The 57,671-nt window shown below is 64.0% G+C and carries 48 protein-coding genes, 1 tRNA gene and 1 pseudogene (2 of these 50 cut by a window edge); 22 read left to right on the forward strand and 28 right to left on the reverse strand.

Annotation, left to right across the window (positions count from 1 at the left end; genetic code table 11):
- Positions 1-3,704: the 3' portion of a tRNA wybutosine-synthesizing protein 4 beta-propeller domain-containing protein gene (locus ACMGDH_RS11215; protein WP_436828009.1), read on the forward strand. The gene continues 1,555 nt to the left of window position 1, outside the view; 3,704 of the gene's 5,259 nt are visible here — the last part of the coding sequence; its start codon lies beyond the left edge, outside the window; it ends in the stop codon at positions 3,702-3,704.
- Entirely contained in the window at positions 3,701-6,493 is a 2,793-nt protein-coding gene (locus ACMGDH_RS11220; RefSeq protein ID WP_436828010.1) for a hypothetical protein, read from the forward strand. The genes ACMGDH_RS11215 and ACMGDH_RS11220 overlap by 4 nt, the downstream gene beginning before the upstream one ends.
- 16 nt (positions 6,494-6,509) lie before the next feature.
- On the opposite strand, the gene ACMGDH_RS11225 is transcribed toward ACMGDH_RS11220, so the two are convergent.
- The 3 genes from ACMGDH_RS11225 to ACMGDH_RS11235 form a co-directional block, all read right to left on the reverse strand.
- Entirely contained in the window at positions 6,510-7,985 is a 1,476-nt protein-coding gene (locus ACMGDH_RS11225; RefSeq protein WP_436828011.1) for an eCIS core domain-containing protein, read from the reverse strand.
- Positions 7,986-8,210: 225 nt separating this feature from the next.
- Positions 8,211-9,902 carry a hypothetical protein gene (locus ACMGDH_RS11230; protein ID WP_436828012.1) on the reverse strand — a complete coding sequence of 564 codons (1,692 nt, stop codon included), beginning with the start codon at positions 9,900-9,902 and terminating at the stop codon, positions 8,211-8,213.
- Positions 9,903-9,907: 5 nt separating this feature from the next.
- On the reverse strand, positions 9,908-10,411 hold the full coding sequence (locus ACMGDH_RS11235; RefSeq protein WP_436828013.1) for a hypothetical protein: 504 nt from the start codon (positions 10,409-10,411) through the stop codon (positions 9,908-9,910).
- Positions 10,412-10,759: 348 nt separating this feature from the next.
- On the opposite strand from ACMGDH_RS11235, the gene ACMGDH_RS11240 reads away from it, so the two are divergent.
- The 3 genes from ACMGDH_RS11240 to ACMGDH_RS11250 all read left to right on the forward strand — a co-directional run bounded on the left by ACMGDH_RS11240 (position 10,760) and on the right by ACMGDH_RS11250 (position 11,849).
- A complete protein-coding gene (locus ACMGDH_RS11240; protein WP_436828014.1) occupies positions 10,760-10,954 on the forward strand; it encodes an SDR family oxidoreductase in 195 nt (64 codons plus the stop codon).
- Positions 10,955-11,091: 137 nt separating this feature from the next.
- Positions 11,092-11,421: a nuclear transport factor 2 family protein gene (locus ACMGDH_RS11245; protein WP_436828015.1), complete on the forward strand. Its 330-nt coding sequence runs from the start codon at positions 11,092-11,094 to the stop codon at positions 11,419-11,421.
- 71 nt (positions 11,422-11,492) lie between these two features.
- Positions 11,493-11,849, forward strand: a complete 357-nt coding sequence (locus ACMGDH_RS11250; protein ID WP_436828016.1) for an antibiotic biosynthesis monooxygenase family protein — start codon at positions 11,493-11,495, stop codon at positions 11,847-11,849.
- Here the strand turns inward: ACMGDH_RS11250 and ACMGDH_RS11255 are convergent.
- On the reverse strand, positions 11,803-12,699 hold the full coding sequence (locus tag ACMGDH_RS11255) for a LysR family transcriptional regulator (RefSeq protein WP_436828017.1): 897 nt from the start codon (positions 12,697-12,699) through the stop codon (positions 11,803-11,805). The two genes, ACMGDH_RS11250 and ACMGDH_RS11255, sit on opposite strands and share 47 nt — an antisense overlap.
- 113 nt (positions 12,700-12,812) lie before the next feature.
- Between ACMGDH_RS11255 and ACMGDH_RS11260 the strand changes: the two genes are divergently transcribed.
- The 3 genes from ACMGDH_RS11260 (at position 12,813) to ACMGDH_RS11270 (ending at position 15,147) form a co-directional block, all read left to right on the forward strand.
- Positions 12,813-13,553, forward strand: coding sequence for an SDR family oxidoreductase (locus ACMGDH_RS11260; protein ID WP_436828018.1), 741 nt, complete (start codon positions 12,813-12,815; stop codon positions 13,551-13,553).
- Positions 13,537-14,532, forward strand: a complete 996-nt coding sequence (locus tag ACMGDH_RS11265) for an SDR family oxidoreductase (RefSeq protein ID WP_436828019.1) — start codon at positions 13,537-13,539, stop codon at positions 14,530-14,532. The genes ACMGDH_RS11260 and ACMGDH_RS11265 overlap by 17 nt, the downstream gene beginning before the upstream one ends.
- A gap of 168 nt (positions 14,533-14,700) precedes the next feature.
- Positions 14,701-15,147, forward strand: coding sequence for a PA2169 family four-helix-bundle protein (locus tag ACMGDH_RS11270; protein WP_436828020.1), 447 nt, complete (start codon positions 14,701-14,703; stop codon positions 15,145-15,147).
- A gap of 479 nt (positions 15,148-15,626) precedes the next feature.
- Here ACMGDH_RS11270 and ACMGDH_RS11275 read toward each other — a convergent pair whose 3' ends face one another.
- The 4 genes from ACMGDH_RS11275 to ACMGDH_RS11290 all read right to left on the reverse strand — a co-directional run bounded on the left by ACMGDH_RS11275 (position 15,627) and on the right by ACMGDH_RS11290 (position 17,555).
- The gene (locus ACMGDH_RS11275) at positions 15,627-15,863 is read right to left on the reverse strand and encodes a DUF6894 family protein (protein ID WP_436828021.1); all 237 of its coding nucleotides are present in this window, start codon (positions 15,861-15,863) and stop codon (positions 15,627-15,629) included.
- Positions 15,864-16,531: 668 nt separating this feature from the next.
- The gene (locus ACMGDH_RS11280) at positions 16,532-16,729 is read right to left on the reverse strand and encodes a hypothetical protein (protein WP_436828022.1); all 198 of its coding nucleotides are present in this window, start codon (positions 16,727-16,729) and stop codon (positions 16,532-16,534) included.
- A 67-nt stretch (positions 16,730-16,796) separates the two neighbouring features.
- The gene (locus ACMGDH_RS11285; protein WP_436828023.1) at positions 16,797-16,940 is read right to left on the reverse strand and encodes a hypothetical protein; all 144 of its coding nucleotides are present in this window, start codon (positions 16,938-16,940) and stop codon (positions 16,797-16,799) included.
- Between the two features lie 372 nt (positions 16,941-17,312).
- Positions 17,313-17,555 (reverse strand): DUF3606 domain-containing protein, encoded by a 243-nt coding sequence (locus tag ACMGDH_RS11290; protein WP_436828024.1) that lies wholly within the window; start codon positions 17,553-17,555, stop codon positions 17,313-17,315.
- A gap of 1,477 nt (positions 17,556-19,032) precedes the next feature.
- Here ACMGDH_RS11290 and ACMGDH_RS11295 point away from each other — a divergent pair.
- Positions 19,033-19,584: a glycine zipper 2TM domain-containing protein gene (locus ACMGDH_RS11295; protein ID WP_436828025.1), complete on the forward strand. Its 552-nt coding sequence runs from the start codon at positions 19,033-19,035 to the stop codon at positions 19,582-19,584.
- Positions 19,585-19,983: 399 nt separating this feature from the next.
- On the opposite strand, the gene ACMGDH_RS11300 is transcribed toward ACMGDH_RS11295, so the two are convergent.
- The 3 genes from ACMGDH_RS11300 to ACMGDH_RS11310 form a co-directional block, all read right to left on the reverse strand.
- Complete coding sequence (locus tag ACMGDH_RS11300) at positions 19,984-20,985, reverse strand: sensor histidine kinase (RefSeq protein ID WP_436828026.1); 1,002 nt, start codon at positions 20,983-20,985, stop codon at positions 19,984-19,986.
- Positions 20,986-21,059: 74 nt separating this feature from the next.
- Positions 21,060-21,404 (reverse strand): cation:proton antiporter domain-containing protein, encoded by a 345-nt coding sequence (locus ACMGDH_RS11305; RefSeq protein WP_436828027.1) that lies wholly within the window; start codon positions 21,402-21,404, stop codon positions 21,060-21,062.
- A gap of 20 nt (positions 21,405-21,424) precedes the next feature.
- The gene (locus ACMGDH_RS11310) at positions 21,425-22,564 is read right to left on the reverse strand and encodes an extracellular catalytic domain type 1 short-chain-length polyhydroxyalkanoate depolymerase (protein WP_436828028.1); all 1,140 of its coding nucleotides are present in this window, start codon (positions 22,562-22,564) and stop codon (positions 21,425-21,427) included.
- A gap of 450 nt (positions 22,565-23,014) precedes the next feature.
- On the opposite strand from ACMGDH_RS11310, the gene ACMGDH_RS11315 reads away from it, so the two are divergent.
- Positions 23,015-23,143, forward strand: a complete 129-nt coding sequence (locus ACMGDH_RS11315; protein ID WP_436828029.1) for a hypothetical protein — start codon at positions 23,015-23,017, stop codon at positions 23,141-23,143.
- 27 nt (positions 23,144-23,170) lie between these two features.
- The gene (locus tag ACMGDH_RS11320) at positions 23,171-23,437 is read left to right on the forward strand and encodes a hypothetical protein (RefSeq protein WP_436828030.1); all 267 of its coding nucleotides are present in this window, start codon (positions 23,171-23,173) and stop codon (positions 23,435-23,437) included.
- A gap of 122 nt (positions 23,438-23,559) precedes the next feature.
- On the opposite strand, the pseudogene ACMGDH_RS11325 reads toward ACMGDH_RS11320, so the two are convergent.
- The 3 genes and pseudogenes from ACMGDH_RS11325 to ACMGDH_RS11335 form a co-directional block, all read right to left on the reverse strand.
- Positions 23,560-24,353: pseudogene (locus tag ACMGDH_RS11325) on the reverse strand (IS5 family transposase).
- Positions 24,354-24,789: 436 nt separating this feature from the next.
- Positions 24,790-25,158 (reverse strand): response regulator, encoded by a 369-nt coding sequence (locus ACMGDH_RS11330; protein WP_436828031.1) that lies wholly within the window; start codon positions 25,156-25,158, stop codon positions 24,790-24,792.
- A gap of 37 nt (positions 25,159-25,195) precedes the next feature.
- Positions 25,196-27,721, reverse strand: a complete 2,526-nt coding sequence (locus ACMGDH_RS11335) for a PAS domain S-box protein (protein WP_436828249.1) — start codon at positions 27,719-27,721, stop codon at positions 25,196-25,198.
- Between the two features lie 1,032 nt (positions 27,722-28,753).
- Here ACMGDH_RS11335 and ACMGDH_RS11340 point away from each other — a divergent pair.
- Positions 28,754-28,829, forward strand: a tRNA-Thr gene (locus ACMGDH_RS11340).
- A gap of 8 nt (positions 28,830-28,837) precedes the next feature.
- Here the strand turns inward: ACMGDH_RS11340 and ACMGDH_RS11345 are convergent.
- On the reverse strand, positions 28,838-29,806 hold the full coding sequence (locus ACMGDH_RS11345) for a DUF4861 family protein (protein ID WP_436828032.1): 969 nt from the start codon (positions 29,804-29,806) through the stop codon (positions 28,838-28,840).
- Positions 29,807-30,015: 209 nt separating this feature from the next.
- Between ACMGDH_RS11345 and ACMGDH_RS11350 the strand changes: the two genes are divergently transcribed.
- The 4 genes from ACMGDH_RS11350 to kduI (ACMGDH_RS11365) all read left to right on the forward strand — a co-directional run bounded on the left by ACMGDH_RS11350 (position 30,016) and on the right by kduI (ACMGDH_RS11365) (position 36,846).
- On the forward strand, positions 30,016-30,789 hold the full coding sequence (locus tag ACMGDH_RS11350) for a FadR/GntR family transcriptional regulator (protein WP_436828033.1): 774 nt from the start codon (positions 30,016-30,018) through the stop codon (positions 30,787-30,789).
- A gap of 171 nt (positions 30,790-30,960) precedes the next feature.
- Positions 30,961-33,666 (forward strand): TonB-dependent receptor, encoded by a 2,706-nt coding sequence (locus ACMGDH_RS11355; protein WP_436828034.1) that lies wholly within the window; start codon positions 30,961-30,963, stop codon positions 33,664-33,666.
- An 89-nt stretch (positions 33,667-33,755) separates the two neighbouring features.
- Complete coding sequence (locus ACMGDH_RS11360) at positions 33,756-35,891, forward strand: CehA/McbA family metallohydrolase domain-containing protein (protein WP_436828035.1); 2,136 nt, start codon at positions 33,756-33,758, stop codon at positions 35,889-35,891.
- A gap of 115 nt (positions 35,892-36,006) precedes the next feature.
- Entirely contained in the window at positions 36,007-36,846 is an 840-nt protein-coding gene (gene kduI / locus ACMGDH_RS11365; RefSeq protein WP_436828036.1) for a 5-dehydro-4-deoxy-D-glucuronate isomerase, read from the forward strand.
- A 10-nt stretch (positions 36,847-36,856) separates the two neighbouring features.
- On the opposite strand, the gene ACMGDH_RS11370 is transcribed toward kduI (ACMGDH_RS11365), so the two are convergent.
- On the reverse strand, positions 36,857-37,762 hold the full coding sequence (locus tag ACMGDH_RS11370; RefSeq protein WP_436828037.1) for a LysR family transcriptional regulator: 906 nt from the start codon (positions 37,760-37,762) through the stop codon (positions 36,857-36,859).
- Between the two features lie 87 nt (positions 37,763-37,849).
- On the opposite strand from ACMGDH_RS11370, the gene ACMGDH_RS11375 reads away from it, so the two are divergent.
- The 3 genes from ACMGDH_RS11375 to ACMGDH_RS11385 all read left to right on the forward strand — a co-directional run bounded on the left by ACMGDH_RS11375 (position 37,850) and on the right by ACMGDH_RS11385 (position 40,821).
- A complete protein-coding gene (locus ACMGDH_RS11375; protein ID WP_436828038.1) occupies positions 37,850-38,884 on the forward strand; it encodes an aldo/keto reductase in 1,035 nt (344 codons plus the stop codon).
- A gap of 10 nt (positions 38,885-38,894) precedes the next feature.
- The gene (locus tag ACMGDH_RS11380) at positions 38,895-40,091 is read left to right on the forward strand and encodes an MFS transporter (RefSeq protein WP_436828039.1); all 1,197 of its coding nucleotides are present in this window, start codon (positions 38,895-38,897) and stop codon (positions 40,089-40,091) included.
- A gap of 316 nt (positions 40,092-40,407) precedes the next feature.
- Positions 40,408-40,821 (forward strand): hypothetical protein, encoded by a 414-nt coding sequence (locus ACMGDH_RS11385; RefSeq protein ID WP_436828040.1) that lies wholly within the window; start codon positions 40,408-40,410, stop codon positions 40,819-40,821.
- A 23-nt stretch (positions 40,822-40,844) separates the two neighbouring features.
- On the opposite strand, the gene ACMGDH_RS11390 is transcribed toward ACMGDH_RS11385, so the two are convergent.
- From ACMGDH_RS11390 to ACMGDH_RS11425, 8 genes are all read right to left on the reverse strand, one after another.
- Positions 40,845-41,849 carry a sugar kinase gene (locus ACMGDH_RS11390; protein WP_436828041.1) on the reverse strand — a complete coding sequence of 335 codons (1,005 nt, stop codon included), beginning with the start codon at positions 41,847-41,849 and terminating at the stop codon, positions 40,845-40,847.
- Positions 41,846-42,601, reverse strand: a complete 756-nt coding sequence (gene kduD / locus ACMGDH_RS11395) for a 2-dehydro-3-deoxy-D-gluconate 5-dehydrogenase KduD (RefSeq protein ID WP_436828042.1) — start codon at positions 42,599-42,601, stop codon at positions 41,846-41,848. The genes ACMGDH_RS11390 and kduD overlap by 4 nt, the downstream gene beginning before the upstream one ends.
- Positions 42,602-42,740: 139 nt before the next feature.
- Positions 42,741-43,580: a 5-dehydro-4-deoxy-D-glucuronate isomerase gene (kduI, locus tag ACMGDH_RS11400; protein ID WP_436828043.1), complete on the reverse strand. Its 840-nt coding sequence runs from the start codon at positions 43,578-43,580 to the stop codon at positions 42,741-42,743.
- Between the two features lie 23 nt (positions 43,581-43,603).
- Positions 43,604-45,052: a glucuronate isomerase gene (uxaC, locus tag ACMGDH_RS11405; protein ID WP_436828044.1), complete on the reverse strand. Its 1,449-nt coding sequence runs from the start codon at positions 45,050-45,052 to the stop codon at positions 43,604-43,606.
- A 29-nt stretch (positions 45,053-45,081) separates the two neighbouring features.
- Entirely contained in the window at positions 45,082-46,383 is a 1,302-nt protein-coding gene (locus tag ACMGDH_RS11410; protein WP_436828045.1) for an MFS transporter, read from the reverse strand.
- A gap of 110 nt (positions 46,384-46,493) precedes the next feature.
- On the reverse strand, positions 46,494-47,768 hold the full coding sequence (locus tag ACMGDH_RS11415) for a DUF885 family protein (protein ID WP_436828046.1): 1,275 nt from the start codon (positions 47,766-47,768) through the stop codon (positions 46,494-46,496).
- 46 nt (positions 47,769-47,814) lie between these two features.
- Positions 47,815-48,609 carry a 2-keto-4-pentenoate hydratase gene (locus ACMGDH_RS11420; protein ID WP_436828047.1) on the reverse strand — a complete coding sequence of 265 codons (795 nt, stop codon included), beginning with the start codon at positions 48,607-48,609 and terminating at the stop codon, positions 47,815-47,817.
- 126 nt (positions 48,610-48,735) lie between these two features.
- Complete coding sequence (locus ACMGDH_RS11425) at positions 48,736-50,217, reverse strand: UxaA family hydrolase (RefSeq protein ID WP_436828048.1); 1,482 nt, start codon at positions 50,215-50,217, stop codon at positions 48,736-48,738.
- Positions 50,218-50,331: 114 nt separating this feature from the next.
- Here ACMGDH_RS11425 and ACMGDH_RS11430 point away from each other — a divergent pair, with 114 nt between their 5' ends.
- Both ACMGDH_RS11430 and ACMGDH_RS11435 read left to right on the forward strand, forming a co-directional pair.
- On the forward strand, positions 50,332-51,909 hold the full coding sequence (locus tag ACMGDH_RS11430) for a carboxylesterase/lipase family protein (RefSeq protein ID WP_436828049.1): 1,578 nt from the start codon (positions 50,332-50,334) through the stop codon (positions 51,907-51,909).
- A 25-nt stretch (positions 51,910-51,934) separates the two neighbouring features.
- Complete coding sequence (locus ACMGDH_RS11435) at positions 51,935-52,927, forward strand: alpha/beta hydrolase (RefSeq protein WP_436828050.1); 993 nt, start codon at positions 51,935-51,937, stop codon at positions 52,925-52,927.
- A 26-nt stretch (positions 52,928-52,953) separates the two neighbouring features.
- Here the strand turns inward: ACMGDH_RS11435 and clpX are convergent, their stop codons facing one another.
- Positions 52,954-54,219, reverse strand: a complete 1,266-nt coding sequence (gene clpX / locus ACMGDH_RS11440) for an ATP-dependent Clp protease ATP-binding subunit ClpX (protein ID WP_436828051.1) — start codon at positions 54,217-54,219, stop codon at positions 52,954-52,956.
- 140 nt (positions 54,220-54,359) lie between these two features.
- On the reverse strand, positions 54,360-55,013 hold the full coding sequence (locus tag ACMGDH_RS11445; RefSeq protein ID WP_056613945.1) for an ATP-dependent Clp protease proteolytic subunit: 654 nt from the start codon (positions 55,011-55,013) through the stop codon (positions 54,360-54,362).
- Between the two features lie 240 nt (positions 55,014-55,253).
- On the opposite strand from ACMGDH_RS11445, the gene ACMGDH_RS11450 reads away from it, so the two are divergent.
- A complete protein-coding gene (locus tag ACMGDH_RS11450) occupies positions 55,254-56,285 on the forward strand; it encodes an SDR family oxidoreductase (protein WP_436828052.1) in 1,032 nt (343 codons plus the stop codon).
- A 220-nt stretch (positions 56,286-56,505) separates the two neighbouring features.
- On the opposite strand, the gene ACMGDH_RS11455 is transcribed toward ACMGDH_RS11450, so the two are convergent.
- Entirely contained in the window at positions 56,506-57,432 is a 927-nt protein-coding gene (locus tag ACMGDH_RS11455; protein ID WP_436828053.1) for a glycosyltransferase family 2 protein, read from the reverse strand.
- A gap of 139 nt (positions 57,433-57,571) precedes the next feature.
- Positions 57,572-57,671, reverse strand: partial view of a trigger factor gene (gene tig / locus ACMGDH_RS11460; protein WP_436828054.1) — the end only. 1,571 nt of this gene lie beyond the right edge of the window; the window shows 100 of its 1,671 coding nt (coding positions 1,572-1,671); the start codon falls outside the window, past its right edge; its stop codon occupies positions 57,572-57,574.

Consider the following 57,671-nt stretch of genomic DNA (forward strand, 5'->3'; position numbering starts at 1 on the left):
CGCTGCTCGAAAAATCGGCCGCCACGGACTCGGTCGCGGTGTTCGCGCCGCAGCAGAACGCCTGGGCCTGGGAAGCAAAGATGCAGCGCGCGCGCGCCGGCCACAGCGCGACGCTCTGTCCGGTGGTGAAGACCGCTGCCGACGGCGGGTCGCCGAGCGTTCCGCCGGTCGGACAGATCGTCGTGTTCCTGGGCGGCCACGACGGCGCCGCGATGCCTCCCGGATTCCACAGCAGCGCGAGCGCAACGATCTGGGACGATGCCGAAGTCACAGATCCCGACAGCTGGAAGCCCGTTCCCGGCCTCTACAAGATCAAGCCGGTCGGTGTCGGCAACGACGGCAGCGCACGCTACGACCATGTCGCCACTGCCCTTCCGGGCAACGACGGCTTCCTCGTCACCGGCGGCCAGTCGGCGGCGGGTCCGGTCAAGGACAATTGGCTGGTCGGCGCCTTCGCCCGATATGCCAGTGGGAATTCGGGCCCATTCGCCGGCGTGCCGGTGTTCGTCCCCGCGCCGCCGCTGATCATCGCGCGCTCGAACCAAGCGGCCGCGCAGCTCCAGGGCGGCAAGGTCGTGGTCGCGGGCGGCATGTCGGACGACACGGTGCTCGCCTCGGTCGAGATATTCTCGGTGAGCGCAGGCACGAGCATTCCGTTCGACGGCGCCAACGTGCTCGGCCCCAGCCTGGCCGGCGCGGCGCTGCCGCAGGCCCAGGCCTATGCCGCCTGCCTGGCGCTTCCAGGAGACGAACTGCTGGTCGCGGGCGGGCTGGAAGCAATTCCGGACGGCTATCTCAATGCGGTGGTCGCCTATGACGCCGATGTCGGCACCTTCGTGACATTCCCGGGGCCGATCCTCACCACGCCTTACACACTCGCGCCGGTCGGCTCGATTGCGCTTCCCGACGGGACGATCCTGATCCTTGGCTCGACCACGCCGGATCCCTTTCCCCTGTCGCCCAAGAGCATGACCGGATTCGCCTGGACCTTCGACCCCACCACCAATCTCTCGACGATCACCGGCGCGCCGGCATCGGCGCGTATCGGCGCCACCCTGTCGCTCCTCGCCAACGGCACGGTTCTCGTCGCGGGGGGCATGGGCATGACCAAAGACGGCTATGCCACGCTCGATACGGCCGAAATCTACGATCCCAAGAGCCGCTCGTTCCGCCCGGTCCACAACAAGATGACGGCGCCACGCTGTGGCCATAGCGCAACCGTGCTCGCCGACGGAACCGTGCTGCTCGTGGGGGGCTATTCCTATCCCGCTGTCACCTATGAACCGCCCGGCGTCCTCGCCACATGGGTGCCGGCGCTCGATAGTGCCGAGACCTTCAGTGTCGCCCAGCAAGCCTTCACGGCGGTCACGACGAGTCTGCCCGACGGCGCCGCCTTCCATAGCGCTACCCTCCTCGCCAACGGCGACGTGCTGATCGCCGGCGGGGTCACCGATTTCTATACCGAGCGCGACTTCACCTCGGTGACGGTGTTTCCTTCGACGCAGGCGGCGGTGTTCAGCGTCGCCGCGCAGGCTTTCGCGGTGATCGCACCCTTGTGCACGGCGCGCGCGATGCACAGCGCGACGTTGTTGAGCTCGGGCAAGGTCCTCGTCGTCGGCGGCGTGGTGAAGCCCGACATGCAGGCGACCGCCACCACCGAGCTGTTCGATCCGGGCAGCTACACCTTCGCTCCGTCCCAGCCAATCGCCGAGCCGCGGCGCTCACAGGGGGCGATCCTGGTCCCTGAGGGGCTGCTGCTGATCGGCGGGGCCAGCTCGCCGAGCTACGAGCTGATCCCGGCGAGCGGCATCGGCGGCGAGACCGTCTATCCGTTGCCGTTTGCGTTACCCTCGCCCGCCTATCCGATCTTCGTGTCGTTGACCGCGACCGTGACGCCGATCCCCATCGCAGGGCGCGGCATCTACGCCTTCGGCGGCCAAGTCGGTTCGGACGGCGTGAGCAGCTGCTCCGCGATCCTCTATGTCGATGCCCCGCCGTCACCGGCGTCGGACGCGCGCCGCCAGGCGATGGTCTATACCCAAAGCCGCCAGCTCCGTCTCGCGCCCCCGATCAACGATCAGCCGCTCGCCGGCACAATGTTCGAGCTGGCGGGGCTGATCGACGAGATCGCTGTCGGCCATCGGCTGTTGATCGCCGGCAACCCGCCGCTCGCCGCGACGGTCGGCGATGTCACCGGCATCGGGGGGATGCCCAAGCTCGAACCTGGAACGATCGTCATGGTGCTGGCGCCGGTTCCGTCGGCGTGCAAGTGGTGGCGGGTCGACGTGCCTGACACCGGCGAGCTCTCGATCGAAATCAACCCGCACGGGGACCCGCCGTCAGGGCTGTCGTTCCTCTCGGGCAACGGCAGCACGATCGGCAATGTCACGTCGCAGCAGCTGGCGCTGTTCAACCGTCCGATGCAGAGCGAAGCCGTCACGGTGAAGGCGCTCCGGCAATCTGCCGAGACCAACACGACCGTCCTGACGCTCGATCAACCCCTACGCTATCTCTACGATCGCACCACCACGTCTGTGTACGGCAACGTCGCCGAGGTGACGCAGGGGAGCACCGTCAACGAAGTGCTCGGCAGCGGCGACGGGCAGAAGCCGTTCCTTCAGTTCATCCTAAAGCAGGCGCCGCTGACGTGGCTGGAGCAGGCCGACGGCTCGATCGCCCCGCAGCTGAACGTGATGGTCAACGGCACTGCCTGGCAATATGTGGACGCGCTCGGTGACAGCGCGCCCGACGCGCGCGTCTACCAGCTGATCCAGGACGCGCAGGGACGCGCCCGGATCCAGTTCGGCGACGGAGTCCACGGCCTTCGCCCCCCGACCGGGCAGAACAACATCACCGCCACCTACCGAGTTGGCGCCGGTGCTGACGGCAATGTTCCGGCGGGCAGCCTGACACGCCCGCCGAACAACGTCGCGGGCATCAAGGGCGTACTCAATCCGGTTGCCGCAACCGGTGGTATCGGCGCGCGGCCGCGCAGCAGCCTACGCGGCCAGATCCCAATCGGTGTCGCCGACCTGGGCAGGATCGTGAGTCAGGAGGACATGCGGACCTTCGTGCTCAATCGCCCGGAAGTGGGTGCCGCGACGCTCTCGACCGCGCTCGCGGCGACCGAGCAGGTCAGCCTGGTCACGCTCGCGGGGCTCGACAACGCCGTTCCGGACATGGCCTCGCCGGCCTTCGTCTCCCTTCAAAAGGCATTCGCTCTCGCGTTGGCGAACGGCGCGGTGCTGCAGCACCAACTGCTTCCCTACGAACCGCTGCCGTTCAAGGTGAAGGGCAATTTCACCGTGGTGGGATCACCCGACCTCCAGCAGATCGAGAGTGCGATCGCCGCGGTGCTGCAATCGACCTATGACATTACCGCGATGGGTTTCGGCCAGGCGGTGCGTGCGGTCGATATTTGTACCGTGATCAAGAAGAACGTCGTCGGCATCAAAACCGTCACCGTGACGGACCTCTGGGCGCCGACCGAAACCGCGCCACCGCTATCCCTGCCAACCAACGAGGCCGTCGCTGGGATCTCCGCGGCGCCGGGCTCGCAGCGAGTGCTCTATCCGAACGACGCTCAGCTCGACCCACCGACCGGCGCGCAAATCCTCTGCCTCAGCACCGATGCGGACGCGGTCGCTTTCACGATCCACGCGTCGCCAACGCCCACGCCTGTCCACGGGGGGTCCGCTTCATGACCGCGTCGAGCGACGGCCCAATCGAGAACCCGCTCTACGCGCTGCTCCCCGCGATCTTCCGCCAGCAGGACATCGCGCAGGGCTATCCGTTGCTTGCGCTGATGAAGGTGTTCGACCACGTCCGCACCGAATTGGGGACCGGCATCTCCGCGCTGGAACAGGACTGGTTCATCGAGACCTGCCCGCTCGAATATGTCCCACTGATCGGTGGACTGCTCGGGCTCGAGATCGCCAGGCCGGTCCGCCCCGAGCATCGCGCGCTGGTCGCCAACACACTCGCCTTTCGCCGCCGCAAGGGGATCGCCGCGGCGCTACCCAAGCTCGCACGAGACAGTGCGGGCTGGTTCTCGCTCTACTCGCCCGGCGCGAGCACGCCATGGGCGGCGTGGCCGCTCCCCGATGCCGCTGCGCAGCCCGATGCCACAAGCATGGGGCTGCTGCGCATCTGGCGGCTGCCCGTCTTCGCGGTGATCGGGGCGACACCCGCGCCCGCTGGCATATCAAGTTATTATCACTTCAATCCGCTGGGCATGGACCAGCCGCTGTTCAATTTGCCAAGCACTCCGATCGACTGGGTCGCAGCGCCGCCGGTGACCGCCCTTCCCGTGCGGCTCACGACGGCGATGCTCGCTGCCGATCTCATGCGCTACAACATGATGTGGCCTCATCCGGCCGGGGGTCCGGCCAGCTCGCTGCTCTACGGCCCGGCGCGCGGGCTGGTGATCCGCACCAAGAACGGCTCGGGTGACTGGACGGAGCTGCAGCCGGGATCGCTGCGCGCCATGTCGCTTGTCGACTGTCCCCCGGTGCCCCCCGACTATCCCGTGCTCGAAGGCGAGACGATCGACCTCGCGTCGGTCACCGCGGCCATCGCCGGTCTCACGATCAAGTTTGGCGACGCGACCGCCGCGGTCTCGGTCAACGTGCCAGCGACGCCGACCATGCCGGATTTGGTCGCGCTTCTGCAAGGCGCGATCGCGAGCGCGACGATCACGCCGGGCAGGCGGGTAGCGGAGGCTGCGGTCAAGGCGCTCAAGGTCGGCGCTATCGGCAACGCGCTGGTGATCGTGCCCGGCATGTGTCCCTCGGAGCCGCTGTCGATCGGCCCGACCAACCCGGGCGGCCTCGATCCGCTGCTGCTCACCGGATCCGCACGCATGGGGATCGCCGCCGCGACCCTGCCGCTCACGCCGCAGCTGATCGCCCTTCTGACCGACACGCCGGCGGACACCGTGATGACCTTCACCGCGCCCGGCGGGCAGGTGCTCCAAGTTCCGCTGCCCCTCATGCTGCAGTCGCGGACCGTCGCCGCGGTCGTCCAGGCGTTCGCCACGGCGCTTACCGCCTGCTTCGTATGCGATGGCGGAGATCAGGTCGTAATCGTCCCGCCCCGCACCGCGCCGCAGCAACCCGTGCCGGCCACGCCGCCCGCACCAGCTTTAGGGCTGGTGCCCGCTGTTGCGATCGATCCCGAGCTCGGGTTGTTCAGCTGGCCGACCGCCTGGACGAAGCCAGATACGCTCAGCGTCGACTATGGCATCGCGATGCCAGGCGCGATCGGCGGCCTCGGGTTACGACCGCCGCCGCCGGTGCCTGCGGCCGCTGTAGTGCTCAAGGATGACCGCGATCCTGCCTGGCTTGAGCAGCAGCTCGGCACCTGGGCACAGTCCAAGGCCGCGTGCACATTGCTCACGCTCCAGACCAGCGCGACGCGCCCCATCGCCGCCCAGCAGCTCGCCCCCGCCAGTGGCCAGGCGCTCTGGGTCGTGGGCGCAGCGGGGAGCCAACCCTTTGTCGTGACCGGCAGTCCGGGCACGCTCACGCTGCTCGGGCCGCCATCACCCGTCAAGTCGGGTGCCATCGCCATGAGTGGCGTGACGCTCGAGTCGATGATCGGCCTGCTTGGCGGCGACATTGAGCTCACGCTGCTCGATACCACGCTCTATCCCGGAGCGGCGCCGCTCGCGATCTCGGCGGTACCACCTCAGCCGCCGCAGCCATCGGCGCTTCCGGGAACCGCAACGCTCAAGCTGGAGCGTTGCCTGCTCGGCCCGATCGATCTCAGCCTTGTCACTGGCCATATCGAGATCGACAGCAGCGTGCTCAGCAAGCTGCCGGTGCCCGAAGCCGCGTTCAATGTGCTCACCCTGCCCGCCGAGGTAACCGCCAAATTCGACCGGTTGACCGTCATCGGTGGCGGCAAGATTGCGGGCACGCTCCACGCGGCCAACTCGCTCTTCGACGGCGTCCTCGCCTGCTCCGGCGATGCACATTTCATCGACTGCTACGTGACTGACCTGCAGCATCCCTCGGCCGCGACTGGCGACGTCGTGGGCGCCGCGTCCCGGCTAGCTGCGGCAGTGAGCCGCTGCAACGGTTGCGGCAAGGCGCGAAGGGTGCGACTGTCCAATTGCCTGCTGCGCCGAGTCACGCTCCTTTCCGATGACCGGCTTTGCGCATGCGAGGAGCCGACCGATGCGCCAGCGCGCGATTGCGCCACCTGCGTCGACTCGAGCTGCGCTAAAACCTGCCCGCTGCGGGCCTCTGGCCAGTCTTGGGAACCGGTGGGCCAGCCGCCGCGCTTCGTCGAGCCCAACGCTTATCCCCTGCCCGATTTCGCGCGACTGTCGGAGGAGAATCCACCAGTGATCCTCGCCGGCGCAAGCAATCGCGACGTGCTCGGCGCCTATAATCTCGCGGCGCCGACCGCGCGGCTCAACCAGTTCGAGGCCGCGATCCAATCAGGGCTGCTGTTCGGCACGCGCCTCGATCAGCGATACGAAAGCTGAGGCATCTGTCTCGGGATCATCCATATTCTTCCAGATCATCTGCGTCGATCGTCGTATCGCTATAGCCTCTCGTATCGACCAGCTTCTGCAGCTTCGCGCTGAGCTCGTCGGGGTCGAATCTGTACCCGCCGGTGGTGACGATGTATTGCCCGTCGCTGGTGCGCGCGATGCCCCGGCCGCGATGTGGCGACATGCTGCCTGCCGCCAGGCTGCCCGGAGTCAGAGTGCCATCCTCCTGGATGTTGAGGTGCGTGCGGTCGCTGACCTGGATATTGACTCCCGCGTGCGGGCCATAATCGGGAATGTTTCCGTGCAGCGCGTTGGTATATTTCAGGAACTCCTGCACCGTGCCGGATGAGAGATCGGGTTTCTTGCCCGATTCGACCTCCTTCTTCAGCCTCTTGCGGGCCCGCTCCATGCCATCGAGTTGATCTTCGAGCGTTTCTTCATATCTCTCGCGCTTCTTCTTGTTCTTGATCTGCTTGCGGTTGATATCGCGCCGCTTCTCGGTCGCTTCGATCAGACGATCGGTCCAGCGATAGAGGTCGTCGGCGTCCTCCTTGCCGGTGAGGAACAGATCGGTGCTGGTCTCGATCGCCTTGTAGGGGAAGCGGTGCGGGAGGGCGAGATTCTCGTCGGCGGGCTTGAGGTCGGACTGATCCTTCCCGGTCTGGATCTCGCGGGTGATCGTTCCTAGCCAGTAAGAGGACTTGGGGAAGTTGGGCCGGATCTTGCCACTTCCGCTTTTCTTAGGAAACCGCGTCCTGAGCTCGTCGAAGAACTCTTCGGTCGTGTATCGATGCGACTTGCCCTTCTCACCCGCCAGCGTGCCGATCCAGCCCTTCCATCCGCGCGCCAGCTCCTCGCCGATCGCATCCTCGACCTGGTTGGTCAGCCACTTGGTGTCCACACCGGTCTTGGTATCATATTCGCCCTTCAGGTCACCCTTGGTAACCTTGATCACCCGCTGAACGCAGGCGGCAGCCGACTGAAGCTGCGCAGACGTGCCGCGGCCCGCCACCTGCCGGGGCGTATCCGTCGCCATCATCCTTGCCCCTCGTGCCGCGCTCGCTTCTCCCAGAGTCTCCGCCTCGCGCTCGAGCGCGGGGTCGTCGTTCACCGCTGTGCCGCCGACGTCGATGTTCGGGCGCACGCGCCCTTCCGCCTGCTGCACGATATGCCATGCTTCGTGCGCGAGGTGACGTTCCTGCCCGGGCGCCAGATGGATGTCGGTGCCGCGCGCGAACGCGTGGGCGTTGAGCCGCGCCGGCTCAGGCGAGCCGTAATGGACGCGCACCCCGTCCATCGACATTCCCGACAACGCCTCGACGCCCGCCTTGAGCCTGTCGGGCAGCCCGGACGAGCACGACGCATGATGGGACGGCGGCGCTCCCAATGTCCCGGCGCGAAGCTGCACGGTCGTGGCGCGGACCGGGACATCGGCGATCGGGACCCGAGCGATGTCGTGAACCGGCAGGCGGCGCGCTGGCACCGCCGGTTCGGGCCGAGCCCCCGTCGCGCGAAGCGATGACGACGGCTCCGATACGGGCTTCGCACGCTTATGGACGAGGGTGTGCATTTAACCTTCGCAGCCTAAACAGAGAGTTCGCGCATGGGAGCAGGATCGACCATCGACTGGTACATCAGCTCACATGAGCGCTGAAGTCGCTTTGAAATCGAACACATTGATCATCATTCGGCCGGGCACCGTCCAGCCTCATGCAAACGGCTTCGGCTCCTCTTGCAGGTGCACGGTGGATTCATCCTTGTTTTGATCATAGGAGATCAGATCGGTAACGATGCCGGTGACGCCGGTCGTGGTCGTTACTTTCTCTCCTATCCAGGCGAAACCTTTGACGATATTCGAGGGAGGCGGCGTCCAGTCTCCCATATAATAGGGCGTGCGTGGTGGAGTCTCATAGCCTGCCACGTTGGTCTTCGTGCTGTCGAGCCACGGCTCGTAGCTCGTGGTCACAGTGGGCGGTTCATAGATCTCGGCAAGGTAGGGGAACGGAGTAGCATTCTTCTCAGCTTCCCAGATCGCCTTCGGATCGCTGCCTTTCCTCACGCGCTTGCCCGTCCATTTGGTCCAATCGCCGGTGCGCGTCTCGTATCCTGACACCTTCCGCTTCGACTCTTTCGTGTCATAGCGGGTCTTGCCGGTATTATCGAAGGCCGCCCACTCCAGACCCGAGCCCTTTTCCACAGCGAAGACCAATTGGTCCGGGCGTATGCGCGGCTTGTCCACGACGGGAGCGCCGGAACTGTCCGTCTGACCCGCCGCGATGGGCTTGCTGTTGAAGGTCGTGGAAATCGCCGGGGACGTGCCGGAATAGATCGGATACTGCAGGAAGTAGCTGTCGTCCTTCATCATCTGCGCTTCGACCTGCGAGCGCTTGATCTGTTCGCCAACATAGGGATTCTCGACCACCACATTGTGCTCGAAGCTGTCGGTATCGATATAGGTGCTCGTCGACCCTTTGATGATCGGGCGATCATGGACAAAAGGAGAATGCTCGAACGGATCGAGATGGCCGACAGTGTGCTCCGGATACTTATATTTCGTACCGAGATCCATGTACTGGCGCTTGTCCTGCTTCCGCTTCTGGCGGCTCCACTTCTTGGTCGTGTCCTTGACGTCGAGATTACCCTGGAACATCCCTTGGTCCATATAGATGTAACCAGGATTGTCAGGATTTCCCGTGGTGTAGACTTGGAAATTGGCCTTATTGTCGCTCCTGCGTTCGCGGAAATAGAAATAGCGGTTCTTCTGCCGCGCAAGGCGGATGCCTTTCGGCGTCCTCAACATTCTTGACTTGGGAATGTCGTGAAAGCCGGTGGCGATTCGATTGGGCTGAAACGGGTTGCGTTCGTGGGTGCGGTGAAACTTGACGCTCTGCCGCAGCGCACGCGCCTCATCGAGGCTGCGTTTCGGAGCCTTTACCGGAGCTGACAGCGGGCCCTTGCCCTTGGAGCTGTTCATGTCCGTCAACAGATCGTCCAAGGTGGGGTAGCTGCGGACCTTGTCCGATGCGAGGTCCGCATCGAGCATGGTGTCGAAGTCAGGCAGCCATGCTATACCCTTGGCCGTTGCAAGCGACTGCAGCGCCTTCATCAGCTCGGCCTTGCGGTCGGATGCCGCCCGTTGCGCGCCGATGTCGATGACCCGCTGCGCAACCGCGAGCGTACCGCCCGCACGAGGTGGAGCTGGCCCGAATGTGTCGACCGGCCCGGCTCGGTCCGGCACGCGGCGCCGCCTAGTGTCGGCGATGGGGATGCCAGTGATGTCATGCACCGGGAAGGAGCCTGCCAAACGCTGCATCACGGCCCCGCGCTCGGGCTCGGCCCGCGCTCCCGCAGGAGCAGGTCCGGCATCGCGCGCGGCGCGGCGCTGAAAGCAGGAACGCATGGCGCCTATTTGATCCGCATGAGATAGACGAGGGCAAGCCAACCTGGCGCCGGCACGGTGAAGCCTGCAATCTGATGATGATGGTTGCCGTCGTTCCACTCGTCGTTGTCGCTGGTCAGCTGGTAGCGGTAGCCGTTCGTGCTACCCTCGCGCAGGATGATATTGTTCTGAACATCGTCCTGTGGAAGCGAGACCTGGGTGGGGCTGGTTTCGATCGTGCCGCTCTGCCACCCGCCCACATTATAGTCCGTGCTGCCGCCCTGCTGGTTCACGGCCACGCCGGTGCTGTCGTCGGTGCCCAGCACGAACCTGTTCACCAAGTCCGGCGTGGACATGCCCTTGTAGGGACTGTCGTCGTCGGTGATGGGCTTGCCGTCGCAATAGGCGAAGCCCGGCGGCAGCTGCGCTTCCGGCAGCGGATACCAGGCGATGATGGTCCCGACAGGCACCGCATAGAGTATTTCCGCCGGCTGGGTCACGCTACATCCGCCTGCTCGAGGAGAACGCACCAATACTACAAGTTTGTAGCACGTCCCAGCAAGATGTCGCTGTCTAACGGGCGAGGAGGTGGTGGCAGTTTCAGATCCTCGAAGATGCAACTCGCGCGACCGTAACCCGCAACTATTATCGCGCCTTGTCGCAGAGGTGGGGTCACTGCTTCGATCCGCGGGCTCAAGCTGAGCCTCAAGGGGGGCATCAACCTCACCAATGCGCACTACCGGGTGGCTCCTATTTGGCTCCTAGCGCAAAAATCGGCGTTGGCCGCCTCCGTTCACGGAGCCGATCAAGATATTGAAATTTAAAATTTATTCGATTCATCGCATAGATCGAGCAGCTCAACGCAGACCGCTTTTGCGATGTTCCGCCGCAACGCGCCGGCGGGAAGCGAGGCCGAAGCCCGTTTCCAGTCGATGATCCCGATGCGGCGCCTCGGAAAGCCCGAGGAGATCGCCGCGGTCATCGCCTTTCTGCTTTCGGAGGATGCCGGTTTCATCACCGGACAGATCCTGTTCGCCGACGGCGGCGCGTCCACCGGCAGGACCGCGCACTAAGTCTGCTTCAGACCACCATTAACAGGAGCCGCAAATGACTGGACATGACGGCGTAGCCATCGTCGAGAATTTCTGGCGCGAGGTATGGCAGCAGCCGCAAGACCCGAACGCGACCGACCGCGGTCCATGAGGATTTTATGATCACGTCAGGTCGGGATATTGCCGGCCGGGAGCCGTTCAAGGCCTGGGTCACGGATTTCCTTGCCAAGGTCCATGATTTTCAATTTCACATCGTCGAGACGTTCAAGAACCACGAGGGCAGCCGGGTGGCATCGCGCTGGCGTCTCACCGGACGCAACAATGGACTGATGGGCACGCAACCGAACGGCGCCCCCATCGAGATGACCGGAACCGCGGTTTGGGAAGTGGGGCCGGACGGTCTGCTGCGCCACAACTGGGTCGAGCGCAATGCGTTCGAAGTGCACGGCGCCGTTACCTGCGATGATGCGCAAGCCAACATCTTCTGACCGAGTACGGTTTCCGGGACTACCTCCCGAAAGTCTTCCCTTGGCGAGCACCTTTCACGAGATCAGCCAGCATGATCACAATGATCAACGTCTTCACGGTCGATCCCGCCAACCAGCAGCGGCTTTTAGACCTGCTCGCCCGCGCCACTGATGAACATGTCTGCAAGGCGCCAGGCTTTCTCTCTTCGACGCTGCATCGCAGCCTCGATGGTTCGAAGGTGACGATGTACGCGCAATGGCGCAGCATCGAGGATTACCAGTCCATGCGTGCGGATCCCGGCCCCCGACCGTTTCTCGAGGAAGCTCTCACCATCTCGACCTTCGATCCGGTATGTATGAAACCGCGCGGACTTTCTCGCCCGCGGCCAAATAGCATCCCGTTCAAGCGGCTGCCTGCCCTGCGAACCGTCCCACGATCCAGTCGATGAACAGCCTCACGCGGGGCGAGAGTTGCCGGCTGCGTGGATAGAGCACCGATACCGGCGCGGAAGGAACCGGATATTCCTGAAGCAGGCGCACCAGTCGCCCCTCGGCGAGATCACGCGCAATATGGAATATCGGCATCTGTGCCATTCCGAGCCCAAGCAGCACGCCGTCGCGGAAACTCTCTGTGCCCGTCACCGACAAGGGCGCGGGGACGTCGACACGCGCCAGTCCTTCTGGCTGCTCGAATTCGAATGGCGTCAGCGCACCGGTGGTGATCGAGCGGATCCCCACGGAGCGATGGTGCGCGAGGTCGTCCGGCGTACCCGGTACCCCGTGGCGTTCGAGATAGGCGGGGGCTGCGCAGGTGATCCGCTCGAAGGTCGCAACCCTGCGCGCGACGAGATCGCTGTCGGGCAGCACGCCATAGCGCAGGACGCAATCCACCCCTTCGCGCACCACGTCCACCCAACGATCGCTCTCGCTCATCGAGATCTCTATGCCGGGGTAACGATCAAGAAGCTCAGGCAGCCCCGGAATGACGAAATGGCGCGCAATCGTGCCCTGCACTTCGACACGAAGCATTCCCCGCGGCTCCGCGCCCAGGAACGCACCCTCTGCGTCCTCGACATCGTCGAGGATCGCCAGACAGCGCCGGTAATAAGCCTCGCCGTCCAGCGTAGGGCGTACCGTGCGCGTCGTGCGCTGCAGGAGACGGACACCCAGCCGTTCCTCGAGCTGACGAATCACCTGGGTCGCAGTTGACCGAGGGATGTCGAGGTCGTGCGCAGCATGGGTGAAGCTGCGCCGGTCCACCACCCGCGTGAAGAGCCGCATAGCATCGAGGCGGTCCATCGTATTATTCCATTAACTCGAACAGTGTTGCCGTTCCTAGCCGGATTATCTTCGAACTGCCAGCGGGCATCTACTCCGTACCGCCGACGGGCGGAGCATTCAGGAGAACGGCAATGAACGGAGATACGAACAAGGTTGCGATCGTCACCGGCGCTTCGCGGGGCATCGGCGCGGCAATCGCGCAGCGGCTCGCTGCAGACGGCTTCACTGTCGTCGTCAACTATGCCGGCCGCGCCGAAGATGCAGAGGCACTGGTCGCCAAGATCGAAGCGGAAGGCGGCAGGGCCATTCCGGCCCAGGCCGACGTCAGCGACCCGGCAGCGGTCTCGCGCATGTTCGATGCGGCTCAGGCGGCATTCGGCGGCATGGACGTGCTGGTCAACAATGCCGGCATCATGCAGCTGGCGAGCCTCGCCGAAAGCGATGATGCGCTGTTCGACCGCCAGGTCGCGATCAACCTCAAGGGCAGCTTCAACACACTGCGCGAAGCAGTGAGGCGGCTCCGCCCGGGCGGGCGCATCATAAACCTCTCGTCGAGCGTGGTCGGGCTCTACCAGCCGACCTACGCAGTCTATGCCGCCACGAAGGCGGGCGTCGAGGCAATGACCCATGTCCTCGCGAAGGAACTGCGCGGCAGGAACATCGCGGTTAACGCCATCGCACCCGGGCCGACTGCCACCTCCCTCTTCCTCGACGGAAAGCCGCAGGCGGTGATCGACACCCTCGCCAAACTCGCTCCGCTCGAGCGGCTGGGCCAGCCCGAGGACATCGCCAGCGCGGTCGCCTTCCTTGCCGGCCCTGACGGCGGCTGGGTCAATGGCCAGGTGCTCCGCGCGAATGGCGGGATCATCTGAAAGCCAACCATTCCGGAAGGCCGCGGCGGCCTCCGAGGCCTGTCGGCACCCCCTTTCACGAACTCATTCTCAGAAGGAATCTGTCATGCCGAAGAAGATCATTCTCATCACCGGCGCTTCCAGCGGCTTCGGCCGCATGACGGCCGAAGCGCTAGCTCAAGCCGGCCACATCGTTTACGCTTCCATGCGCGATATCGCCGGCCGCAACGCGAAGAACGCCGCGGAAATGGCGGCGATGGAAGGCAGCGACATCCGCCCGATCGAGCTCGACGTTCAGTCGGACTCCTCGGCAAACGAAGCAGTCGCGAGGATCATTGCCGAGAGCGGCCGCATCGACGTGCTCGTCCACAACGCCGGTCATATGATGTTCGGCCCGGCCGAGAGCTTCACACCAGAGCAGTTCGCCCAGCAATATGATGTCAACGTGCTTGGCACTCAGCGTGTGAATCGCGCGGCCCTTCCGCACATGCGGGGCCAGCGGCAGGGCCTTCTTGTTTGGGTGTCGAGCTCGAGTTCGGCAGGCGGTACGCCCCCCTATCTCTCGCCATATTTCGCGGCCAAGGCGGCCATGGACGCGCTGGCTGTGCAATATGCCCGGGAGCTGGCGCGCTGGGGCATCGAGACGACGATCGTGGTGCCCGGCGCCTTCACCAAAGGCACCAACCACTTTGCGCATTCCGGCAGCCCCGCCGACACCGCCCGCCTCGCCGAATATGAGGCGGGTCCGTATCGGGCCTTGATGGACGAGTTGCCGTCCGCGCTGGCGAAAACCGTTCCTGATGACGCAGATCCCGCGGGTGTCGCCGAGCGGATCGTCGCCGCCGTCGAGATGCCATTCGGCGAGCGTCCGTTCCGGATCCACTATGACCCCGCCGAGGATGGCGCGAATGTCGGCTTCGCGGTCCTCGACCGCTTGCGCGCTGAGATGCTCCACCGCATCGGCCTCGCCGATCTGCTGAAGCCCGCGCGCCTCGTGTGACGCAGCCACTGAAGGGCCCGCGAGCGCGGGTTGCGGGTTGCGGGTGCGAGTGAGGGCGGCGAGGCTAAAGCGCAAACGCGACCAGACGCAGGGTTACCGCCGCCTGCTCCCGCACCCGAGTTACTGGCGGACGCGTTATACTGTGCATAACCCATTCGGAGACCACCCATGATCGACAATGACATCAAGACGCTGAACTCGCTCATCGCGACGACCATCGACAGCATCGACGGATATACCGAATCTGCAAAGGCCTCGGAGAACAGCCGGTTGGCGGAGCTGTTCAACCAGCGCGCCGCTGAGCGCCGTGCAGTGCTGACCAAGCTGCAGGCGGAGGTCGGCCGGCTCGGCGGAAACCCGGAAGATGACGGAACCACCCTGGCCGCTGCACATCGTGGCTTCCTAGATCTCAAAGCCGCAGTGACCGGTCGTGACGATAAGGCCATCATCGACGAGGTCGAGCGCGGCGAGGATCACATAAAAGCGAAGTACGAATCCGCCCTTGAAAAGGCCGATTTGTCGCCGCAGGTGCGCCAGGTGATTCAGGAGGCTTATGTTTCCGTGAAAGAGGGTCACGATCAGATGCGTGACCTGAAGCACAGCATGGAGGCCTAACCGCGCTGGCCCGGTGACGCTAGGGGCGTCGCCGGGCTAGGGACGCCGTACATTCATGCGCACATCTATTCGATTCGGGCGATAGCGGCCCCAACTTAGTTTAAGAGGTGCGCCGCTAGCAATCATTCAGGCGCGGGCGGCTGAGAGTCATTGGAAAGTCCTCGCCTATTTCTGGAGGGCATCCGATGCAAACCCTCACCTCTATTTTATGAGTGCTTGCAGCGGCCACATCGAGCCAGCTGAGAATCTATCACGAGAGACGATGCGCACGCCAGCTGTCAAAGGCGTTGCAAGAACGCCAGCCGATGGAACTTTGGCACGACGCTCGCAAGGTACGTCGCCTAAAAGTCTCGACTGTAGAGCTATAGGCGCGGCGCTACGGCAATCTCAGCGGTTGCCCTTGTGTAGTGGTTGTACATGCGCGGAGCACGCTTCGCAGCGGCCATGCTCTGCAAGTCAGAGGGTGGGTGGAACTCAGCCTAGTCGGAAGCAGTGCCACTGTCAGTGATCGTGATCAGTTCCCTGAACGGGATCGTGGCTATCACCTCGCCGTCGGGCGTCGCCACCTCGATGCGGTGGTTGAGATCGACGGGACGGCCTTTGCGTATCTGCTCAGCCATCAATTCCCGCGCGGATTCGATGGCTGCGGCTTTGGCAGCGCTCAGATCGGGATACTCGAGGCCCTCCTCGTCGATAGCGACGATGTCGTTGAACAAGTTCAGGTGATACTGGGGCATGGCGGGCAAAGCGTCTGATTGTCGCGCGGGTTCCAGGCTGTTCCCCTGAGTTTCGACAAACAGTTCGCGCAGTGGCAGCGCTAAGGGAGCCAGGGCCGAACGTCGACGGCTCCTTGCACTCGGATAACCATTCGCTGCTCACGACAGCACGGACAGTGGCTGGGGACGCGGGCGAACCCCTTCGCAAATCCCAGAGTGGACGTAATCTGGCTTACATCCCCTTTCGGCACGTGGAGAGCGCGGGCCGCACATTGATCGCAGACGCCCTTCGGACTCATCTCGGCAATGAGCTCTATTACGCGAGCAGCAAGCATCCATCTTCAACGTCGAAATTCCGACATTGTTCAGGCCATCGCGCAGGGTAGTGCGTCTGCTGCAGCTTATGTGGTTGCCGTTCGAGCCCGCTTTCGAAGGAAGAACCGGTAGCACTGCAGGAACGATGGAAGGCGTTGCTTCGTGATCCCGGACGAGCAGAAGCCTCCCGGCGCAAAGAACGGAACGTTCTATCGGGAGTTCGCCCCCGCCCTGCGCGTGGATTCTGGCAGCCAGCCAGGAGGGTTGAGGAACGGACGACGAGGAGCTGCACAACGCGTTGCCCTGGCGCGTAGATCCGCTCATTCCGCTTGAGGAAGGCGAAGTCGCCCTTCTCAGATCCCAATGCCGCGTCGCTCTAGCTCGATGACCAGAAGATCGCTGAGTGGGTTGCCGAGGATGCCGTCGATCGCCTGATACAGGGCGAGCAGCTCACTGTCGGTCGATAGCTGGAAGATCACCCGCACGGCTGCCCGCGCACCTTTCTCGGTGAGCGACATCGCGAGCCGTTCGAGCGTGGGGTTCCCGTCCATTGCTGCAGCGTCTCATGGCTCTGGCAAGAGGGCAACATTGCGCGCGGGCCGCCAGCACATGCCAGGCTCAGCGCAGCTTCTTCCGTCTGCCGCATTCCCGGCACGTCAGATATCCCGAATAGGTCTGGCTGATCACCCAGCTATGGCCGGTGCGCAGCAGGCAGTTGACGAAGGCGGCAAGGTCGAACTTCGTCGGCGCTCTCACAGACATCGACGGTCACCTCCACGGCTCACTCGCACACTGCGGTGGCTCCGTGGCCGAAACTGCGCACGAGGAACAAAGGTCCCGCGGAAGTATCTGCGTCCCCGTCCAGATTTGGGACGGCGCTCGTTAGGATGAGACGTAGGGATGCTTCTGCTGGACGACCTCAACCGCCCTGCGGATCGCATCGGCGTCAGCCTGCCCTTAAGATGCACCCGCCAGCTGCCCTCAACGTGCATGTGGAGCGGGGACAGGTGCTCGACCTGGCGATTGCCTTCACCCAATGCGCGCGCGTCGTTCCAGCCGCGTCTTCGAGCAGGGACGCGAGGAAACCGCCCAACTCGTCCGCGGTGGGCGAATCACCCATTCTCAGCCCTTCAGTTATTCGCGCACTTTGTTGGCAGAGTTGCCGACCGTTGCGACCGCTTCACGAAGCCTTTCCCCCGAGACGCCAAGGCTCTCCGCCCAATCGCGGACCTCGTAGTCCTCGCCGAGGTTGATCGATCGCGATCCGGGGAGCCGATGTCGTTCTTGTCGTCTGCCATGTTGATCTCCTGATGACGGAGGGTCCGACTCATCGCGCGCGCGTTGGGTTCCCGGCGTTCTCAAGATGAAACACTCCATGCATCTGCCGCGACTTCATTGCAAGTCTACGCAGGTATAGCTTCGCCGCAGGAGGAGGATATGAAACTGATCCTGTCGCTCGCCATTGCGGGCGTGCTCATGGGCGGCTCGCTGCCCCCATGTGGCATCGCGAACGCTGCCGAAGCGTATCAACGCGGCTGCTGCTCGCACCATGGCGGAGTATGTGGCTGCAAGAACGGCAGGACCGTCTGCTGCGACAAGACATTCAGCCCGACATGCCGTTGCTAGGGGGCGACCCGAGTAGCGGCGATCAGGCCCAAGGGGGCGCGTGCCATTCATCTGTACGCGCAGCGGCAGATAGATCAGCGGTACATCCTCTTTTCCCGCTGACCCGGCCGGCCTGAATCAGCCCCGGTGCGGCGTGGCTGCTGGATACGCAGTGGCCGCCATCCCGACTGGCAAGCTCGCGTCGCGCTACCACGGTTCGATCTACCACCATGCTGATGGCCCAAGGGACCAATGCTACGATCATCAGCGACACTGCGGCCGCAGCGACCCATGGAAAGCGTGAGGCGTCTGCGGCCATCATGAGCAAGCCAGCGATGTAGGCGGGTATGCTCGCTGCGATTAAGCCCTGCCACCAGTAGTTGGCGGCGTCACGGCAATCCATCTTCCACCCTCCCCTGCGCTAAGAGCCAAGGACCTCGCGGCCAGCTCGGCTCGCGTCTCGATCGGGGCTTTTCCGCCGCCCATCTCGTTGATCGCCACGCGGCTTAGGCTCAGGGCGTCCGTGAACGCCTGCTGCCAAGCCCAGTCTCTGCGAAACTCCCGCAGATGTCCGTTTTGCTTCGACACCGGAGACGGTTAGGCCATTGGCGGATGTCCGGGCAAGTTAATAGGCTGTTCCGAATTGGGATGCTGCGGGGGCGCCGGCAGGCAGGAGGCATCGCAACAATTACGATCGCAACCGCAGCCGGTTGCCGAGTCCGCTGCCTTCCTCGATGACCGGCGGCGGGCCGGATTGGGAGGCCTCCGCAGTCTGCTGGTCCCGATCCCGGTCGGGGGACGATCGCATGACCTAAATGCGGGGCAGAAATTGCCGCTGGCATTGCGCGTGGGGCTGACGGGCGTCGTGATCCTGCTCGCAATCCTTACCGTGTTCGTGGGCCTGCTGACCGTCTTCTAACCGCGCGCCCGTGGTGCAAGACCTGCCCATCGTGGTTCGAAAGGCTGCAATCTCGCAGAGCTCACTTTCGACGGTTCGAGCTGATACTGCGAGATGGGCGTCACCCTCTCAACCGAGCCGGTATCCATCGTCGTAAAATTAAACATATCCCACGCAGGATATAATAGATCGAGCTGATACTAATAATGCCACAAAATAACTATAAATAACCTCTGATGAATGAAGGAACTCTATTTAGCATTATTTATTTTATTTCTATTGAACTTATATTTTCCACATGCGTTCTCCAGATAATCTTATCTAAGATCAGGAGTAATAACTGTGAGGAAAATGTTCTTGACGGCCGCCATAGTGGCCGTGGCAATTCCGACCTTCCCCGCCCTGGCGCAATCCAATCAGGGCTGGAGCGAGTCACGTCGGGATGTTCGTGCGGCCGACCGGGAGTATCGCGAGGACGTTCGCGACGCTGACAATCCGCGCGATGTTCGCAAAGCCCAGCGCGAGCATGCGCGCAATCTAGCCCAGGCGGATCGCAACGCGCGGCAGACCAACCGCGGCTGGCGCGGATATGCCAACTATGACTGGGACCGTCGTGAGCCCGGCAGGGATCGTTATGACGCCGAACGCTATTACCGCAGCGGCAGCTATTACCGGACCCGCACGCTAGCCCATAACGACCGTGTCTACCGCGGCCAGAACGGACGCTATTATTGCCGCCGTTCGGATGGCACGACCGGATTGATCATCGGAGCCGCCGCTGGCGGGCTGCTCGGTAACACCATCGTGCGCGGTGACAGCCAGATCCTGGGAACCCTGATCGGCGCCGCTGGCGGTGCCGTTGCCGGCCGGGCCATTGAGCGCGGCAACGTTCGTTGCCGATAAACATCGCAACAATTTCGCGTGGAAGGCGGTGGGAAACCGCCGCCTTTCTCAAGCGCCCGGCTTAGAGCGATCGTGAATCGCGCCATGTCGCGCTGAGCGCATGAACCCTGAAGTGGGAATTATCTATCGAACTGCACATCTTCATTACGCTCATTCTCTCTGCCGTAATCACGCTGCTCGTCAGCGTGTGCGTGTGGACGCTATTGCATAGCGCTTACCTACGCCGTGTCGCCCGTAGAAAGCTGCGGGAGCACATCGTTCGGGGAAGCAATTGACGGGAGCGCCAGCGCAACCTTCCCATAGCGTCCTCAGCTCATGCGAAGCGCTCAGGATGTTGATGCTGCCCGGTGTTGGACCTCTTGCGATTTAGTCGTGACTCGCAACGTTCGGCCTGCACGTCTAGAGATTCAGCCGGGCGCGGCTAACTCGTAGCGTGACGATCAAGCCCCCTTCCGACCAGTCGTGCTCGATTGAGCCGCGCAGCTGACGCGACACAGCGCGCTCGATAAGCCGGCTGCCGAACCCGGCGGGCTCGGTAGGCTCCTTGACCGCTGGACCTCCGCGCTCCAGCCAGACCAACATTACCTCGTCACCCACAGACGTAGTCGAAATGTCTAGCCTGCCCCCGGGAACCGATAGTGCGCCATATTTAACTGCGTTCGTCGCGAGCTCGTGAAGGATGAGCGCAAGGCTGGTCGCGGCGCCTTCACCGACACCCATTCGCTCAACCGCAACGCGGATGCGTCCGCTAAAGGCGCCCCTGTCATCATAGGGTGCAAGAACGATCGAGATCAAATCGCCCAGCAGGGCTGCCCTGCCCTGGCCCGCCGGGAGCGGCCGCACCAAGTCGTGCGCGCGGTCCAGTGCCGTGAGACGCCCTGTGAGTTCCAAAGCCATCTGCTCGGTTGTCGAAGCCGATCGCGAGCTGATGGCCGTGAGTGCGGTGGCGATAGCCAGCAGGTTCTTGACCCGGTGACTCATCTCGCCTGCCAGCAACTCATGCCCTTCCTCGGCTTGCTTCCGACCGGTGACGTCGAGGAAGATGCCGAACATCGTCCGCCCCTGGATCCCGGCATCGTCCCCCTGTCCACGCGCAGCGATCCAGCGGACCTCCTCGCCGACCACGACGCGGAAGTCGGTCTCATAGGGGCCGAGCACCGCGCGGCTCGCAGCGAACGCCGCCCGGACGCGATCTTTGTCGGCTGGATGGATATGTGCCGACAGCTCCTCGAACGTGACCGACTCGCTCCAGGGAAGCCCCCACAAGTCGAAGCCTCGACGATCCATCCTGAATAGGTCGTTGTCGACGTTCCACGACCAAAGCGCGAGGCCGGCGGCTTCGACCGCCAGCCGCAACTGATCGGCGCGCCATTCATGCGCCTGCCGCGCCTCAATCTCCATCCTCGATCCTCGATCCTACCTCGCGCAAAGCCGCCGACCTCCAACGCAAACTCTACTCCGAAACCGGCTGGGCATCACGAGATTTCGCGTCGGCGTCGCTGCCATCGATCGAGCAACTGCAGTGCGGGGGTCACCGTGATCCCATGCAGGAGGATCGATGCGAGCACCACGCCGCCGACGATGGCCCAAAGCCGGTGGGGGTCGGCGAACGAGCCATGGTTGAGGGCGAAGGCGACATAATAGATCGAGCCTATGCCGCGGATCCCGAAAAAGGAAATCACCAGCTGCTCGCGCCAGGGCAGCTTCGATCCGACCAAGCTTAGAAGACCGGCGGCCGGACGCGCCACCAGCAGAACACCGGCGACGAAGAGCAGCACCCCGGCCAGCAGCACCATGTAGAGATGGTGCGAAAGCTCCAATGAATTTCCTTCCGCTACGCTCAACGCATCAGGCCCGCGGCGCGCAAAGCATCTTCTATGACGCGTCCCACGTCGCCAGGAACCGGCTGAGGTTGCGGCTGTGCTCCGCGGCGTTCGGCCGGCACGGTCATGGTGGACGTTGAAGCCGCTGCGGACGATCGAGATTTTGCCTCTGCGGCGGAGGTGAGCCGATCTTCCGCGCGTGCCGAGTCCAAGCCCCAGAAGTGGGCGATCCGGCGTGTCGAGGAAATTCCGGCCTCGAGCATATACGGCCCAGCGGAGCCACAAGCATTTGCGCCGGAGGTGCTAAGCGGGACCCCATGACCCAGGCCGGCGATGCGATACTCCTCGATTACATCACGCCCCCGGGCATCGCGCCACACGCGGCGACGATGGCCATTGACGTCCTCAACAGCGATCGGCGCGCCTGCAACCTCGTGGATCGCGCGCCATTGCTCGACGATGAGGGTTGAATTCACGGGACTCACGGTTGCGTCGCAGTCGCCGTGCCACACCGAAATCGTCGGCCATGGCCCCTTGTGAGAGGATGCAGCGTCCACGAGCGCACCAAGCGACGCCGCCGGCAGTCCGCCATGCCCACGCATTCGTTCGAATGCCTCTGGAACCGAAATGGCAGTGCCATAGGGCAAGCCCGCGATGATCGCGCCCCCGGCAAACACGTCGGGATAGGTAGCGAGCATTACCGATGCCATCGCGCCGCCCGCAGAAAGTCCGGTCACATAGATGCGGGCGGGATCGAGGCGATGGTCGGCGACCATCGCTGCAACCATCTGGCGGATCGACAGCGCCTCGCCGGAATCTCGCCGGGTATCCCGCGTGTTGAACCAGTTGAAACAGAGGTTGGCGTTATTTCCGCGTTGCTGCTCCGGATACAGCAGCGCGAAACCTAGTTCGTCGGCAAGCTGGGACCATCCCGAACCGCGGTCATAGCCCGCGGCATCCTGGGTACAGCCGTGAAACACGACCACCAGGGCTGCGGACGCATGTAGCGCCCGCGGCAGATAGAAGCGGCCACGGAGTGCGCCGGGGTTGGAGCCGAATGGTGGGAGATCCGTCAACCGGTCTTCGCCCGCGATACCCGGCGAGGGGTGGCTCCGCAGCCGTGAAAGGCGGCTGATAGTGTCGCTCAAGCTTCGCATGGGCTTTCTCCCGGCCACGGCGGAAGCCCTGACGTGAATGGCAGCTTCCAGCTGAATTGCTGCGCTGCACAATATCGTTGTGAACCGAGTTGACGGCAAGGACGCTGGGCAAACTATTTCAGTTCCATAGAGGGGTGGCGCCGCGATGCCGCCGCCACCATATAGCTTCTATCGCGCCGTCCGTTTTGAGCCTGGCCGCGACTGAGAGTTCTCCATGCTCCCGCTCTGCGCGGAGCTTTCTTCTCATGGGATCCATCCCTCGTACCCGTTTCGCTCGGCTCGCGCCCCATGTCGTCGACGCGCACAACCAGACGGTCGAGACGCAGAAGGCGGCGCACGCGCAATTCCGCACGTGCGGCATGCAGCTGGACTCGTCCGCTATTGTCGCTTTTCGGACCCTGCCAGCTGAGCCCAGGTTCGCCCGAGCCCCAACTTGAGGAGAGTCATGACATGACCAAAGGACAACAACGCGGTAATCGCGAGGCGCGCAAGCCGAAGAAGCCGGAGCCTCCAAAGCAGAACGCGTCCAATCCCTCGTTGAAGGGCACGGCTCATGCTCAGCCGTCCAAAAAAACCTGATCCCATCTCCCGTAGAAAGGCCGTTTCATGCAGCCATCCTCCGAACTTTGCCGCACCCAAGAGGCGCATCACCATGCGCTTGCCCGTGCCGCCACGCTCGACAATGTCAGGAAGGTCGCAAGCGCCGCAGCTGCCGCCTGGGCCACGGAAGGCGTGGCCGCCGGCCTGCGCGAAGAACGGAAGCTACGTACCCGGGCATTCGCCGAGGCGCATGCCGCACCGAGCGAGCCGCCGCCTGACGACATTCGATGGCTGAGCGAGAATCCGGACCGCGGACATGCCGACTCGGATTGATGCCCGTATCAGCTTCATGGTTGCCGTTTAGGGGGTGACGGAATGCGGCTGCATCTTGCATGCCGATCTCCTTGGTGCGGCGATCCGCCAGGACCAACAATGCGAGGTCTAAACGACCGCTGTTAGGCGGCGTGGACGAATTTGAGCCAGTATCCGGCGGTGGCGATATGAACCATGCCGAGGAAGCTGTTGGCCAGTTGATCATAGCGGGTGGCGATGGCGCGGTTGATCTTGAAGTGGCCAAACATGCGTTCGATGCGGTTGCGCTGCTTGTAGAGTGTCCGGTCATGCTCGATCTTCACCCGGCGGTTTGATCTACCGGAAATGACGGCTTCGATTTTCCGATCGGCAAGGTCGGCGCGGATGGCGTCGGCGTCGTAGCCTTTGTCGGCAAGCAGGGCATCCGGCGTTCGCTCTGGCAGGCCGATCAGGTCATCATACGCCTTGCAATCCGCAGCTTCACCGACGGTCAAGTGGAAAGCGAGCGGTCGTCCGAGGGCATCGGCCAGGCAGTGAAGCTTACTGGTGAACCCGCCCCGCGAGCGGCCAAGAGCGCGTCGATGAGTCCCCCTTTTCCGCCCGCTGCCGAGACGTGGGCGCGAACGGTGGTGCTATCGATGCTATAGTGGCCGCTGTCTGCCATGGCCTCAGCGAGTGTCACCGCCACGGTTTCCCAAACCCCGGCTTCGCTCCATCGCCGGAACCGCCGGGAGATCGTGTTCCAGCTTCCATATTTCGGTGGCACATCACGCCACGGCGCTCCGCAACGGAGCTGCCAGAGTATGCCGTTGACGACAGAACGATTTTGCTCCGATCGCCTGCCTCGCCCGCGATTTTCAGGTTCGATTGGCAACAAGTCCTTCAGGATGCGCCATTCCGCTTCAGTGAGATCGCCTCGGCTCAAGCCTACCTCCAAAAAGCAGGCTTGAATCAGCGACCGGCCATCGCGTCAATGACGATCCAAGCACCACGCCGAAATCGATGCTTTTCCGACCACTTCGCGATAGATTGCGCCGCATGAGGAAAGTGACTCGACGGGACTGGCTCGCGCTATCTGCTCCGGCCGTTGTCAGCATTCTGGTAGCCTATTTTCAAGGTCATCAGAAGGGATGGGTCGTTGGGGTAGCAGCCGGAGCGATCATGTTTGGTTTCGCCGTCTGGATATGGCGGCGACAAATCATCAAATATCCCGACGGCACGTGGGAAATGCGCCTCTAGCCAATTTGTCCACGCCGCCTAGGCCCCCGGGTTCATCGCGCGTTCGACGTGCATGACGGGTGGCTGTTCGTCGGTCGAAGTGCTTCAATCAAGAACGAGTACCCGCAAGCCAGCGGCGGCAACCGCGTCAATCCCTATATGCGCGCCTGAACCTGCGAGAGTAGCTTCTGCAGGTCGGCACGTCCGAACGGCTTCGCCAGCGTGGGCGTTCCGGTAAATGCCGGCTCCAACCCCTTCGCCCCGTATCCGGTAGCGAAGGCGAATGGAACACCGCGTCCCTTCAGAATTTCGGCAATCGGATAGCTCGGCTGACCGTCGAGGTTAACGTCGAGGATCGCCAGATCGAATGTGCCGCTCTGCGCGATGTCCAGGGCGTCCTGCATGCGTGACGCGAGGGCGCCGACATCATGCCCCATGTCCTCCAGCAGATCCTCGATCAGCATCGCGACCATGGCTTCATCCTCGACCACGAAAACGCGTAGCGGCGCCCCCGAGGTGCTCACAAGGATGACCTGAAGTTTGGAAACATTATCGATCCTCTCACGCGAGCGGTGTGTCGATTTCGCAAATCACGCCGGCTTGTTCGAATGACAGCGCGACCTTGGCCCCGAGCTCGTGCGCCAGCGCCCGTTCGAGCAGGCGGCTTCCAAATCCCCTCCGCTGCGGCACTCGGACCTCCGGGCCATTCGCTTCCTCCCAGCGGATATGGAGTAGATGGTCGTCGCCGGAACCAACTAGGTTCCAGTGAATCCTGATGCGGCCGACTTCATTCGAGAGCGCGCCGTACTTTAATGCATTGGTCGAGAGCTCGTGAAAGGCCATCGACAAGGAGAGCGCTGCCTTGGGCCGCAAGCGCACCGGTGGTCCTGAAATCTCGAACCGCTGCTCGGGCGCAAGGCATATCGGTGCGATCGTCCGCGCGACCAGTTCCTCAAGATCGGCGCCTTCCCAGCATTCTTGCGTAAGCACGTCGTGTGCGCGCGACAGCGCGATCAACCTTTCTTCGAACTCTTTGAGCGCCGGGCTCCGGCTTTCACCGCGAAACGTCTGTGCCGCGAGCGACTGAACCGTGGCGAGCGTGTTCTTTACGCGGTGGTTCAACTCGTTGGTGAGTAACTGGCGGCGCCCTTCCTCGCGACGCTTCTCGGTGATGTCCCGGGCGATCTTAGAAGCACCGACGATGCGCCCTCGAGCATCCTTCAACGGGGAGATCGTCAGTGAAATGTCGAGCAGGGCTCCGTCCTTTCGCGTGCGAACCGTCTCGAAATGGTCGACATGTTCGCCGCGGCGGATCCGGTCCAGAATCGCCGGTTCCTCATTCTGCCGGTCGGGTGGGATCAGGAGGTTGATCGGCTTGCCGATGACCTCGCTCGCCTCATACCCGAACAGCCGTTCGGCGCCACCATTCCATGTTTCGATAATGCCGTGCAGGTCCTTGCTGATGATCGCATCGTCGGAAAACTCGATGATCGCTGCTAGCCGCGCCGCATATTCCTCGGCCTTCTTTCGGTCAGAGATGTCGACCAGCATGTTGACGGCGCCCGCGAGCTTGCCCTCGGAATCGTACAAGGGCGTCGGGTAAGGAATAAACGGGACGCGGGTGCCATCCGGCCGCTCCGCCACGGCTTCTACGCCCCGGATCGCCCGGCCCTCCTTGAGCGTAACCGCCATCGGGCATTGATCGTGCGGCAGCGGCGTACCATCCGTCTCGTAAAGCCGCCAGGTGACACACCATTGCTCGCCGGGCTGCGGTGTCCGGCCCGCCAGCTCGACCGCAGCCTTGTTGTAGTAGGTGATGCGCCCTTCGGCATCCGTCGTATAAACGGCAGCAGGCAATGCCTCCAGCAGGTCGCGCATATGCCTTTCGCTTTCGCGAAGACGCTCTTCCATTCGGACGGCTTCGGTGACGTCCTGAATGACGCGGACACCATGACGGAAGCGCCCGGCGGCATCGCGTACGGACGAGCTGTACACGTCCAGATAGATCGTCGTGCCGTCGGCCCTGCGCGCCCGCTTGCGTATCGAATAACCGTCGAGCTCGCCGCTGATCTGTCGCGCGTAGGAAGTCGCATCCTCCTCGCGATCGTCTTCGTGCGTATAGTCGACGAATGCCATCGCCAGGAGGTCTTCGCACGAGCGTCCCAGCATCGTGCATAGGGCGTTGTTGACGTTGATCATGCGCCCGTCTGCGTCCGTCTCGGCGATGCCGATATTGGCCGCCTGGTAGGTGGCGGCGAGGCGTTCGTCGCTCTCGTGCCGGGCCTCCTCGGCGGCGCGAAGGTCGGTCACGTCGGTCGTGAAGCAGCGCGTGTTGACGAACCTGCCGCTATCGAAACGGCTGTTCGAGGTGATTAGGACATGCTTGATCGATCCGTCCTTAGCGCGCAGCCGTGCTGGATAGCGCTCGAGCTTGTCACCGCAGGAAAGCCGCTGAAGGATGTCGCCGATCACAGGCGCGTCGGCGTGGAATTCCGCGATATGCCGTCCGATATATTCTTCCGCGGAATAGCCAAGGAGATCAAGTTCGGCCTGGTTTGCGCGCTGGATGATCCCGTGGCCGCTCACGATATGGAGGCCGATCGCGCTATTCTCAAAGAAGTCCTCTAGGTCGCTGTTCTTGCGGGAAGCCTCCTCCTCCATCGCCTTGTAGGCGGAAATGTCCTGAAAGCAGTTGATCGCTCCCTGGATTCTTCCGCGATGATCCCGGAGCGGGCGAATGTTCACCAGCGCGAGGATCCGAGAGCCGTCGGGTCGCTCCACCACGACTTCGGCGTTCCGCGCCATGGCGCCCGCCTTAACTGCTTCGGCCATCGGACAGTCCGCGTGCGCGAGGGGGCTGCCGTCAGGAAGAAAGAGGCGATGCGAGCCGCAAAACCTGTCGCGCGTCCCATCAAGCGCCGGCGTGCGTCCCCATAGCTCCGCCGCCTCGCTATTGTACCGGACGAGCCAGCCCTCGTGGTCACAAATGTACACCGCGCCGGGAATCGCATCGAGCGTAGTCGGCGCGGCAGCGGCCAGCGCTTCATACTCGGTCAGCGTTCGTGCTGTGAGCGGGAATTCCTCCACGTTCGACAATCTGCGGTCCTATTTTGGCGGGCGTCGGGAAGCATCATTTCAGGCACGGCACAGCTGCGCCGAGCAGAGACGGATTGCGAAATATGCGGAATTTCCCCAGCACCCCAAGCATTTATCTAACGTAACCGGTCTACAATGCCGTTGCCCGACATTTGTTCCGCGCGCTTCGTTGAGACTGGAGCATGTTCTATGACGCGCTTCTGGCGGTCGGCCCGGTGCCGCTGTTCGAACTCGATCGCCGCATGCGAAATTGGGTAAGCTAGTGCTGCCACCAATGCCAGCTGAGGCCCGGCTAGCGAGCTTGGGCTCTAGATAGGAGGACCCATGTCGCTTGGGCGGCAGTCCGCCTGGCAAGCCTCAACGCGCTTGCTAACACCACTGGCAACCAGGGCAAGGACATTCACGATCTCGCCTGATGCGCCGAACATCAAGGCCGCGCTAGAAGGTCGTATCTGCCAAAACGAACGCCCGCTTCCAGGAATTCAATCTCGATGTCTTTATGACCGGATTGGGGGCGCAAAGCGGAAATCGCCATCTCCAGGTCGACCGGATCAAGAGAGACACTCCCAACTCATCGTAATCAGTCTCCTAAGCCGCCTCCCCAACTTAATTGGTGTGAAATTTGATTCTTCGGACGCAGCCACCTCACCAGCCACAAACCCACGGCCGCTGTTCTGAGTCATAAGCCGCAACCAAGTACGCTCGATCCGTTTCTCTTGGCTCCAATATGGCACCTAGCGCGCATTAAGTCCGGACCGGACCTAAATTGGGGTTTGATAATTCATTGATATATTGTGATTTCTACTTGTCTCGTAGAACGAACAGCTCAACGCAAACGGCTTTTTTGGGCCACAGCGAATTGCTGGATCGACGCGTTAGTGCTGGCCCGGAAAAACCGCTGCCCGCACACAATAAAACTTCGCTCGCCGTTGCCCCAGATTTTGCCCCGAAATCGACTTGACCCGGGCAACCGGCACGATCAAAAGCGCTAAACCCGCGGATTTCCGTGGGTTTCGTGCGGTTGTCGGTTTAGCTCAGCTGGTAGAGCAGCGATTTTGTAAACCGAAGGTCGCGGGTTCGAATCCTGCATCCGGCACCAGCCATCGGCTAGTCTCCGCCCTTCGGGACCGCGAAGTCCAGCTGCTCGCCGGCAGCATAGGCGTCCCATTGCTGTCGCGTGCGGAAGTTGCCCTGGCCCTTGTCCCAGGCGGAGCCGGAGTAATAGACGAACGGCTGCCCCGGGGTGACCCGCAGCAGGACGAGATGGTTATCGGCGTCGGCCCGCACTTCGGCGATCATTGCGGGATCGACGCGGATCGCAATTGCCATGCGGCCATGATCATCGTCTGCCGGTCCCCACCAGGAAAGCAATCCCTTGGCGCCGTCGACGGTAAGCTCGCCTGCCCCCTGCCCGGTGGTCCGCTTGCCGATGCCAATACCCACCAGCAGCGGCTTGGGGCTGTCCGACGAAATCGTCGAAACCATGCGCGTGAAATGCGTGCCGAGCGGGAGCGTGAAGCGCCGGGTTTCCCAGACCTTCCGATCCACGTCGACAGGCCAGGGCGCATAGTCGACGGTGAAGTCGGCAGTCTGTCCGCCCGAAGACAGGATGCGGTGGCGCACATAGTTGCGTGAGGTCCACAGCTTGTTGTCGTGCCAGATGCCGACTCCGCCCGCGCCCCGGGTCGCGCCCACATTGTAGAAATCGAGGCCTTCGCCACGATAGCTATGCTGGTCGCCGCTGCGCAGCTGCCGATCGGCAAAGGGCCAGCGGACGTTCTTGCCCCAGGAGTCGATACCGGAACCCGACGGCGGTTCCGCCGCTTCCAGCGCGCGAGCGTAGATCCGATGCGCGGTCCGGTCGTTCTCCCAAAGCAGATCGTCGTAACGATAGTCGGCCTTCACCACCGCACCCTGCGACTCGCGGCTGGCAGGCGGCGGCAGGGCGCCCGCGATGGCGGGCATATCCGGCGCCGCAGCTTGCTGAGCCGCGGAAGGCTGGGCCGCAACCGCAACCGAAAGCAACAGCAGCGCGGCCGGGACATTCCATCCGTTCCGAACGATCGAACTCCGCATCCTATCTCTCCTCTCCAGCAGGTCGTCTTAGGGGTCGCGAATCCAGCGCACATATGATCCTTGCGCCGGCAAGGGTCTAAGGCGCCTTTCCGGCCTAGACTTCCATCCTCCTATTATAAAACGAATTTATTTAAGTTGTCATATGACTGATAATAGATACACTAATTCGACTCGCGCACTTTTGCGCTGAGGCTTGGGAGAATGCGCTCGTGGGGCAAGCCGGCAGCAACGCTGCGCACGAGGAGAGATCATCGAACCGCAAGCGGCGACCGTCGCTGGTCGATGCTGCTTGTGAACATATCCGCGCCAGCATCCTCTCGGGTGCGCATTGGCCGGGCGCGCAGCTACCCACCGAGGCCGAGTTCGTCGATGTGCTGGGCGTGAGCCGGACAGTGATCCGCGAGGCCGTGGCCCGCTTGGCCGCAGAGGGGCTGGTCGAAGCCCGACAAGGAAAAGGCCTCTTTGTCAGCGACACCGCGCGCTACCAGGCGTTTCAAATCACTCGCGACGAGGTGGAGAACCTGAGCGACGTGATCCAGCTGCTGGAACTCCGGCTTTGCGTCGAAACCGAGATGGCCGCGCTGGCTGCCGAACGGCGGACCGAACTCGATGTGATGAATATGCGCCACCAGCTAAAGATTCTGGCGGAGGCAGCGGTTGGCCTGGAGGACTCGGTAAAGGCCGATGTCGAGTTTCACAGCGTCATCGCCCGGGCGAGCAAGAACACCTATTACGCGAAGCTGATCGATTTCCTTGGCGTCAGGCTGGTTCCGCCCCGCTCATTATACCTGCGTCAGGGCCAAGCTTATATCGGCGACAGCTACAAGGCGATCATCAGCGAAGAGCATGAGGCGATCCTCGCCGCCATCATCCGCCAGGACCCCGACCGCGCGCGGACTGCCGCTCGAGCACATATGAGCGGAAGTCTGAAGCGACACCGCGAGCTGCACGACTTCATGTCGGCCAGCGGCTCCGTCGGCTGAGACAAAGCAAGCCATAACCGGATCAACTGGAAGGAACGTCGGACAACCACTTTGGTCCCGGCAGAATAATAAGATCAATCTGCCGGGATTGTATGACATCTTATAGGGAGAGGTTCATTGAAAGCCAGTCTTCGCGCCTCCGCGGCGTCAATCGCGCTCGTCAGCGCTCCAATGGCAATCGCGCAGACGGCGCCCGCGCCAGCCGACCAGGCCGCGCCCGATGATCCAGCCGCGACGGACGAAATCGTCGTCACCGGCATCCGGCAGAGTCTTGCGCGCGCCGCCGAGATCAAACGCGAATCGACCGCCGTGGTCGATTCGATCGTCGCCGAGGACATCGGCAAGCTTCCCGACCTGACCACCGCGTCGGCGCTGCAGCGCGTGCCCGGCGTGCAGGTCGTGGTGGGCGGCAACAACGAGATCGTCGGCGTCCGCATCCGCGGCCTCGACGATATCGTCACGACGCTGAACGGGCGTGAGATCTTTACCGGCGTAGGCCGCGGCTTCGCGTTCCAGGACCTGCCTGCGGAGGCGCTTGCCGGGGTCGATGTCTACAAATCGAGCTCCGCCGAACGCCTCGAGGGCGGCGTAGCCGGCAGCGTCAACATGCGCTTGCGTCGCGCTCTCGATTTCAAGGAACTGACGATCGCAGGCAGCGCACGTGCGACCTATCTACAGGAAGCCGGCTCCGACGACACGATCAATCCGGCGGTGAGCCTGCTCGTCGCCGATCGCTGGTCCACTGGCATCGGCGATATCGCGGCGATGGCCAGCGTTTCCTACCAGCGTAACGAATATGCCCGGCCGGTTGCCTGGAACGACTGGACGCGCGCGACCAGCGCCGCGCCGGCCGGTTCGCCGCCGAACTTGCAGGCCCCCACCGGTTTCGCCGCGGCGATCGAGTTCGGCCACTACGAGAGACCGCAGGCCAATTTCTCGGTCGAATGGGCGCCCGACACGACTACGAAAATCTATATCGAGGGGCTGTACGCCGGCTATCGCGGCAACGTCTTCCAGGCGCGCCCGACCTTCCGCGGCTACACCGGCACCTCGTTCGAAGCGACTGCGGGCGACACGTGCGAGGATTTCGCGGTGGGGCCGGATGGCTATTATTCGGGCAATGTCCGCAGCCCGACAAACCCGACCGGAACCGGCACCATCCGCGAGCTGTGCAACGCCACTGGCTACACTGCGCGCAACATCGAATATTACACCGCCACGGTCGCCAACCAGGCGCGCACCGACATCTATGTGATCGCTACCGGCTTCAACAAGGAGTTCGGGGCGCTCACCTGGAACACCGACATTTCCTATGAGTCCTCGACCAACCGGAACGACAGCTTCCGCGTGGACATCGGCAAGCGCATCCCCGAGCTCATCCAGATCCGCGACGTCAATCATGAGGTCCGCGCGACGATGCCCGGCAATCCCATGAACGACCCAGCCGGCCTGGCGTTCGCCAACGGCATGACCGAGGATATCAACCGCAGCCGCGGCACGCTCTGGTCGGTCATGAGCGACGTAAAGTATGATTTCGACGGCTTCCTCGACTATCTTCAGGCGGGGGTTCGCGTCGCCAGGCGCAAGGCGGGGTTCGAGCAATATCTCGGCGGTCCGCCCGCACCGGGCGGCTCGTTCGTGACGCCACTGGCCAGCGCCGGCCTTCCCTCCGACATCCTCTCGCAGGCGCCTGGCGTTCCGCAGATGAACGACGGCGCGTCCTTCCTGCAGATCGATCCCAATTACCTGATCGAGGAATCGATCAAGCGGCAGTTGCGGACGCTGTACCGGGTTTCGCCGGACACGCCGGCGTTCGATCCGACCCGCGACTATGATGCGCAAGAAAAGAATTATGCCGGCTTTCTGCAGGCAGGGTACGACTTCTCTCTGACCGACACGATCTCGGTCGACGGCATGATCGGCGCGCGCCTCACCCGCACCGATCGTGACATTGCAGGTTCGGGCCGCGTGACCGATCCGGCGACCAGCACGTCACGGGTGGTGCTGGTAAATCGCTCGACCAGCGACACCGATCTGCTTCCCAATGCCAGCGCGCGGATCAAGTTCGGCGGCGGCCTCCAATCACGCTTCAACTATTCGAAAACGCTGTCGCGGCCCAGCTTCGGCCAGCTCAATCCCGGCCTCAGCTATGTCGTCTCCTACGTCAACACGATCCAGAACTCCGGATCGGGCGGCAACCCCGATCTCAAGCCGCAAAAGGCCGACAGTTTCGATGCCTCGCTCGAATATTACTTCGGCCGCAGCAACTATGTCTCGGTGGTCGGCTTCTATCGGAACATCAAGGATCGCGTCATCACCGGGACCGAGGTCCGGACCATCGACGGCTTGCAATATGTGATCTCGACTCCGCGCAATCTGGGTTCCGCCACGATCAAGGGCGTGGAAGTGAGCGGCCAGCTGTTCCTCGACTTCCTGCCCGAAGGCTTGGACGGCTTCGGACTGATGGGCAATTTCACCATCATCGACAGTGAGGTGACGACACCCGGTGACCGGCTGGAGGGTCTGCCGCTGCTCGGCGTTTCCAAATACAATTACAACGCGGGCCTGATCTACGAGAAATACGGCATCTCGGCCCGGGCGATCTACACCTATCGCTCCCAATATTTCGATGGCGACATCACCAACGGCCTCTCGCTCCGGCCGGTTTCGATCCCCGTGGGGCTCAACGGCATCCGCGCAGCAGGGCGCTTGGACTTCGGCCTCAACTATGATGTGACGCCCGACATCACGATCAGCCTGGCCGGCACCAATGTCACGGGCCAGCGCACCCGCAACTTCGAATCACGCGAGGATTTCGTCCGCGAAGTGCGTAACGACGACACGACCTACTCGCTCGGGGTACGCTTCAACTTCTGAGCGACGCGCAGTCGGCCGCATGGGCCGGCGAACATGACAAACCCGGCCGAAATGGGCGGACAGGGAGGATGGTTTTGAGCAAGAAACGAATGTTTGCAGCGCTTCAGCTCGCGACGGCTTTGGCCGCGAGCAGCTTGGTTGCGATCCAATCGGCCCAGGCCCAGACCGCGGCCTTCCATCAGCCGGCGAAGGCGCTTCCTGGCGATGTGCGCATCGTTCGGGCGCAGGACGCAGTCTCGATCGACTGGCCTTCGGCGCAGGGGGAACGCGCGCAGCTCGTCCTCTCGCTCGATCAGAGCAAGCCGCTCATTCGTGGAATTTCGGTCGGGGGCAAAACCGTGCTCGGAGACGTCGATCCCGCGGGCGTAGTCACCGTCGGCACCCGCGATCTCAAGCAGGGCTGGACCGTCTTCTTCGACAATCCTCGCAATCGCCCATTCGAGAGCTTTCCGTTGACGCTTTCCCGCAACGACATCACCGTTCGTGCAGAAGGCGGCTATACCAAGGTGATCGTCGGTGGCGCCGCGGCGGGTCCATTCTCCGGCACCTACGAGTTCACCATCTATCCGGGCTCCCGGCTGGTCCGCGCGGCTATGGTGATGTCCACCCAGCGCGAAGCGACTGCCTATACCTTCGATTCCGGCCTCAGCGTCGCCTCCTCGGCGGCGCTGCCGTGGCGCTCGATCGCTTATACCGACGTATCCGATGCGATCGTGCGCCGCGAAGGTGAGGCCTCGCGCAAGCCCGCGGTCTCACCAAAGGTGCGCGCGCGGATGATCGTGGCGGAAGGAAAGAGCGGCGGCGCGCTCGGCATCGTCCCGCCGCCGCATCAATTCTATTACCCGCTCGATTATGCGAACAACGACAACTCGGCCTGGTACGGCAGCGACTATCGCGACCTGAAGGGCCGCGCCGGGTTCGGCTTGCGGCAGACGCTGGAGGGCGATCGCCGCTACGTGCCCTGGGTCAACGCTCCGCCCGGCACGGTGCAGGACATGGGCGTCTTCCTCCTGCCGGACGGCGGCGACGCGGCGAGCGTCACTCAGGCCGCGCTCGCCTACACCCGTGGCGATCGCTTCAAGGCGCTCGACGGCCATCGAACCTTCACCAGCCACTATCATGTCGAGCACACCGAAGCCTTTCTGAACACGGCACGGTTCCAGCAATCGACGGGCGTGCCCGATGGTCTGGAATCACCCGAGTTCGTCAAGCGCTTCAAGGACATGAACGTCGAGATCGTCCATCTCGCCGAGCTGCACCTGGGGCGCGAGGCGCTCGACCGGGCCGGCGACCGACTGACGTTGCTCAAGACGATGCATGCCGAAACCGAGCGGCTCTCCGACGACAAGCTGCTGCTGCTTCCGGGCGAGGAGCCCAACGTCCAGCTCGGCGGCCATTGGATCAGCTTCTTTCCTAAACCGGTCTATTGGACACTCGACCGCAAGGAGGGGCAGCCCTTCGTCGAGAACGACCCCAAGCTGGGCAAGGTCTATCATGTCGGCTCGCAGGACGATGTTCTCAAGCTGATGGAAGCCGAGCGCGGACTGATGTGGACCGCACACCCGCGGATCAAGGGGTCTTACGGCTTCCCGGACAAGCACAAGGATACCGAATTCTTCAAGAGCGACCGCTTCCTCGGCGGCGCCTGGAAGAACATGCCATCGGACTATTCGCTGCCGCGCCTCGGCTCACGCGTGCTCGATACGCTCGACGACATGAACAACTGGGCGTCCAAGCCTTCCGAACGCAAGTTCGCACCGGGGGAAGTGGACGTGTTCCAGCTCTCGGATGAGAGCGAGCTCTACGCGCACATGAACATCAACTATCTACGGCTCGACGGCCCTCTGCCGCGTTATGCCGATGGATGGGCATCGGTGCTCGATGCACTGCGCGGCGGGCGCTTCTTCACCACCACCGGCGAAGTGCTGATCCCCGAGTTCACGATCGATGGCGCCAGCAGCGGAGAGGAAGCTGCTTTCGGCCGCAACGCCACAGTGCGCGCGAAAATCGAATGGACCTTCCCGCTCGCCTATGCCGAAGTCGTCAGCGGCGACGGCACCAAGATCTACCGCGACCGCATCGACCTGACCGGCAGCGCGCCGTTCGGCAGCCGCACGATCGAGAAGCGCGTGGATCTGCGCGGCCGCAAATGGGCGCGCATCGAAGTGTGGGATGTCGCGACCAACGGCGCCTACACACCTCCGGTGTTCCAGAAGGCGAAGTAATCCTCCCCCTGCCCGTGCAGTCGCAGGGTCCCGCACCCTCGCGACTGCACGTGGCCCTTTGCCCGGCGCGGCGCTGCCGGCGTCCCGTCCGGTCCTCTCCTTCCTCGGAGCAGCCATGTTCGACCGAACCTATTACGGCACTCATCCGGACATGATGGCGTGCGTGTCCAACCACGAGCTGCGCGCCCACTATCTCATCCAGGACTTGTTCCGTCCCAACCAGTGCGTGCTCAACTACACGCATGCCGATCGGCTCGTAATCGGCGGCGTGCAGGTCGAGCGCGGCAGCGTCCAGCTGCCCGACCAGTCCGAACCGGCCTCGGCGGCAGGGCATCCGTTTCTGGAACGACGCGAGTTGGGCATCGTGAATGTCGGCCGTACCGGAGGCACCGTGACGGTCGATGGCCAAGCGTTCGCGCTCGCCCCAAAGGACAGCCTGTACGTCACTATGGGCGCGGAGAAGGTGCATTTCTCCGGCGACGATGCACGCTTCTATCTCGCCTCATCCCCGGCGCATCGCGCCTTCCGGACGCGCAAGCTGGCGCTCACGAATGCCAGGATGCTCGAGCGCGGGAGCGCAGAGGAGGCAAACGACCGGACGATCCACCAGTTGATCATTCCCGGCGTGTGCGACAGCGCTCAACTCGCGATGGGGCTGACGCTGCTCAAGCCGGGCAGCGTCTGGAATACCATGCCACCGCACGTGCACGAGCGCAGGAGCGAGGTGTATTTCTACTTCGACCTGAACGATCCAGACGGCCGGGTAATGCACTTCATGGGGCAGGGAGACGCCACGCGCCATATCGTGATGGCGGATGGCGAGGCAGTGATTTCCCCTCCTTGGTCGATCCATATGGGGGTGGGCACGAGCGCCTATGCGTTCATCTGGGTCATGGCCGGCGAGAACCTGGACTATGACGACATGAACGTTCTAGACATCTGCCAGCTTGCGTGACTTGAAAGGACTAGCGCAATCGAGCAGCAAGGAAATCGACGAAGACTCTGACGCGCGCCGGCGTGCTCGCCCCGCCCACGAACACAGCGTGGATCTGCTCCACGTCACCGGGGTTGAACTCCTCCAGGATGGGTACCAGCCGCCCACTGGCGATGTCCTCAGCCACGCTGAAGCTCCCGACGCGCGCGATGCCGACGCCAGCCGCGGCCAGTTGGCCCAGCGTCTCTCCATTGTTCGCCTCGATGCTTCCTTTCACGGTCAGCGCAAAATCATGCCCCTCCCTGCGGAAAGGCCATACGGGTTCGGCGCGGCGGAAGTTGAAATTCAGGCAGTTGAAGCGGTGCAGATCCTCCGGCACCTGCGGAGTGCCGTGCGCCGCGAGATAGTCCGGAGATGCGACGATCACGCGCCCGGTCTCGCCCAGCTTGCGGGCGGTAAGCGAACTGTCGGCCAACGGTCCGAAGCGAACCGCGACGTCCGCCTGGCCACCCGCCACATCCACCAGCGCATCGGTGAGCGCAATGTCAATCAGGATGTGCGGGTAGAGAGCGGCGAACTCGCCCAGGAGCGGCACCACGCATAGCCTGCCGTGCGACAGGGCCGCACTGATCCGCAGCCGTCCGCGCGGGGCTCCCTGGTCCGCGATCTGCTGCTCGGAATCGTCAAGATCCGCGAGGATTCGGCGCGCAGCCTGCAAATAGGACTGTCCTTCCGCAGTGAGCGAAAGCGCCCGGGTGGAACGCAGCAGCAGCCGCACGCCAAGGCGCGCCTCGATCCGGTCGATCGCCCGGCTCACCGCAGAGGGACTCATGTCGAGCGCTCGGCCGGCGGCGGAAAAGCTCCCATGCTCCACCACCGCCGCGAACAGGGCGAGCGCATGCGCCCTGTCCGTGCCATTCCTCAGCTTTGCGTCCATTGCACAAATCCTCTGCGTATGCGGGCGCTACCCCAGCCGCGGCCGACCGTCCATCTCTGCGCTGCAACAACAACGCGGTGGTACATCATGGAATATCGGCAACTCGGCTCCTCTGGGCTGCGCGTCCCGGCACTCAGCTTCGGCACGGGCACTTTCGGCGGCAAGGGCGCGCTGTTCAGCGCTTGGGGCCAGAGCGATGCGGCCGAAGCGCGGCGGCTCGTCGATATCTCTCTCGACGCGGGCGTCACGCTCTTCGACACCGCCGATGTCTATTCAGGCGGCGCTTCGGAGGAAATCCTGGGCGAGGCAATTCGCGGGCGCCGCGATGCGGTCCTGATATCGACCAAGACCGGACTTCCGATGGGCGATGGTCCGCAAGACTGGGGCGTGTCGCGCTCCCGGCTCATCCGCGCGGTCGAGGATTCGCTGCGCAGGCTCGGCACCGATTATATCGACATCCTCCAGCTTCATGCATTCGACGCGTCCACGCCGGTGGAGGAGCTGATGGGCACCCTCGATCTGCTGATCGCGGCCGGCAAGGTTCGTTATGCCGGCGTGTCCAACTATCCCGGCTGGCAGTTGATGAAGGCGCAGGCGTTGGCCGAGCGCCATGGCTGGCCGCGCCTCGTGGCGCACCAGGTCTATTATTCGCTCATCGGCCGCGCCTATGAAGCGGATCTCATGCCTCTCGGGGCCGACCAGGGCATTGGCGCGCTGGTGTGGAGTCCGCTCGGATGGGGCCGGCTGACCGGCAAGATCGGTCGCGATCGTCCCGTCCCTGCGGGTAGCCGACTGCACGAGACCGAGCAGTTCGCGCCCCCGGTGGAGGCCGAGCTTCTCTATCGTGTCGTGGACGCGATCGAGGAGATCGCAGCCGAGACGGGCAAGACCGTCCCGCAGATCGCAATCAACTGGTTGCTGCAGCGCCCCACAATATCCTCTGTGATAATCGGCGCCCGTAACGAGGAGCAGCTCGTGCAGAACCTGGGCGCCGTCGGCTGGTCGCTGACGCCCGGCCAGGTGGCAGCTCTCGATGCGGCGAGTGATGTGCTGCCGCCCTATCCCCACACGCCCTATCGCCAGCAGGAAGGCTTCGCCCGCCTCAATCCGGCGCTGGTCTGAGGAGGCAATGATGAAGCTCAACCCTGGACTGCTGGCGCTCTCGGTGGGCGCCTTCGGCATCGGCGTGACCGAATTCGCGCCGATGGGACTGCTCCCGGTGATTGCAAAGGATCTCGGCGCTTCGATTCCTGCCGCCGGGCTGCTGATCAGCGCATACGCCCTGGGCGTGATGATCGGTGCACCGCTCATGACGCTGACAACCGGCCGGGTGCCGCGGCGAATGCTGCTGATCGGCCTCGCCGGCATCTTCACGGTCGGCAACTTGCTCGCCGCGGTTTCCGACAGCTACGGCCTGCTGCTGGCGGCGCGGGTCCTCACCTCATTCAACCATGGCGCATTCTTTGGAGTCGGCTCGATCGTGGCAGCCAGCCTCGTCCCGCCGCACCGCCGGGCGAGCGCGGTCGCGGCAATGTTCATGGGACTGACGATCGCCAACGTCGTCGGCGTCCCGCTCGCGACTTGGGCGGGTGAGCACCTCGGCTGGCGGACAGCGTTCTGGGGCATTGCGGGGCTGGGCGTCGTCACGATGGCATCGCTGCGATTTACCCTGCCGCCGCTGCCTGCACCTGCCGGCGGGAATGCACTCGCGGAGCTGCGCGTGCTCGGCCGCCGTCAGGTGCTCGGCGCCCTGGCGCTGACCGTGGTCGGATCGAGCGCAATGTTCACTGTTTTCACTTATATCGCACCCATCCTGCGCGACGCGACGCATGCATCGCTAGGCTTCGTGACGGCGATGCTCGTCACTTATGGCCTGGGGCTGACGGTCGGCAACTGGCTGGGAGGGAAATTCGCGGACCGCTCCGTCGATCGGACGTTGATCGCCACCCTCGCCTCGCTTGCCGCGATCCTGGCGGCCTTCGCGATGCTCATGCCCTACGCCGCGCCGACGGCCGTACTGGTGTTCCTGTGGGGCGTGGCGAGTTTCGCGTTGGTGCCGCCGCTCCAGGTCCGGGTGATGACCGCTGCCGCCGACGCGCCGAACCTCGCATCGGCTGTCAATATCGGCGCCTTCAATCTCGGCAATGCGTTCGGTGCAGCCCTGGGCGGCGGCGTGATCGCCGCCGGGCTCGGCTATCCGGCGGTCGCCCTGGCCGGTGCGGTCACATCGGCGCTGGGCCTGATCGCCGTTCTGTTCGCGAGCCGACAGGCGCCCGCCGCGGCCGAACCGCAACTTTGCGGTGCCGCGGGTTCAACAACGTACCTCTGACAGGGGGTCGCGGCTCCCGGATTAGCTCAGCGTCCGGCACCAGGTGCAGATCGCGGAGACGACTCCACAGTGGACCTTTCTGGCGATTCCGCTTGACTAGTAGGATTTTGTTCTCAATTTGTTCTCACCGCATCAACTGATGTGGAGGGGCAAATGCACATATCTACCGAAGCGCGACGACGCGCTTTTTCGGTGTGGCTGCGAACGTTTACTTGCGGTCGCGAGCGGTGCCGAAGTTAATTCAATCCCTGGCATGATCCGGATAACGGCGACAACCCGAATTCACCAATTTCCCAATGAGCCGAAGGGGAGAAAAATGCAGAACGATAGGACGGGGGAATTACTCAACCTGATCGGTCAACTGCTGGCAGAGGACGTCGAATACTCGAACGAGGACACACTTCTCTATGCCCGACTGGCGCGAGCTCACGTAGCGCCCTCGATCTTCAAGAACTTGGGAAATCATATTCTGTATCACGCTCCGGATCTCAATCGGTTGGGCGACGCGCTGCTGGACCTGTGGTACGAGCAGGGCGGCGAGGAGCGCTGGGAAGAAATCGAGTATATCGTGCGAAACGGACGCTTCGAGGCGGCGTTCATCTATCCCGACGATATTGATCCGGAAGAAGATACTTCCGACCGGCGCGACAGGGTTGTAGCCAAATATTTCGGGAACAAGCCAATCGTGTACCCTGACCCGGATGAGGAAGACCAAATGTTCGATCTTTAACTCGAATCATTTGGCACTCGCCCTCAGCGCCGCACGTCCATCCCTCCGTCTTCGAACGCAGCCAGGTCCGTGCGCGTGAACAGGCTCGCGTCGCCCGGCAGCGAGTGCTTGAGCGCCGTCAGCGCCAGCCCGGCCTCCGCCGCAGCCTTGGCGTCGCCGCCCTCCAGCAGTCCGTGGAGCACACCCGCAGCGAAAGCGTCGCCCGCGCCGATCCGGTCGACAATGCCCGCGATCAGGGCTTCTTTGGTCTGGTAGCCGCCCGCGCGCGTGTCGACCCGGGCCGAGACGCGATGGCTGTCGGCATCGTCCACATGCCGCGCGGTGTTCGCGATCGTCTGGAGCTTGGGGAACGCTGCGAACGCCGCCTCCGCCGCTTCGCGCCTCCGCTCGGGGCCGTCGCCCGAGAATTGCCTGCCGAGCAGCAGCGAAATGTCACGGTGGTTACCAAACAGCAGATCGGCATGGTTGATCAGCTGGGTGAGCACCGCGCGCGGATCGCTGTCCCAGGTTTCCCATAGCTTGGCGCGATAGTTGCCGTCGAACGACACCGGAATCCCGCGGACGCCCGCGGCCTCGGCTGCGGCGATCGCGGCGGCGGCAGTGTTGGGCCCGAGCGCCGGGGTGATCCCCGAAAGGTGGAGCCGGGTCGCGCCTTCGAGCGCAGCATCCCAGTCCCAGGCATCGGCGGCGCGGTCGGCGAACACCGAATGCGCGCGGTCATAGACGACCTCGGACGCGCGCAACCCTGCGCCGGGCGTCAGGAAGTAGAGACCGAGCCGGCCCGGTTCCGAAACCACCGCGGAAGTGTCCACCCCACGCCGGCGCAACTCGCCGATCACTGCAGCGCCGAGCGGGTTGTCCGCCACTGCGCTCACCATCCGCACCTTGTGCTCGAGACACGCAAGACCGGTGGCGACATTGGCCTCGGCGCCGCCGACATTGACCTGTAGTGACGGCGTCTGGAGCAGCAGCTCGCGCCCTGGGGGCGAGAGTCGCAGCATCACTTCCCCGAAGAAGGTGATCGTCATCGCGCGAGCCACCCGCCGTCGACCGCAAGGATATGGCCCTGGACATAGTCTGCGGCCGATGAAGCGAGGAACACCGCGGCGCCACCCATGTCCTCGGGCGAGCCCCATCGGCCCGCGGGTATGCGCTCCATGATCTGGCGATTGCGCGTCTCGTCGGCCTGGAGCGCGGCGGTGTTGTTGGTGGCGATATAGCCGGGGGCGATCGCGTTGACGTTGATGCCCTTGGCTGCCCATTCGTTGGCGAGCAGCTTGGTGAGCCCGCCGATGCCTGATTTGGAGGCAGTGTAGCTCGGCACACGGATGCCGCCCTGAAAGGTGAGCATCGAAGCGATGTTGATGATCTTGCCCCCACCCTGAGTGACCATGTGCCGCGCCGCGGCCTGGCACAGGAAGAACACCGACTTGAGATTGGTGTCGATCACCGCGTCCCAATCCTCTTCGGTGAAGTCGAGGCTGTCGTTGCGGCGGATGATGCCGGCGTTATTGACCAGGATATCGAGCCCACCCAGCTTATCCACAACTTCGTCCACAACCCTGCCCACAGGCTCGATCGACGAAAGATCGGCCGAGATGATCTCGGCGCGTCGGCCGAGCGAGCGCGCCTTCTCCAGGGTTTCCTGCGCAGGCGTGCGGCCCACTGCGGCAATATCCGCACCCGCCGCAGCCAGTGCGAGCGCAATGCCCTGGCCGATGCCGGTGTTCGCGCCAGTGATCACGGCGACCTTGCCGGAAAGATCGAAGGGGTTGGTCATTTGAGCTCCCATCGCCCGCCACCTGCGCTCCCCTCCCGCTTGCGGGAGGGGTCGGGGGAGGGCCTGAAATATGGGAGTGCGTCGCGGTGGCGGCACCCTCCCCTAGCCCCTCCCGCAAGCGGGAGGGGAGCAAGAAAGTTTACGCCAACTGGCAGATATCCAGCACGTTCATGTCGGTATAGTCCTGGTTCTCGCCGGCCATCGCCCAGATGAAGGCATAGGCCTTTGTGCCCGAGCCCATATGGATCGACCAGGGCGGCGAGATCACAGCTTCCTCATTCGCCATAACGATGTGCCGCATCGCCTCGCCTTCGCCCATGTAATGGAAGACGCGGTCGTTCGGCCCATCGAGCTCGAAGTAAAAATAGATCTCGCTGCGGCGCTCGTGGATGTGCGGCGGCATCGTGTTCCACACGCTACCTGGCTTGAGCACGGTGAGGCCCATCACCAACTGCGCGCTGTCGCACACGCCGGGAATGACGAGCTGGTAGATCGTCCGCTCGTTCGATTCCTCCAGGCTGCCGCGGTCGAGCGCATTCGCGTCGGCGATCGAGAGCTTGCGGGTCTGGAACGCCTTATGCGCGGGGCACGACGCCAGGTAGAAGCGCGCGCCTGCGCCAGAGAACTGAACGTCCTTGGCGCCCATGGTGACGTAGAGGCAGTCCTTGTTGCCGAGGGTGAAGGTCTCGCCGTCGACGCTCACGGTGCCTTCCACCGAACCCACGTTGACGATCGCCAGTTCGCGCCGCTCGAGGAACGGGTGGCCGGCGGCAGACGGCGGCTCGGTCTGGTCCGGGAGCTTCACCGGGCCCGCGCCGACGGCCACGCCGCCGATCACGAAGCGATCGGCATGCGTGTAGTTGAGAACGCACTCGCCTTCGCGGAACAGGCCCGAGATCAGGTAACGGTCGCGCAGCTCCTCGTTCGAGACGCACTCCATCATGTCGGGGTGCGTGGCGTAGTAGGTGCGATCGAACATCGGTCTTCCTTTTTCTTGGATGCTTAGGCAGCGGCGGCGACGGGCGCCGGCGCGGGGTTTTCGAGCTTGTAGGCGCGTTTGACGAGGCCGTTGGTGAGTTCGTGGGCGAGCTCGGCCGCTTCCCAGTCGAGCAACCGCCCCTCGGCCACCAGCCGGGCGAGGAAGGCGCAATCCACACGCCGCGCGACATCGTGCCGTGCCGGGATCGAGAGGAACGCACGCGTATCGTCGTTGAAGCCGACGGTATTGTAGAAACCGGCGGTCTCCGTCGTCATTTCGCGGAAGCGGCGCATCCCTTCGGGGCTGTCGTGGAACCACCAGCTCGGACCGAGCTTGAGGCAGGGATAATGCCCCGCCAGCGGCGCCAGCTCGCGCGCATAGCTGCTCTCATCAAGCGTGAAGAGGATGATCGAAAGCTCGGTGCTCGTTCCGAACCGGTCGAGCAGCGGCTTCAGCGCGTGGACGTAATCGGTTCGGGTCGGGATGTCCGCGCCCTTGTCGCGCCCATGGCTCTCGAACAGCCCGCCATTGTGGTTGCGGAAGCTACCGGGGTGGATCTGCATCACCATCCCGTCCTCGACGCTCATCGCCGCCATTTCAGTCAGCATCTGCGCGCGGAACAGCTCGGCGTCCTGCGGAGTCCAACGATCCGACAGGATCGTGCGGAACAGCCGTTCGGCGTCATCGTGGCTCAGGTTGGCGGTGAGCGCAGTCGGGTGGCCGTGGTCGGTAGCGGTTGCGCCCGCTGCCCGGAAATCGGCACGGCGCTTGCGGTGCGCGGCGAGATAGCCGTCCCAGCTATAGACGTCCTCGCCGGTCAGCTCGGCAAAGGTGCGCATCGCGCCGGCGAACTGTTCGTGCTCGACGTCGATTACTGCGTCGGGTCGATAGGTGGTGACCACCCGCCCCGCCCAGCCGCTATTGTGAATCGTGTGATGCGGCGAAAGATCATCCTGCGGACCCTCGGTGGTCGCGAGGAACTCGATTCCGAACCGGTCGAACAGCGCACGCGGCCGGAAAGCGTCGGTCGCCAGCTTCTCGTTGATCGTGTCGTAATAGAAATCCGCGGTCGAGCCATCGAGCTGGACCTCGATCCCGAACACTTCCGCGAACACGTGGCTGAGCCACATCGACGAAGGCGTACCACGGAACAGATACCAATGGTCCGCAAGCGTCCTCCACGCCTTGCGCGGGTCGGTCGAAGGCATTCCCGCCTTGCTCGGCACGCAGAGCGCGTCGAGCGACACGCCCTGCGAGTAGAGCATCCGGTAGAGATAATGATCGGGCGAAAGCAGCAGCTCGGTCGCGTTCGACCATTTCTCATCGGTGGCGAACCACTTCGGATCGGTATGCCCATGCGGGCTGATGATCGGCAATCCGCCGATCTCGGCATAGAGAGCGCGCGCGATTCCACGCGCGCGCTCCTCTGCGGGGAAGAGCCGATCGGGATCGAGCTTCAGCGGCATGGGCATCGACTTACTCCGTTACTGCCGGTGGCGAATCAGGCCTGAGCGTCCTGCGCGATATCGATTCGCGCCAGGCGCGGCGAGAGCAGATGCACGCAGAGCAGCGCGAGGAAATAGGCGCTCGCCGCGACCGCGAACAGCGGCCAATAGGTCCCCAGTCGCTGCAGCACCTCACCCGCGTAGAACGACATCAGCATGCCGCCGATCGCGCCGACGGTGCCACCGATGCCGACCACCGATCCCACCGCCGCACGCGGGAAGATGTCCGCCGGCAGCGCATAGAGGTTAGCTGAAAAGGCCTGATGCGCCGCGGTCGCGATGCCGATGATGATCACCGCCATCCACACGCTGGAGATCGATTCGGCGAAGGTCACCGGGATCACCAGGCAGGCGCAGATGAACATGGTGAGCTTGCGCGCGCGGTTCGCCGTCCAGCCCTTGGCCATCAGCTTCGACGAGAGCCAGCCTCCGGCGACGCTGCCGAAGTCGGAGATCAGGTAGATCGCGGCGAGCGGCAGGCCGAAGGTGAGCAGGTTGAGGTCGTAGCGCTCGAACAGATAACCAGGGAGCCAGAAGAGGAAGAACCACCAGATCGGATCGATGAAGAACTTGCCGAGCGAGTAAGCCCAGGTCTCCCGGCGGAACAGCACGGTCATATAGGGCATCGGCTTGACCGGATCGGCGGGGTCCTGCTCGATCCAGGCCAGCTCGCCTTCGGTCACCTTGGGGTGCTGGCGCGGGTGGCGGTACATCATCCACCAGGCGATGAGCCATCCGAAAGCGGCGACGCCGGTGATCACGAAGGCCATGCGCCAGCCATAGGCGACGACGAGAAGCGGAACGACGAGAGGCGTAATGACCGCCCCGATGTTCGCGCCTGCGTTGAACACGCCCACGGCGAACGCGCGCTCCTTGGCCGGGAACCAATCGGTCACGGCCTTGATGCCGGCCGGGAAGTTGCCCGATTCGCCGATGCCCAACGCAAAGCGCGCCATTGCGAACTGCGTCATCGTGCTGGCAGCGCCGTGGGCGATGTGGGCGATCTGCCAGATTACGAAGGCAATCGTATAGCCGACCCGCGCCCCGACCCGATCCATGAAGTTACCGAAGAAGATATACCCAGCAGCATAAGCGAACTGGAACCAGATGATGACGCCTGCGAAGTCCTTCTCGGTCCAGCCCAGGTCCGCCATCAGTGTCGGCTTGAGCACGCCGATCATCTGACGGTCGACATAGTTGATCACGGTCGCCGTAAAGAGCAGCGCAACGATCACCCACCGATATCGCCCCACGCGCCCCGCGGCGCCCATCACAGCCGCCTCCCTGGTATCGCTCATTCAGCCTCTCCCATCTGTTTATCGGCGTCCCGCATAGCGCAACGGCGTTCCTGATAGTGGTAACTGGCGCGCGAGGAAAGCCGAGCGCCGCATCGAATCCGGTCTCTGTATCACGCCTGCTCCTCTTGCAGCAGGCGCAACGGTTTGCGACCGTCACGCAAGATGCGTTGGTGAAGTTGCCTGCGTGTTGCGGAGGAGGGCTGCGCTGCCACGAGATCCGCCAGGCTCAACCAAGTGAGCGCTTCCGCGGCACGCAATCCCGGCTCTCGAGCAATCCGTTCGATGTCGGGTTCGAATGCCGCGAAATAAGCTGGCACGCCTTGGACCGCCTCCACCTCTGCGCGCGCACGCTCGATGCTCCATCGATGGAGGTGAATTCCAGTGTCGGCAAGGCCCCGCGCGAGGCGGAAAAGCAGCCAGTGGATATGCCCGAGCTCGGCGAGCGGTTCACCGCGATAGGCGCCATCGGCAGCCATCTGTTGCTCCGCATGGATCGCCCAGCCCTCTCCGAATCCCGGCAGGTAAGCGAGCCGAAGCGGATGCGGATCCGCCGCGACTTCGATCGGGCCCTGAATCATGTGACCCGGCAGCAGCTCATGGTGGACCACGCTCGCCAGGCTCCAGCTCGGCCGCCGAGCGATGTCTTTGAGATCGACGAAATAAGCGCCCGGCATCCCCCCGGCAGGGAGCTCGCGATAGCCGCTCTTGCCAGCAGCTTCCTCGGCAGGGCTCATCCGGCGGTTGCGCACGGCGAGGCATTCGGGCGGCACCGCACCGATCAGCGCCGCCACGCGCGGACGCGTCGTGTCTAGCCAGCGATTCATGTCGGCGATGGCGCGATCCCGGCCGGTATCGCTGTCCGGATAGCGCCAGCGCGGCTCCGCGAAGAGCGCCTTGTAGCGCTCGCCCACGCTCCCGGACTTGAAACCAAGCCCACGCATCAATTCGTCGGCGCGTGTGCCGAGCTGTGCGATCTCTTGCTCGAAGCGGCGGTGCACCGTCTCGGGATCGACGGGCGCGCCGATCTGACGCTCGATCAGCAGATTATAGGCGCGCATACCGTTGGCGCGGCGCCAGACGCTAGGTTCGGCGAGAGACGGCACGCGATACGGCCCTTCCGCCTTGCCGCCCGGAAGCAGCGCGGAGAGCTCGGCATCGATCGCGAGCGCAGCCCGCACTGTCAGTAGGTCGATGCGTCGCGATGGTGAAAGTGCGGCGGCATCGAAACGCTGGAGCCGCGCCATCCGCTCGGCATAGGAACCACCGCCGTCGAGCGCCTGGATCAGCTCCGCATCAGCGTCTTCCGCGCGGGCAGCGGCGGGTATCGCCGCCAGGGCGGCGGAAACGCCAAGTCCGCCCAGCAACTCGCGCCGCGCCAGCCGCATCACGCGCCCCTTCTGTACACCTGTCCGATCCGGCCCGCGGCGCCGTTCATGACCCGCGGATCGTGCAGCGCGTGTCGAAGCCTTCCCCGAAGCGTGCCAAGACTTCGTCGCCCGGCTGCACCCGGTGCACGCCGGTCACTGCCCCGCTCGACACCCATTGGCCGGGCTCGAGCGCAATCCCGCGCGCGGCCATCAGTTCGAGCAGGAAGCGGACTGCCCCCACTGGGCCATCCAGCATCGTCTCGGCTGTCGCCGCACCGATCAGTTCCTCGTTGACCAGCAGTTCGATCGGCCAGGATTTGATCCCTGCCTCGCGCCAGTTCGGGATCGCGCGGCCGATCACCAGGCCATTGTTGTTGCCATAGTCCGAAATGGTGACCGTCGGCCCCAGTTCGTTGATCGTCGGCAGCGGCGAACTGGCGATCTCGATGCCGACGTGCACCGCGTCGATCAGATCGGCGGCTTCATCTTCGGTGAAGCTGCGCTTGCCGGCGAGCGGCGCCTTGCCGAAGCGGAGCAGGAATTCCGCTTCCGCGGCTCCGAAGCCCTGCGAGAAGATCGGCATCTCGATCGTCTCGCCGTTCGCATGGAAGATGCTGTCCATGAAGATCGGCCCCGCGAGCCGGTCGACACCGTCCAGCGGTGGATTGATCCGCCCCACCTTCCAGCCGCCGACGCGGCGCCCGTCGAGTCCGATCGCGAAATCCTGAACCTGATAGGCATCGTCGAGCGCTGGTGGAATGCTGCCCGGATAATCCGGAAGCCCCTGGCTGGCACGGCGGGCCTCGACGAAAGCCTCTGCGATTCGGCGTGCTTCGTCGGCGAATTGAACGGATCCCACCTGGCCCCTTCCTCTCTACGTGTCTCTTGGCGGCAAATTCCACCGCCGATTAAGGGAAACCGGTGTCATTGGCAACGGGCAAGCGGACCAACGGCCAATTTTGCGCTCCCCATCTTGCCGGTGGCGCTAGAGTGTCACTCCGCGCTTCCAAAAGGCGATCTCGCGCTCGCCGTTGCGTTCGGCAGCGGTCTCGGCGCCCGATACGATCGCCACGATTCGATCGAGCAGCGCAGCCTCCGCAGCCTCGAATCCTTCGGTGAGCACCTGCCCAGCGTCAAAGTCGATCCAGCCGGGCTTGCGCTGCGCGAGATCGCTGTTCGATGCGATCTTCACGGTCGGCACGGGGAAGCCGAGCGGCGTGCCGCGACCGGTGGTGAAGAGGATCACCGTCGCACCCGATGCTGCGAGCGCTGTCGAAGAGACGGCGTCGTTCCCCGGCGCTTCGAGCAAGGTGAGCCCGGCTCGGCGGATGCGCTCGCCATAGCGGCGCACGTCGGAGACAATGGCATGGCCAGCCTTCTGCACCGCGCCAAGCGACTTCTCCTCCAGCGTGGTGATCCCTCCGGCGATGTTGCCGGGCGAAGGATTCTCGGAAACGGGCTCGCCATGGCTGAGGAAATAGCGTTTGAAGTCGTTGACCACGCCGACGACCTCCTCGAACACCGGCGCGCTTTCCGCACGATCCATCAGCATCTGCTCGGCGCCGAAGATTTCGGGGATCTCGGTGAGGATCACGCTGCCGCCGGCCGCGGCAACCAGATCGCTCATCCGGCCGACCAGCGGATTAGCGGTGAGGCCCGAGAAGCCATCAGACCCGCCGCACTTCACGCCGAGCACGAGCCGGTCGAGCCCCACCGGCTCCCGCTGTGTCTTCGCCGCCTCGGCCGCGAGTTCCGCAACCAGCGCTAGCCCCTCTTCGACTTCGTCGGCAGAATTCTGCGCTATCAGCGTGCGGATGCGCGGCTTGTAGCTGTCGGGCAGCTCCTCGAGCAGTCGAGCAATCTGGTTCGATTCGCAGCCGAGACCGATCAGCAGCACGCCGCCTGCGTTGGGGTGCGCGGCTAGCGCGGCGAGCATCTTGCGCGTCGCGCCCAGATCGTCGCCGAGTTGCGAGCAGCCATAAGGGTGTGGAAACGCATGAACGCCGTCCACCTCGTCCGCGTGGCGTCGTCCCGCCTCCGCCGCAATCCGCTCAGCGGTGCGGCCGACGCAGCCGACGCTCGGCAGGATCCATATCTCGTTGCGCGTGCCGACGCGCCCGTCCGGGCGGACATAACCCAGGAAACTCCGCCCGGCGGGCACGGCTGAGTGCAGCCGGTCCACCGGGTGATAGCCATAGTCGAGCGTCCCCGAGAGACCAGTCGCCAGATTATGAACATGGACATGATCGCCGACACGTATGTCGGCCGTGGCCCGGCCGATCGGGAAGCCGAACTTCACCACGTCGGCACCGCGCGCGACGTCAGTCAACGCGATCTTGTGCCCCTTGGGAATGTCAGCACTGGCGGTAATGTCGACGCCGTCAGCCGTCACGGAATCGCCCGCCGAAACGGGTTCGAGCAGAGTCGCCACATGATCGTCGGCGTGGATGCGGAGGGCGTTGGTCATCTTCGGCTATGTGGTTCTGAATGGCTATGGGCGCAACGTTGCAATCGCATCTGACACCGGTTACCCGATGCCGCAAGCAACCGCTACCGCGGAATATACGGGTGAGGAGAAGCCATGAGCGAACGCGAGCAAACCCGTCTTCCTCTCTCCCGGCGCGCCATGATCGGCGGAACGGGCGCAATGCTTGCGGCGGCGCCGGTGCTCGCTCAAACCTCCTTGATACCCATCCGGTGCAAGGCTGGTGCATTCCAGGGAACAATCGAAAACGGTGTGCGCGCGTTCCGCGGCATCCGTTACGGCAGCGCCGCGCGTTTTCGGGCGCCACAGCCGGTGCCGGCCCCTGCTGGAGTTCAGCGCGCCGACGCCTTTGGCCCTGTCTGTCCGCAATCGAGTGATCGCTATGGGCCGCAGTCGGAGGACTGCCTGTTCCTCAACATCTGGACCGCCGACGCGCACCCCCGCGCCCGCAAGCCGGTGATGCTCTACATCCACGGCGGCGCCTATTCGTCGGGCAGCGTGACCGATCCGCTCAACGACGGCCAGGCGCTTGCGGCGCGCGGCGACGTAGTGGTCGTGACGGTCAACCACCGGCTCAACGCGCTCGGCTATCTCTATCTCGCCCGTCTTGACCCGCGCTTTGCGGACAGCGGCAATCTGGGGCAGCTCGACCTGATCCTCGCGCTCCAGTGGGTGCGCGACAATATCGCTGCGTTCGGCGGCGATCCGAGCTGCGTGATGGTGTTCGGCCAATCGGGCGGCGGCGCCAAGATCGCGACGATGATGGGAATGCCCGCGGCGAAGGGCCTGTTCCACCGGGCTGCGACGATGAGCGGGCAGCAGGTCACGGCCTCAGGACCGCTCAACGCAACTGCGCGGACACGCGCTTATCTTGCCAAGCTGGGTATCCAGGAAACAGGCTTGAACGCGTTGCTCGCGATGCCGGTGGAAAAGCTCGTCGACGGTTTGGCAGCGACCGATCCTATCCTCGGCGGAGGAGTCTATTTCGGGCCGGTGCTCGACATGAAATGGCTCACCCGCCATCCGTTCTGGCCCGACGCCCACCCGCAATCGCTCGGCATTCCGATGATCCTGGGCAACACGCACGACGAGACGCGCGCCTTCGTCGCACCCGATTCGCCCAAGGTCCGCGACCTGAGCTGGGACAATATCGCCGAGCGGATCGCGCCCGAGCTTCGCATTGACATTCTGCCTGAATGGGTAGTGGCACAGTATCGCACCAGGTTCCCCGACTGGTCGCCGACCCAGGTCTTCTACGACGCCACCACGGCCGGGCGGAGCTGGCGCGGCCAGGTGATCGAAGCCGAAGAGCGCGCGCGTGCCGGTGCGCCGGGCTGGGTCTATCAGCTGGACTTCGGCTCGCGCACCGATCCGCGGCGCGGAGCCTTCCATTCGCTCGACATCCCGCTCGTGTTCGGAACCTTGGGTGCGGAGGGTTCGCAGACCGGGACGGCTGCCGATGCGCGGACGGTGTCGCAGGCGATGCAGGAGAGCTTCGTCGCCTTCGCCAGGACCGGTGATCCCAATCACAAGCGGCTGCCGGCCTGGCCGCGCTACACCCTCGACAAGCGCGCCACGATGATCTTCGATATGCACTCGCATGTGGCGAACGACCCGCGCAAATGGCAGCGGGAGTTGTTTGCCCGCGTGCCTTATATCCAGCCCGGCACCTGAGGCCGGACGTCGACGAGAGGTGCCAATGAAGCTCGACCGCCGTTCCGCTCTCCTCGCCGGTCTGGCGGCCCCGCTCGCTGCCGCGGCGCAGACCGCTCCGCCCGCGGCCAAGGATACGCCCTTGCCTGCCGGCCTCCCGGAGCCGAGCGAGACGATCGACCTCTGGCCCAAGGGCGCGCCCGGCCGTCCGGCGAAGCTGCCGGTGGAGACGGTGGTCCAGCGCAGCAAGGATACCGGACTGACCGACCGGACAGTGAGCGGCGTCGCCGTCCCACGACTGGTCGTTTTCCGGCCGCGGATCGCCAACGGGGCCTCGGTGCTGATTATGCCGGGCGGCGGCTATGCGCGGATCGTCGTCGACCATGAAGGCTATGAGCTCGCACGCTGGCTCGCGGCGCGGGGTTTCACGGCCTATGTGCTCTTCTACCGGCTGCCCGGCGACGGCTGGGCGGCGGGGCCAAACACGGCGCTGTCCGATGCCCAGCGGGCCATGCGGCTGATCCGCTCACGCGCCGCACGGGACGGGCTCGATCCGGAGCATGTCGCGGCGATCGGCTTCTCGGCGGGTGGGCACCTCTGCGCCGATCTCGCCACGCGCTTCGCGGCAGACACCTACAAGCGCGTCGACGAGGCCGACACCGTTTCCGCCCGCCCGTTCGTCGCTGCGCCGATCTACCCGGTGATCTCGATGACCAAGCCGGTGGCCCATGCGGGCTCGCGGGCACAACTGATCGGCGAAAACGCCTCCGCTGCCCTGGAGGCCGCGCATTCGCCGGACCGCAACGTCACCAAGACCACGCCGCCCTGCTTCCTCGTCCATGCCGAGGACGACGGGACGGTGCCGGTCGAGAACAGCCTGCTCTTCCGGGCCGCGCTGAAGGCTGCGGGCGTTCCGGTCGAGACGCATCTGTTCACCGCGGGCGGCCACGGCTTCGGGATGCGAAAGGCTGCAGACAAGCCGGCGGAGGCGTGGCCCGAGCTGTTCCTCGCCTGGGCGCGGACGCAGGGCTTCGGCTGAGGGCGCCTCCCGGCGCCCCCACGCCGTCAGGCGGCGTCGCCGGCCTTCTTCTTCTCAGCGTAGACGCGCACGGGCTCCTTGGTGCCCCCGACCACGTCCTTGTCGACCATCACTTCATCGACGCCGTCCATCGACGGCAGGTCGAACATCGTGTCGAGCAGGATGCCCTCGAGGATCGAGCGAAGCCCGCGTGCGCCCGTCTTGCGCTCGATCGCCTTCTTGGCGACCGCGGTGAGCGCGTCGTCGTTGAAGCCGAGCTTGACCTGCTCCATGTCGAACAGCTTCTGATACTGTTTGACCAACGCGTTCTTCGGCTCGGTGAGGATCTTCACCAGCGCATCGACGTCGAGATCCTCGAGCGTCGCGATCACCGGCAGACGGCCGACGAACTCGGGGATCAGGCCGAACTTCAGGAGATCCTCAGGCTCGACCTGCTTGAGCGTCTCGCCCGTGCGGCGTTCGTCGGGCGCGGCGACATGCGCGCCGAAGCCGATCGACTTGCCCTGGAGGCGATCGCCGATGATCTTTTCGAGCCCCGAGAAGGCGCCGCCGCAGATGAACAGGATGTTCGTCGTATCCACCTGCAGGAACTCCTGCTGCGGATGCTTGCGGCCGCCCTGCGGGGGCACCGAAGCGGTGGTGCCTTCCATCAGCTTGAGCAGTGCCTGCTGCACGCCCTCGCCCGACACGTCGCGCGTGATCGAGGGATTCTCGGCCTTGCGGCTGATCTTGTCGATCTCGTCGATGTAGACGATGCCGCGCTGCGCCCGCTCGACGTTGTAGTCGGAAGCCTGGAGCAGCTTGAGGATGATGTTCTCGACATCCTCGCCGACGTAACCCGCTTCGGTGAGCGTCGTCGCATCGGCCATGGTGAACGGCACGTCGAGGATGCGCGCCAGCGTCTGCGCGAGCAATGTCTTGCCGCAGCCGGTGGGGCCGACGAGCAGGATGTTCGACTTGGCGAGCTCGACATCGGCACCCTTGGCGCCGTGGTTGAGCCGCTTGTAGTGGTTGTGCACCGCGACCGAGAGCACGCGCTTGGCCTGCTTCTGCCCGATCACATAATCGTCGAGCACGTCGCAGATTTCCTGCGGCGTGGGGACGCCGCCGTCCTTCTTGCTGACGAGCGCCGATTTGGTCTCTTCGCGGATGATGTCGTTGCAGAGCTCGACACACTCGTCGCAGATGAAGACGGTGGGTCCGGCGATGAGCTTGCGTACCTCGTGCTGCGACTTGCCGCAGAACGAGCAGTAAAGCGTGCTCTTGGAGTCGCCGCCGCTGAGCTTAGTCATTCAATCCATCCTTTACGCGCCGGACGCGTAGCCACTACCCGCCATCCTACACGCGGGTTCCCGTCCGGCAATCCATAATCGGCCCCGCCAAGCGGTTGACCGCCGTCCGGCGGGACTCGCCCGCGGACGGCTCAGTAAACTCAGGCGGCTGCTGCGTCCTCGGTCGGCTGCGGCCGCTTGTCGTACACTTCGTCGACGATCCCGAACTCCTTGGCCTCATTGGCCTCGAGGAAGGTATCGCGATCCATCGCGCGCTCGATCCGCTCCAGCGGCTGGCCCGTATACTTGGCATACAGGTCATTCATCCGCTGGCGAATACGGAGAATCTCCTTAGCCTGGATCTCGATGTCCGAGGCCATGCCCTGCGCACCGCCCGACGGCTGGTGCACCATGATCCGCGCATTGGTGAGCGCCACACGCAGACCCGGCTCACCCGAGGCGAGCAGGAAGCTGCCCATCGACGCTGCCTGACCGATGCAGACCGTGCCGACGCGCGGACGGATATATTGCATCGTGTCGTGGATCGCCATGCCGGCAGTCACCACGCCGCCCGGCGAGTTGATGTACATCCAGATGTCCTTCTTCGGGTTCTCGGACTCGAGGAAGAGCAGCTGGGCAGTGATCAGCGAGGCCATATGGTCCTCGACGCCGCCGGTCACGAAGATGATGCGCTCGCGCAGCAGGCGCGAGAAGATGTCGAAGCTGCGCTCGCCACGGCTCGACTGTTCGATGACGATGGGAACGAGACCGCCGGTAACGGGATCAATGGTCATCTGACCGGAAAGCGGATGCATGTGTGGGAATCTCATGTGTCTGTTTTGCCCAGCCCCTTACATCGGCGCTCGGGCAAGGCCGCGCAAGGGGGCATGGCCGGACGGAGGCCCAGGCAACGGACCGCAGATTTGACTCTTTTCACGGAAATCGCGTGCATCTCGCAATATTCTTTCACGATGTCGTCGGTCCGGGCCTGACCGCAAGCCAAGCAGGCGGAATCCTACATTGCAAGCCCGCCGGGCTCTTCCCACATCGTTGCGATGACGAACCAACCCGTGCTCGTGACTGGCGGCTCCGGTTTCGTGGGTAGCCATGTGATCCTCCAGCTGCTCGCCGCGGGCCATGAGGTGCGTACGACGGTGCGAAGCCTCACGCGCGAGGCCGAGGTGCGGGCGGCGCTCGAACGCGCAGGTGCCGACACGAGCCGGCTGCACTTCGTCGCCGCGGACCTGGAGCAGGACGGCGGCTGGGCAGAGGCAGCGGCAGGCTGCACGTTCGTCCATCACGTCGCCTCCCCCTTCCCGCCTGCCCAGCCCAAGGACGAGCAGGAGCTGATCCGCCCCGCGGTGAACGGAACGCTCCGGGTGCTGCGCGCCGCTCGCGAGGCAGGCGTGAAGCGGGTTGTGCTTACATCGTCGTTCGCAGCGATCGGCTATGGCCACGGCAACCGCGACGCGCCTTACACCGAGGCAGAGTGGACCGATCCCGACGGGCCCTCGGTACAGCCGTACATGAAATCCAAGACCATGGCGGAGCGCGCGGCGTGGGACTTCGTCGCGCGCGAAGGCGGAGCGATGGAGTTGGCAGTGGTGAACCCCGTGGCCATATTCGGCCCGGCGCTGAACGACGATCTCTCGACGTCGATCTGGCTGATCAAATCCATGTTCGACGGCAGGATGCCCGGAACGCCGCGGCTCTATCTGGGCGTGGTCGATGTCCGCGACGTGGCCGACCTGCATATGCGCGCGATGACCGATCCGGCCGCAGCGGGCGAGCGCTTCCTGGCGGTGGCAGGCGAAGCGATGTCGTTCCACGAAATGGCGGCCGTGCTGCGCGACCGCTTCGGCACCGCCGCGGCCAAGGTGCCGAAGCGCCAGCTTCCCGATTGGGTGATACGCATGCTCGCGATCTTCAACCCGCTAGCGCGCGAAGCGGTGCCGCGGCTGGGGATCAAGGCGAGTGCGAGCAACGAGAAGGCGCGGCGAGTGCTGGGATGGCAGCCACGGTCGCGCGAGGAGGCGATCATCGCGAGCGCCGAGAGCCTGATCGGGCTGGGGTTGGTGAAGGGATAGTCTTCAATCCTCCCCCGCCAGGGCAGGGCTATCGCATATGGAAATTCCGTTTGCCCTGAGCTTGTCGAAGGGCCTTTTCCCTCGCTGTCAGTGCCCGGCCGGAAGCGAAGAACGTCCTTCGACAAGCTCAGGACGAGCGGGAGATTTTGCCGCACCCCGTTCCCGCACCGGCAACACTTTCCATATGCGATAGCCCTGCCCTGGCGGGGGAGGATTAGGATCAGGAAAACACCCCCGGCAGCGCCAGGTACGCCAGGCGGCGCATTTCGCGGCGGCCGCGGACGACCGTGTCGAGGATCAGCCCCGAGAAGAAGTTCAGGAACGCGAGGATCACCAGCCCGGTAGCGAGGATCGCCGTGGGAAAGCGCGGAACGAGGCCGGTTTCGACATAGGTGATCACCAGCGGAATCGAGAGCAGCACCGCGAGCAGCGCCAGCGCCGCGCCGGCCACGCCGAAGAACAGCATCGGGCGCTCGATCCGATAGAGCGTGGCGATGGTGTAGGCGATCCGGAAACCGTCCCGATAGGTGCTGAGCTTCGAGTGCGAACCTTCGGGCCGCGCGAAATAGCGCGTCTCGACTTCGCCCACCGGCATCTTGAGCTCGAGCGCGTGGACGCTGATCTCGGTTTCGATCTCGAAACCCGCCGAGAGCACCGGAAAGCTCTTCACGAAGCGGCGCGAGAAGATGCGGTAGCCCGAGAAGATGTCCGTGAAGGTGCGGCCGAAGAGGCGCGCCAGGATGCCGGTGAGCGCGCGATTGCCGAAGCGATGCCCACGGCGATAGGCGCTGGTCTCCTGCTCGATGCGGGCGCCGACGACCATGTCGAGCCCCTCGTGCAGCAGCCGCTCGACCATCAGCGGCGCGACGCTGGCGTCATAGGTCGCGTCGCCATCGGCCATCACATAGATGTCGGCATCCACATCCGCGAACATCCGGCGCACGACATTGCCCTTGCCCTGCATCCGCTCGCTGCGGACCACGGCGCCGGCCGCGCGCGCGACTTCGATCGTGCGGTCGCGGCTGTTGTTGTCGTAGACGTAGATCGTCGCGGTGGGGAGCGCGGCGCGAAAGCCGGCGACCGTCTGCGCGATCGCGGCTTCCTCATTGTAGCAGGGCAGAAGCACTGCGATGCGCGGTTCGGTCACCCCACCCTCACTTCGTCACCCCGGCCTTGTGCCGGGGTCCACCGAGAGACTGAGCGGGAAGCTGGAGCCTCTTGTCCATTAGTGTGCGGCACCGTGGCCCCCGGCACAAGGCCGGGGTGACGGTTTGCCGAGTTAAGCCTTATTCGGCCTTCTTCTTGGCCGGGGCCTTCTTGGCGGGCTTGGCCGGAGCCTCTTCTGCCTTGGCGGCCGGAGCCTTCTTGGTCGCTGCCTTCTTCACC

Origin of the sequence: Sphingomonas radicis (assembly GCF_051400635.1) — a bacterium.
Taxonomy (GTDB): Bacteria; Pseudomonadota; Alphaproteobacteria; order Sphingomonadales; family Sphingomonadaceae; genus Sphingomonas.

Bases quoted from the DNA above. Each gene is read 5' to 3' on its own strand.
- ACMGDH_RS11220 (WP_436828010.1), top strand. From the start codon at position 3,701: ATGACCGCGTCGAGCGACGGCCCAATCGAGAACCCGCTCTACGCGCTG.
- ACMGDH_RS11230 (WP_436828012.1), bottom strand. From the start codon at position 9,902: ATGCGTTCCTGCTTTCAGCGCCGCGCCGCGCGCGATGCCGGACCTGCT.
- ACMGDH_RS11240 (WP_436828014.1), top strand. From the start codon at position 10,760: ATGTTCCGCCGCAACGCGCCGGCGGGAAGCGAGGCCGAAGCCCGTTTC.
- ACMGDH_RS11245 (WP_436828015.1), top strand. From the start codon at position 11,092: ATGATCACGTCAGGTCGGGATATTGCCGGCCGGGAGCCGTTCAAGGCC.
- ACMGDH_RS11250 (WP_436828016.1), top strand. From the start codon at position 11,493: ATGATCACAATGATCAACGTCTTCACGGTCGATCCCGCCAACCAGCAG.
- ACMGDH_RS11255 (WP_436828017.1), bottom strand. From the start codon at position 12,699: ATGGACCGCCTCGATGCTATGCGGCTCTTCACGCGGGTGGTGGACCGG.
- ACMGDH_RS11260 (WP_436828018.1), top strand. From the start codon at position 12,813: ATGAACGGAGATACGAACAAGGTTGCGATCGTCACCGGCGCTTCGCGG.
- ACMGDH_RS11265 (WP_436828019.1), top strand. From the start codon at position 13,537: ATGGCGGGATCATCTGAAAGCCAACCATTCCGGAAGGCCGCGGCGGCC.
- ACMGDH_RS11270 (WP_436828020.1), top strand. From the start codon at position 14,701: ATGATCGACAATGACATCAAGACGCTGAACTCGCTCATCGCGACGACC.
- ACMGDH_RS11280 (WP_436828022.1), bottom strand. From the start codon at position 16,729: ATGGACGGGAACCCCACGCTCGAACGGCTCGCGATGTCGCTCACCGAG.
- ACMGDH_RS11285 (WP_436828023.1), bottom strand. From the start codon at position 16,940: ATGTCTGTGAGAGCGCCGACGAAGTTCGACCTTGCCGCCTTCGTCAAC.
- ACMGDH_RS11290 (WP_436828024.1), bottom strand. From the start codon at position 17,555: ATGGAGTGTTTCATCTTGAGAACGCCGGGAACCCAACGCGCGCGCGAT.
- ACMGDH_RS11295 (WP_436828025.1), top strand. From the start codon at position 19,033: ATGTTCTTGACGGCCGCCATAGTGGCCGTGGCAATTCCGACCTTCCCC.
- ACMGDH_RS11300 (WP_436828026.1), bottom strand. From the start codon at position 20,985: ATGGAGATTGAGGCGCGGCAGGCGCATGAATGGCGCGCCGATCAGTTG.
- ACMGDH_RS11310 (WP_436828028.1), bottom strand. From the start codon at position 22,564: ATGCGAAGCTTGAGCGACACTATCAGCCGCCTTTCACGGCTGCGGAGC.
- ACMGDH_RS11315 (WP_436828029.1), top strand. From the start codon at position 23,015: ATGACCAAAGGACAACAACGCGGTAATCGCGAGGCGCGCAAGCCGAAG.
- ACMGDH_RS11320 (WP_436828030.1), top strand. From the start codon at position 23,171: ATGCAGCCATCCTCCGAACTTTGCCGCACCCAAGAGGCGCATCACCAT.
- ACMGDH_RS11345 (WP_436828032.1), bottom strand. From the start codon at position 29,806: ATGCGGAGTTCGATCGTTCGGAACGGATGGAATGTCCCGGCCGCGCTG.
- ACMGDH_RS11355 (WP_436828034.1), top strand. From the start codon at position 30,961: ATGGCAATCGCGCAGACGGCGCCCGCGCCAGCCGACCAGGCCGCGCCC.
- ACMGDH_RS11360 (WP_436828035.1), top strand. From the start codon at position 33,756: ATGTTTGCAGCGCTTCAGCTCGCGACGGCTTTGGCCGCGAGCAGCTTG.
- kduI (WP_436828036.1), top strand. From the start codon at position 36,007: ATGTTCGACCGAACCTATTACGGCACTCATCCGGACATGATGGCGTGC.
- ACMGDH_RS11370 (WP_436828037.1), bottom strand. From the start codon at position 37,762: ATGGACGCAAAGCTGAGGAATGGCACGGACAGGGCGCATGCGCTCGCC.
- ACMGDH_RS11375 (WP_436828038.1), top strand. From the start codon at position 37,850: ATGGAATATCGGCAACTCGGCTCCTCTGGGCTGCGCGTCCCGGCACTC.
- ACMGDH_RS11380 (WP_436828039.1), top strand. From the start codon at position 38,895: ATGAAGCTCAACCCTGGACTGCTGGCGCTCTCGGTGGGCGCCTTCGGC.
- ACMGDH_RS11385 (WP_436828040.1), top strand. From the start codon at position 40,408: ATGCAGAACGATAGGACGGGGGAATTACTCAACCTGATCGGTCAACTG.
- ACMGDH_RS11390 (WP_436828041.1), bottom strand. From the start codon at position 41,849: ATGACGATCACCTTCTTCGGGGAAGTGATGCTGCGACTCTCGCCCCCA.
- kduD (WP_436828042.1), bottom strand. From the start codon at position 42,601: ATGACCAACCCCTTCGATCTTTCCGGCAAGGTCGCCGTGATCACTGGC.
- kduI (WP_436828043.1), bottom strand. From the start codon at position 43,580: ATGTTCGATCGCACCTACTACGCCACGCACCCCGACATGATGGAGTGC.
- uxaC (WP_436828044.1), bottom strand. From the start codon at position 45,052: ATGCCCATGCCGCTGAAGCTCGATCCCGATCGGCTCTTCCCCGCAGAG.
- ACMGDH_RS11410 (WP_436828045.1), bottom strand. From the start codon at position 46,383: ATGAGCGATACCAGGGAGGCGGCTGTGATGGGCGCCGCGGGGCGCGTG.
- ACMGDH_RS11415 (WP_436828046.1), bottom strand. From the start codon at position 47,768: ATGCGGCTGGCGCGGCGCGAGTTGCTGGGCGGACTTGGCGTTTCCGCC.
- ACMGDH_RS11425 (WP_436828048.1), bottom strand. From the start codon at position 50,217: ATGACCAACGCCCTCCGCATCCACGCCGACGATCATGTGGCGACTCTG.
- ACMGDH_RS11430 (WP_436828049.1), top strand. From the start codon at position 50,332: ATGAGCGAACGCGAGCAAACCCGTCTTCCTCTCTCCCGGCGCGCCATG.
- ACMGDH_RS11435 (WP_436828050.1), top strand. From the start codon at position 51,935: ATGAAGCTCGACCGCCGTTCCGCTCTCCTCGCCGGTCTGGCGGCCCCG.
- clpX (WP_436828051.1), bottom strand. From the start codon at position 54,219: ATGACTAAGCTCAGCGGCGGCGACTCCAAGAGCACGCTTTACTGCTCG.
- ACMGDH_RS11445 (WP_056613945.1), bottom strand. From the start codon at position 55,013: ATGCATCCGCTTTCCGGTCAGATGACCATTGATCCCGTTACCGGCGGT.
- ACMGDH_RS11450 (WP_436828052.1), top strand. From the start codon at position 55,254: ATGACGAACCAACCCGTGCTCGTGACTGGCGGCTCCGGTTTCGTGGGT.